49 protein-coding genes (1 of these 49 running past the window's edge) are annotated in these 57,671 nt (G+C 59.5%); 28 read left to right on the forward strand and 21 right to left on the reverse strand.

Going from position 1 to position 57,671, the window contains the following annotated elements:
* The 11 genes from VGC62_RS20380 to VGC62_RS20430 all read right to left on the reverse strand — a co-directional run.
* Positions 1 to 165 (reverse strand): response regulator (locus VGC62_RS20380; protein ID WP_331188957.1); only part of this gene is annotated, 165 nt, incomplete at its 3' end.
* Positions 158 to 562 (reverse strand): response regulator, encoded by a 405-nt coding sequence (locus VGC62_RS20385; protein WP_331188881.1) that lies wholly within the window; start codon positions 560 to 562, stop codon positions 158 to 160. The genes VGC62_RS20380 and VGC62_RS20385, both read right to left, overlap by 8 nt.
* Positions 547 to 2,274 (reverse strand): PAS domain-containing sensor histidine kinase, encoded by a 1,728-nt coding sequence (locus VGC62_RS20390; protein ID WP_331188882.1) that lies wholly within the window; start codon positions 2,272 to 2,274, stop codon positions 547 to 549. Before VGC62_RS20390 ends, VGC62_RS20385 begins: the two co-directional genes overlap by 16 nt.
* Positions 2,275 to 2,543: 269 nt before the next feature.
* Complete coding sequence (locus VGC62_RS20395; RefSeq protein WP_331188883.1) at positions 2,544 to 4,460, reverse strand: avidin/streptavidin family protein; 1,917 nt, start codon at positions 4,458 to 4,460, stop codon at positions 2,544 to 2,546.
* 152 nt (positions 4,461 to 4,612) lie between these two features.
* Complete coding sequence (locus tag VGC62_RS20400; protein ID WP_331188884.1) at positions 4,613 to 5,974, reverse strand: MFS transporter; 1,362 nt, start codon at positions 5,972 to 5,974, stop codon at positions 4,613 to 4,615.
* 18 nt (positions 5,975 to 5,992) lie between these two features.
* Positions 5,993 to 6,814, reverse strand: a complete 822-nt coding sequence (locus VGC62_RS20405) for an aspartate/glutamate racemase family protein (RefSeq protein WP_331188885.1) — start codon at positions 6,812 to 6,814, stop codon at positions 5,993 to 5,995.
* Between the two features lie 25 nt (positions 6,815 to 6,839).
* Positions 6,840 to 7,730 (reverse strand): hypothetical protein, encoded by an 891-nt coding sequence (locus VGC62_RS20410; RefSeq protein WP_331188886.1) that lies wholly within the window; start codon positions 7,728 to 7,730, stop codon positions 6,840 to 6,842.
* 59 nt (positions 7,731 to 7,789) lie between these two features.
* Positions 7,790 to 9,193 carry an aminopeptidase P family protein gene (locus tag VGC62_RS20415; RefSeq protein WP_331188887.1) on the reverse strand — a complete coding sequence of 468 codons (1,404 nt, stop codon included), beginning with the start codon at positions 9,191 to 9,193 and terminating at the stop codon, positions 7,790 to 7,792.
* A gap of 11 nt (positions 9,194 to 9,204) precedes the next feature.
* Positions 9,205 to 10,863 carry a hydantoinase B/oxoprolinase family protein gene (locus tag VGC62_RS20420; protein ID WP_331188888.1) on the reverse strand — a complete coding sequence of 553 codons (1,659 nt, stop codon included), beginning with the start codon at positions 10,861 to 10,863 and terminating at the stop codon, positions 9,205 to 9,207.
* Positions 10,860 to 12,959: a hydantoinase/oxoprolinase family protein gene (locus tag VGC62_RS20425; RefSeq protein ID WP_331188889.1), complete on the reverse strand. Its 2,100-nt coding sequence runs from the start codon at positions 12,957 to 12,959 to the stop codon at positions 10,860 to 10,862. The genes VGC62_RS20420 and VGC62_RS20425 overlap by 4 nt, the downstream gene beginning before the upstream one ends.
* A gap of 296 nt (positions 12,960 to 13,255) precedes the next feature.
* Positions 13,256 to 15,907, reverse strand: a complete 2,652-nt coding sequence (locus VGC62_RS20430; protein ID WP_331188890.1) for a LuxR C-terminal-related transcriptional regulator — start codon at positions 15,905 to 15,907, stop codon at positions 13,256 to 13,258.
* 299 nt (positions 15,908 to 16,206) lie between these two features.
* On the opposite strand from VGC62_RS20430, the gene VGC62_RS20435 reads away from it, so the two are divergent.
* Both VGC62_RS20435 and VGC62_RS20440 read left to right on the forward strand, forming a co-directional pair.
* Complete coding sequence (locus VGC62_RS20435; RefSeq protein ID WP_331188891.1) at positions 16,207 to 17,148, forward strand: aliphatic sulfonate ABC transporter substrate-binding protein; 942 nt, start codon at positions 16,207 to 16,209, stop codon at positions 17,146 to 17,148.
* Between the two features lie 18 nt (positions 17,149 to 17,166).
* Positions 17,167 to 18,492: an LLM class flavin-dependent oxidoreductase gene (locus VGC62_RS20440; protein ID WP_331188892.1), complete on the forward strand. Its 1,326-nt coding sequence runs from the start codon at positions 17,167 to 17,169 to the stop codon at positions 18,490 to 18,492.
* Positions 18,493 to 18,665: 173 nt separating this feature from the next.
* Here VGC62_RS20440 and VGC62_RS20445 read toward each other — a convergent pair whose 3' ends face one another.
* The 8 genes from VGC62_RS20445 to VGC62_RS20480 form a co-directional block, all read right to left on the reverse strand.
* On the reverse strand, positions 18,666 to 19,076 hold the full coding sequence (locus tag VGC62_RS20445) for a RidA family protein (RefSeq protein WP_331188893.1): 411 nt from the start codon (positions 19,074 to 19,076) through the stop codon (positions 18,666 to 18,668).
* A 67-nt stretch (positions 19,077 to 19,143) separates the two neighbouring features.
* Complete coding sequence (locus tag VGC62_RS20450; protein ID WP_331188894.1) at positions 19,144 to 20,124, reverse strand: agmatinase; 981 nt, start codon at positions 20,122 to 20,124, stop codon at positions 19,144 to 19,146.
* Positions 20,125 to 20,184: 60 nt separating this feature from the next.
* The gene (locus VGC62_RS20455) at positions 20,185 to 20,952 is read right to left on the reverse strand and encodes an amino acid ABC transporter ATP-binding protein (protein ID WP_331188895.1); all 768 of its coding nucleotides are present in this window, start codon (positions 20,950 to 20,952) and stop codon (positions 20,185 to 20,187) included.
* Between the two features lie 12 nt (positions 20,953 to 20,964).
* Positions 20,965 to 21,609 carry an amino acid ABC transporter permease gene (locus VGC62_RS20460; RefSeq protein ID WP_331188896.1) on the reverse strand — a complete coding sequence of 215 codons (645 nt, stop codon included), beginning with the start codon at positions 21,607 to 21,609 and terminating at the stop codon, positions 20,965 to 20,967.
* A gap of 10 nt (positions 21,610 to 21,619) precedes the next feature.
* Entirely contained in the window at positions 21,620 to 22,276 is a 657-nt protein-coding gene (locus tag VGC62_RS20465) for an amino acid ABC transporter permease (RefSeq protein ID WP_331188897.1), read from the reverse strand.
* Positions 22,273 to 23,658 (reverse strand): MmgE/PrpD family protein, encoded by a 1,386-nt coding sequence (locus VGC62_RS20470; protein ID WP_331188898.1) that lies wholly within the window; start codon positions 23,656 to 23,658, stop codon positions 22,273 to 22,275. Before VGC62_RS20470 ends, VGC62_RS20465 begins: the two co-directional genes overlap by 4 nt.
* A gap of 2 nt (positions 23,659 to 23,660) precedes the next feature.
* Positions 23,661 to 24,461, reverse strand: coding sequence for a transporter substrate-binding domain-containing protein (locus tag VGC62_RS20475; protein ID WP_331188899.1), 801 nt, complete (start codon positions 24,459 to 24,461; stop codon positions 23,661 to 23,663).
* 64 nt (positions 24,462 to 24,525) lie between these two features.
* Positions 24,526 to 25,398 carry a MurR/RpiR family transcriptional regulator gene (locus VGC62_RS20480; RefSeq protein WP_331188900.1) on the reverse strand — a complete coding sequence of 291 codons (873 nt, stop codon included), beginning with the start codon at positions 25,396 to 25,398 and terminating at the stop codon, positions 24,526 to 24,528.
* Between the two features lie 426 nt (positions 25,399 to 25,824).
* On the opposite strand from VGC62_RS20480, the gene VGC62_RS20485 reads away from it, so the two are divergent.
* Positions 25,825 to 26,547 (forward strand): alpha/beta hydrolase, encoded by a 723-nt coding sequence (locus VGC62_RS20485; protein WP_331188901.1) that lies wholly within the window; start codon positions 25,825 to 25,827, stop codon positions 26,545 to 26,547.
* Between the two features lie 76 nt (positions 26,548 to 26,623).
* On the opposite strand, the gene VGC62_RS20490 is transcribed toward VGC62_RS20485, so the two are convergent.
* Positions 26,624 to 27,493, reverse strand: a complete 870-nt coding sequence (locus VGC62_RS20490) for a LysR substrate-binding domain-containing protein (protein WP_331188902.1) — start codon at positions 27,491 to 27,493, stop codon at positions 26,624 to 26,626.
* 296 nt (positions 27,494 to 27,789) lie between these two features.
* Between VGC62_RS20490 and VGC62_RS20495 the strand changes: the two genes are divergently transcribed.
* The 10 genes from VGC62_RS20495 to metC all read left to right on the forward strand — a co-directional run bounded on the left by VGC62_RS20495 (position 27,790) and on the right by metC (position 39,341).
* A complete protein-coding gene (locus VGC62_RS20495) occupies positions 27,790 to 28,632 on the forward strand; it encodes a transporter substrate-binding domain-containing protein (protein ID WP_331188958.1) in 843 nt (280 codons plus the stop codon).
* A gap of 78 nt (positions 28,633 to 28,710) precedes the next feature.
* The gene (locus tag VGC62_RS20500) at positions 28,711 to 29,547 is read left to right on the forward strand and encodes a transporter substrate-binding domain-containing protein (RefSeq protein WP_331188903.1); all 837 of its coding nucleotides are present in this window, start codon (positions 28,711 to 28,713) and stop codon (positions 29,545 to 29,547) included.
* 14 nt (positions 29,548 to 29,561) lie between these two features.
* Positions 29,562 to 31,031, forward strand: a complete 1,470-nt coding sequence (locus tag VGC62_RS20505; RefSeq protein ID WP_331188904.1) for an FAD-binding oxidoreductase — start codon at positions 29,562 to 29,564, stop codon at positions 31,029 to 31,031.
* Positions 31,028 to 32,245, forward strand: coding sequence for an aminotransferase class I/II-fold pyridoxal phosphate-dependent enzyme (locus VGC62_RS20510; RefSeq protein ID WP_331188905.1), 1,218 nt, complete (start codon positions 31,028 to 31,030; stop codon positions 32,243 to 32,245). The genes VGC62_RS20505 and VGC62_RS20510 overlap by 4 nt, the downstream gene beginning before the upstream one ends.
* Entirely contained in the window at positions 32,242 to 32,976 is a 735-nt protein-coding gene (locus VGC62_RS20515; RefSeq protein WP_331188906.1) for an amino acid ABC transporter permease, read from the forward strand. Before VGC62_RS20510 ends, VGC62_RS20515 begins: the two co-directional genes overlap by 4 nt.
* Entirely contained in the window at positions 32,966 to 33,754 is a 789-nt protein-coding gene (locus VGC62_RS20520) for an amino acid ABC transporter permease (protein ID WP_331188907.1), read from the forward strand. The genes VGC62_RS20515 and VGC62_RS20520 overlap by 11 nt, the downstream gene beginning before the upstream one ends.
* Entirely contained in the window at positions 33,741 to 34,580 is an 840-nt protein-coding gene (locus VGC62_RS20525; RefSeq protein ID WP_331188908.1) for an amino acid ABC transporter ATP-binding protein, read from the forward strand. Before VGC62_RS20520 ends, VGC62_RS20525 begins: the two co-directional genes overlap by 14 nt.
* Before the next feature lie 611 nt (positions 34,581 to 35,191).
* Complete coding sequence (locus tag VGC62_RS20530) at positions 35,192 to 35,788, forward strand: cysteine dioxygenase (RefSeq protein ID WP_331188909.1); 597 nt, start codon at positions 35,192 to 35,194, stop codon at positions 35,786 to 35,788.
* Positions 35,785 to 36,453 (forward strand): glutathione S-transferase N-terminal domain-containing protein, encoded by a 669-nt coding sequence (locus VGC62_RS20535; protein ID WP_331188910.1) that lies wholly within the window; start codon positions 35,785 to 35,787, stop codon positions 36,451 to 36,453. Before VGC62_RS20530 ends, VGC62_RS20535 begins: the two co-directional genes overlap by 4 nt.
* Positions 36,454 to 36,593: 140 nt before the next feature.
* Entirely contained in the window at positions 36,594 to 39,341 is a 2,748-nt protein-coding gene (gene metC / locus VGC62_RS20540) for a cystathionine beta-lyase (RefSeq protein ID WP_331188911.1), read from the forward strand.
* Between the two features lie 403 nt (positions 39,342 to 39,744).
* Here metC and VGC62_RS20545 read toward each other — a convergent pair whose 3' ends face one another.
* Complete coding sequence (locus tag VGC62_RS20545; RefSeq protein WP_331188912.1) at positions 39,745 to 41,649, reverse strand: sigma 54-interacting transcriptional regulator; 1,905 nt, start codon at positions 41,647 to 41,649, stop codon at positions 39,745 to 39,747.
* A gap of 240 nt (positions 41,650 to 41,889) precedes the next feature.
* On the opposite strand from VGC62_RS20545, the gene VGC62_RS20550 reads away from it, so the two are divergent.
* The 15 genes from VGC62_RS20550 to VGC62_RS20620 form a co-directional block, all read left to right on the forward strand.
* Positions 41,890 to 42,372: an MSMEG_0572/Sll0783 family nitrogen starvation response protein gene (locus VGC62_RS20550; RefSeq protein ID WP_331188913.1), complete on the forward strand. Its 483-nt coding sequence runs from the start codon at positions 41,890 to 41,892 to the stop codon at positions 42,370 to 42,372.
* Between the two features lie 184 nt (positions 42,373 to 42,556).
* On the forward strand, positions 42,557 to 43,540 hold the full coding sequence (locus VGC62_RS20555) for a Nit6803 family nitrilase (RefSeq protein WP_331188914.1): 984 nt from the start codon (positions 42,557 to 42,559) through the stop codon (positions 43,538 to 43,540).
* Positions 43,527 to 44,609, forward strand: coding sequence for an MSMEG_0568 family radical SAM protein (locus VGC62_RS20560; protein WP_331188915.1), 1,083 nt, complete (start codon positions 43,527 to 43,529; stop codon positions 44,607 to 44,609). Before VGC62_RS20555 ends, VGC62_RS20560 begins: the two co-directional genes overlap by 14 nt.
* 24 nt (positions 44,610 to 44,633) lie before the next feature.
* Positions 44,634 to 45,200, forward strand: a complete 567-nt coding sequence (locus VGC62_RS20565) for an MSMEG_0567/Sll0786 family nitrogen starvation N-acetyltransferase (RefSeq protein ID WP_331188916.1) — start codon at positions 44,634 to 44,636, stop codon at positions 45,198 to 45,200.
* Entirely contained in the window at positions 45,193 to 46,233 is a 1,041-nt protein-coding gene (locus tag VGC62_RS20570; protein WP_331188917.1) for a sll0787 family AIR synthase-like protein, read from the forward strand. Before VGC62_RS20565 ends, VGC62_RS20570 begins: the two co-directional genes overlap by 8 nt.
* 1 nt (position 46,234) lies before the next feature.
* Positions 46,235 to 46,555, forward strand: a complete 321-nt coding sequence (locus VGC62_RS20575; RefSeq protein ID WP_331188918.1) for an MSMEG_0570 family nitrogen starvation response protein — start codon at positions 46,235 to 46,237, stop codon at positions 46,553 to 46,555.
* Positions 46,556 to 46,885: 330 nt separating this feature from the next.
* Positions 46,886 to 48,175 carry an MSMEG_0569 family flavin-dependent oxidoreductase gene (locus VGC62_RS20580; RefSeq protein WP_331188919.1) on the forward strand — a complete coding sequence of 430 codons (1,290 nt, stop codon included), beginning with the start codon at positions 46,886 to 46,888 and terminating at the stop codon, positions 48,173 to 48,175.
* Positions 48,176 to 48,455: 280 nt separating this feature from the next.
* Entirely contained in the window at positions 48,456 to 49,187 is a 732-nt protein-coding gene (locus VGC62_RS20585; protein WP_331188920.1) for a GntR family transcriptional regulator, read from the forward strand.
* A gap of 94 nt (positions 49,188 to 49,281) precedes the next feature.
* Positions 49,282 to 50,625 carry an MFS transporter gene (locus VGC62_RS20590; RefSeq protein WP_331188921.1) on the forward strand — a complete coding sequence of 448 codons (1,344 nt, stop codon included), beginning with the start codon at positions 49,282 to 49,284 and terminating at the stop codon, positions 50,623 to 50,625.
* Positions 50,626 to 50,679: 54 nt separating this feature from the next.
* Entirely contained in the window at positions 50,680 to 51,525 is an 846-nt protein-coding gene (locus VGC62_RS20595) for an amidohydrolase family protein (protein WP_331188922.1), read from the forward strand.
* Positions 51,526 to 52,716: 1,191 nt separating this feature from the next.
* Entirely contained in the window at positions 52,717 to 53,223 is a 507-nt protein-coding gene (tssB, locus tag VGC62_RS20600; RefSeq protein WP_331188923.1) for a type VI secretion system contractile sheath small subunit, read from the forward strand.
* A gap of 34 nt (positions 53,224 to 53,257) precedes the next feature.
* Complete coding sequence (gene tssC / locus VGC62_RS20605; RefSeq protein ID WP_331188924.1) at positions 53,258 to 54,793, forward strand: type VI secretion system contractile sheath large subunit; 1,536 nt, start codon at positions 53,258 to 53,260, stop codon at positions 54,791 to 54,793.
* Positions 54,794 to 54,817: 24 nt separating this feature from the next.
* Entirely contained in the window at positions 54,818 to 56,173 is a 1,356-nt protein-coding gene (gene tssK / locus VGC62_RS20610) for a type VI secretion system baseplate subunit TssK (protein WP_331188925.1), read from the forward strand.
* Positions 56,170 to 56,850: a type VI secretion system protein TssL, short form gene (gene tssL / locus VGC62_RS20615; protein WP_331188926.1), complete on the forward strand. Its 681-nt coding sequence runs from the start codon at positions 56,170 to 56,172 to the stop codon at positions 56,848 to 56,850. Before tssK ends, tssL begins: the two co-directional genes overlap by 4 nt.
* A 10-nt stretch (positions 56,851 to 56,860) precedes the next feature.
* On the forward strand, positions 56,861 to 57,671 hold the 5' portion of the coding sequence (locus VGC62_RS20620; RefSeq protein ID WP_331188927.1) for an OmpA family protein. It continues 911 nt past the right edge of the window; the window shows 811 of its 1,722 coding nt (coding positions 1-811); it begins with the start codon at positions 56,861 to 56,863; the stop codon falls past the right edge of the window.

The following is a 57,671-nucleotide window of genomic DNA, read 5'->3' on the forward strand; positions in this document are numbered from 1 at the left end:
GAGCAGGATAAGATCGGGCGGTTCTTGCTCGACCATTGCCAGGGCTTCTTCTCCTGAGCGGGCGGTCAGCGTCCGATACCCTTGGTTCTCGAGCATGACGCTTAGCAGTTTACGAACCTGAACTTCATCGTCGACGATCAATAGTGTGGCGGTCTTTTCAGACATAGGGGAGCTCAGGCAAGGGCTGTGCAGGCCGTTTGTTTTTAAGCAACGTGTCAATCGCCTGATAGAGTTCCCGGTAGCGTAGAGGTTTGACGATGTAGGCATCACAGCCGGCAAGGCGAGATTTTTCTTCGTCTTCCTTCATGGCCATTGCGGTGAGTGCAATCACCGGAATGGCCGCGGTCTGGACGTCCTGTTTGAGCAGTGAGGTCGCTGCCAGGCCGTCCATTCCAGGCAACTGGATATCCATCAGAATCAGTTCGGGCTGATGCTCACGAGCGAACGCCAGACCGGTTTCTGCGTCGGTCGCACAGAGCACGCTGTGTCCGGCATTGTTCAGCAATAGGCAGGCCAGACGCATATTGGCAGCGTTGTCTTCGACGATCAGGATGTTGGCCATGCCGCCTCCACCGCGATTGGGCGGATTGGCAGCCAAGCCACAAAACGCGCTCCTGAGCCTTTGAGGCTGGACGCCGCGACACTGCCACCGTGCAGTTCGGTCAGTTGCTTGACCAAGGCCAGGCCCAGGCCCGTGCCATCAAACTTGCGCGCCAGGCTGCTGTCGATTTGGCTGAAAGCCTTGAACAATTTGCTCATGTCTTCCTCATCGATACCAAGGCCGTCATCGCTGACGCTCAGTTCAAGAAACTGCGGATAGTCGCTGGGGGCAATCTTAAAACTGTACACCGGCCAGTCGCCCTTAATAGTGCCCACTTGATCACGTGGTACACGGCGCACAGCCAACGTCACCGACCCGCTTTGCTCGCTGAACTTCACGGCATTGGATAGCAGGTTGTAGATAATCTGTTTGGTTTTGCGCAGATCGAGTTCAAGCGTGCCGAAATCGGTATCGGTTTCCAGCTTCAACTGAATGCTTTGCAGCGCGGCTTTCTCGCGGACGATCAGCAAACTGTTGCTCAACAGGCTTGCGAGCTCCACGGGTTCAAGCTCCAGCGCCATCATCCCCGCTTCGACTTTGGACAGGTCGAGGATGTCGTTGATCAGCGACAGCAAGTGTTGACCGCTGGTGAAGATGTCAGTGATGTACTCGCGCTGGGTCTCGCTCATGGCGCCGACCATCCCATCCTTGAGCGCCTCGGAGAAACCGATTACGGCGTTGAGCGGGGTGCGCAGCTCGTGAGACATGGTGGCAAGGAACTCAGACTTCATGTTGCTGGCACGTTCGAGTTCAATATTTTTTTCCTCCAGCGTGCGTTCGAAGCGTTTGCGCTCGGTGACATCCCGAGCCGCGGCAAACACGCCCTGCAGTTTGCGGTCACGGTCATGAAAGGTGGCGGCGTTATAGGAGACCACCGTTTCGGTACCGTTATAGGCGCGTACGGTGAGTTCGTAATCGTTGACCTTGTGTTCGCTGAGCACTCGTTTGATCGCAGCGTCAGCCCGCTCCGGGTCGGTGAAAAAGTTCTTGCACGGCGCACCGATCAGCTCGTCCCGGGTTCGACCTGTCAGCGCCATCATCTGCTTGTTGACGTCGGAAATGATGCCTTGGGGGTCTGTCATCATCAGCGCGTCGATGTTCGATTCGATTAACGAGCGGGTGTAGAACTGTTGATCGCGTAGGCGTTGATCAAGTAAGGCCTGCGCTGCTTCTTCCTGCTTGCGTGCGGTATTGTCGGTGCCGATCAACAGATAGCCAATGATCGTTTCGGCGCTGTCGCGCAATGAGGTGACGGACACCATCGCTGACAGGCGACTGCCGTCCTTGCGGATGTAGGTCAGCTCATAAATGTCTTCGATGCCGCGCGATGCCTTGAACACCAACGCTTCGAAGCCAGGCGTAATGGGGGTGTTCAGTTCCAGGCTGAGGGCCGCTGCGCGAGTAATCAGCTCAGCGGGGTCGGAAATATCCGCCGGGGTAATCAGGTTGACCACGTCCTCGGATTGGTAGCCAAGCATGCGCTCAGCACCGACATTGAAGATCTGGATGACACCTTTTTCGTCTGTGGCGATGCTGGAGAAGTAGGCACTATTGAAAATAGCGTCTTGAAGTGCGCCTGTTTTGAGCAATGTTTTCTGACGTCGAAATTCGACTATTTTTTCGGCGCGAGACTGGGGTTCGGCGAGAGGACTTTCTACTGGTTGTTTGTCCATTGTTCGGATGACCGTCAGCCCGCATGGCTGCCTGCGAAAGGTGGGGAAGTACAGCGTGATGCACGGATAACCGTCTCAAGAAGGAACGCAGCAGCTAGACCATAGCAGACTACTGCGAATGAATGGCTGCGCACCTTTAGCCATTTGCTGCTTGATCCGCCATTCAGGCTGAGCACCTGGGTCGTAACACTTGCACTTGACCGTGAGGGACAGTCCCCCGGCAATGTCCATTTATCGCTGTCATTGACGGGGTTGGAAGGATGGATGTGCTACTCAGGCTTACGTTTGAAGCTGAGGGCTGAGATTTGTGTCTGCACATAACTGTGAGTGGCGGCCGTCGGTGTACTGGACATCAGCATGACACTGAGCTGGTTGTTTGTCCGGTCCAGAGAGCCTGACCAGCTAATGACCGCCGACTCTCGTGCCGCCGTCAGGCTGACCGATTGCAGCGATAGCCCGCTGGCGGCCGCATTGATGTCGGTGAAGCCCGATACCTCAATGTCACCGGACACTGATGAAAGATTACCGCGCACCAGACCGAAGCGATGCTGGTCGCAGGCATGAACGCTCAGTTTCAAGACGCTGCCATCGGTTGCTACCCAGGTGCCGTTGAGTGCGTCAGGTACAGGTTCGTCGTGCGTGACTGCGCTGTACAGGTTCTGCTCGGCGCTAACTCTGCGATAGGTCAGTTTGTCGATGTAGGTTGCGCTGTCGGCGAGCCCAGGAAAGTCACTGGTTGCCACCAGCAGGTGTGAGAGGGTCAGCACTTGCGCCTTGTCGGTGATGCTGATCTGGCCACACAGGCCCGATGACCAGTTCCAGCTAGGGTCGGCGGGATCGTTGCCCGTGGAGTGCCATTCGATGGCCAGCGCTATCGGCTGACCGTGCTCAGGCGTGGCGGCCGCCTCCAATTGATACCCCGTCACTGGGTATTTGCCCGACGAGCCCGTCGAGGATTCATAGGTCCCGGACACCTGATTGCCGGACACGCTCAGGGTCATCACCGAACCGTAGTCGTTTTTCCAGGTGCCAGCGACTGTTTCCAGGCGCGATTGCACCGGGATGGGCGGCGTGAGAATGATTTTTTTGCTGGCGACTGTTCTCGGGCCTGGATCGAAGCTGCGCGCCGATGAGCGCGTGATGATCTGTGGGCCATGAGAGCGATTGAACAGCCAGATGCCGACAGGTGCCACGGAGTACAGCTTAGGGCTGCGTTCAACCACCTGGTATTCGTAGACGGTGTAGCAATGCTCCATCACGACGGAGCCGACCAATACCAGTTCAGGTAAGCCCAGAGGCGTAAATTGCGGGAGGACCTGACCCTTCTGCGGTCCTTCCTCGACCTTGATGTTGTAGAGATTGGCCCCCAGTGTGATTTCGCCATCGGCAAACTCCAGCACAACCTCCGGATGTCCGCCTCGGGCAATGTGCTTGAGTGTTTGGCGCATGACGTTGTCATCGCCCTTGAATTGGGAGGAGCCTGAATCCAGGGCGAATTTGATGTCGCTGGCCAGGGTTTCACCGCCCACGGACCAGGATTTCAGGTCGGTTGCCCAAATGTACTCCACACCCGGTAGCTGGCTGTAGACAGACCACGGCAGGAACAGGTGCGGACCCTTGATTTTGGACGCGTCAACACCGCCCATCTGGCAGGTGCCGCTTTTGGTGTCTGCGTCCCAGTCGAAGGCGACATAAGGCTGACGTGGGTCGATCCGGCCCAACTGCAGCCATTCCTGAAATAGAAAGGAACTGTGCGCCTCGACATAGGCACTGCTGGAGGGAAGTCCGATGCCCCCGTCCCAGTCGAGCTGCTTGAACTGATCGCCTGCGTAATCGGCCGCGAGCAACAGCTGCGCGGTCAGGCTGGAGCCATCGGGCGCAGTGAGTACGTCGGTCCCGGATTCTACTTGCATGGTGCCCCACGGCCCAAAGCTGTAGGGCCGTTGCAGGTTGTCGGTGAAGGAAAAGGTGCTGGAGGCCTTGTAGTCGAACAGGCCAGCACTGTAGTGCTGGCATCGATCTTTCGGACAAAGGCTGGAGGTGGTCCATGTGATGTTGGTGCCGGTGTCGATCGCCATTTTCAACGGCTGGCCGGGCGTGCCCAGGCTTATTGTCGAAAACCACGGCGTGGCGCCGTTGTTTTGAAAGGGGCCACGCTGCATTTGAAATACCAGACTGTCTGCCATTGATTCATATCCTTTTGAATGCCATTGCGGTAGGTCCGCGCTTTATGCCTCGGGGCACTGCGCGTGGGCATGGATTAAAGAGAATCGCGGGCAAAGGGGATGCCAGTCAGATTCCTGACTGGCTGTGAGAAATGACTCTATCGAGGGGTGTTTTAGCGAAGGGCCTTGCCCTCGGTTTCTGGAATGAAGATCGCCAGTGCCACGGTGACCAACATGAATACGTTGATGATCGTAGTGGTCATATTGAAAGACGCGCCGTAGGCCACCAGAGCACCAATCAATGATGGCGCAAGAATGTTCGCCACACGCTGAGCGAAAATGGCCCAGCTATAGCCCAACGTACGCAGTGAGGTTGGGTACAGCTCGCCGATCCAGGTGCCCCAAACGCCCCATGCGCCGAGGCTGAAGAAAGCCAGGGCGAAATTGCTCAAGTACAGCATTTCCAGGCTCTGGGCATTGGCGAAGCCATAGCCTGCGATAACCGAGGCGCTGATAAAACCAACAATGACTCTTTTACGCCCGAGCCGGTGGGTCAGCCAGGAGGCGGCCATGTAGCCGGGGATCATGCACAGCGCCGACAGGGCAATGAAACCGTAGCTTTGCGGCAGGCTCAAGCCGCGCTGCTGCAACAGTGTGGGTAGCCAGGTTTGCAAGCCCCAGTAACCCCACGAGAACGTAAAGTTAACGAGGATTTGCAACAGGCTGACTCTGAGCATCGTGGCGCCGAACAGTTCACGATGCTGGCCCTGAGCGCTTTGATCCACGCTCAATCGGCAATCGGCGGGTACACAGACTGCACCGCGACTGAGCCTGTCGATGACTGCCCTGGCTTGTGGCTGATGGTCGCGAGCTGCCAGCCAGTAGGGCGACTCGGGCACCCAGCGGGCGACCACAATGGCCCACAGACTCGCCATCGAACTCAAAACAATGATGGCGCGCCAGCCCAGTGGCAAAAACCAAACCGTCGCACCGAGTGCAAGCAGCATGCCGAACGGCCAGCCCGAGGCCAGGTAAACCGAGAGCGAACCGCGATGGCGCACCGGCAGCAGCTCCTGAAAATGGGCAAACGTCACCACCATCATGCCCACTGCTGCCACACCGGACAGCAGCCGTAGCCCATAGAGCGCGGCGTAGTTGGGGGCAAATGCGCTGGCAAAGGAAATCACCCCATAGGTCACCAGGCTCAAGAGGATGGCGTGTTTGCGGCCAAGGCGTTCGGCCAGTTTGCCCCAGACCAGCGAGCCCAGCATCATGCCGATAAACATGGCACCGATCAGGTTGCCAATGGCCATGGCGTCCAGTTCAAAGTCCTTGGCGATCAACGGGGCGGTGTAGACGATGATCATCATCTCCCACGCCTCGATGGCGAATACAAAGAACAGCGCAAAACAGCTTTTCAGGTGCTCCCGGGTCAAGGGGAAATCGTTGAAGACATCACCGACCTGCCTTGAGGTGGTGAACAGAGGTTCAGCGGATGCATTGTCCACTGGGGTGATCTCGGGGGTGTGGGGCATGATGATTGATCCTGAGCGCTAGACCTTGATGCGATTGCCGATAGGCACCGGAGACTGAAACAGGCCGAAGGTTTTGATCTCGGCTTCCGACGGCGACTCGCAACTGCCGACGCGGCTGGGCGACCAGCCAAACCGGCGTTTCATTGCCGCCAGTGATTCGGCCTGCTTGAACGCCGCCACCACCGGGTCGATGACTGGTACCCCAATCTCCTGTTGCACCTGTTCAAAAAAGCCGAATTCAATGGTGCAACCCAGGACGATGGCTTCGGCACCGTCTTCTTCAACGGCCAGGCGGGCCTGTTCAATAATCCGGCGACGGGTGAGGGCGGGGTCGCGTTGAAACTCATCGACGCCCATGCCCAGCGGGCGCATGGAGGCCAGTTGATCTGCCGCGCCATAATCACGAACTTTGGCCCGCATCTGCTCGATCCACTTGTTGCGACCTACGATGATCGAGAAGCGGTTGGCCAGGTTAGCCACGACTTGCAGGCTTGCCTGGCACGGGGCGATGACCAGGCTGTTGCCCGATATTTCCCTGGCGTCTTGCAACGCCGGGTCGTAGAAACAGCCAATCACCAGCGCGTCTATATCCTGCTGCGCACAGTCGCGGGCGATACGAACGGTTCGTTCGTAGGTCAGTGCTTCATACGCCCGGTATTCCAGGTGCGTCGGGCTGGGCTGCAGGTCGAACGAGACCACTTCGACCTGTGTCGATGGCTGCTTGATGCTGTGCAGCAGTTGGGCAATCGGTTTGTCGAAGGTGGCAAAGCCAATGGGGTTCAGCCAACGAATTGAAACCGGAATATCGTGAGGCTCGGCAGTCAGCATTGAGCTGTCCATAGGGGTGTCCTTGATGGATTTGCGGTCAGAAAAACTTCACCAGCGCCATGGTCAGTGTGTTGGAGTGGGCGAGGTTGGCGCTGTGGTAGTAGTCAAAGTTCATATTCGCGGAGAGGTACAGCCCCTGTTGGGCAAACCCGGTGTAGGTCATGGAGGGGCCGATTTTGCCTTCGCGCGAAGTCTGGAAGTCCGACCTTGCGTAGTTGTTGATGTGGTAGACGTGGTGGACGCCCAGCCACAGATCGTCGCTGACCAGATAGCCCGCCGCGATATCGGCCAGCCACAGGCTGACGCCACCGCGCAGGCGACCTGAGGTATCGTTGCCCAGATCGGTCGAGTGACGGTTACGGGCGGCGTAGTGAATGCCGGCCGGGGTAAAGGTGGTGGCAAACTTGCCCAGCCGCAGGTAATTGGCCAGGCTGAAGCTTGCCGCATAGCGGTTGGCCCCGGCGGCATAGCCCGCCACATCGTCATTGCCATTGGGGAACTCGATCATCAGCGTCGGGTTGGTCCAGAACGTACGGTAATCCGCGGCCCCGTATTCGCTGGTCGGCTCGATAACGTTGTAGTAATAGGCAAAGCCAAGGTTCGGTGAGGCGATGCCCCAAGGGCTGGTGCCACGGGCATTGTTGGTACTGGCGTAGCCGGGGACGGCACCCACCCAGAACTGCAATTGATCGCGCTGGGTGCCGGTAAAACCGGTTTCGGAAAAGTACGACATCACCGTGTTGGCCCCGGCTCGTACATCGCCGTCGCTGGTGCGGTTGAACACCGGGAATGACTCCAGTGCCCAGCGTCCCGGCAGGCCAGGTTGGCCAAAGCCAATGAATTGTTCGGCTTGGGTGTATGTACTCGTACCGAGCACAAAGGCACCCGCAAGCCATGAGGACAGGCGTGTCAGTCGTTGCGATTTCATGATGGCACTCTCTTGTTATTGTAGGGGCGGCCGGTCTTGATCCAGCCGTTGCCAAGCCCTCAGGACATGGCGGCTTCGACCTCATCGGGGTGTTTGGGAATAGGCGGTCCCAGCACTTTGCCGGTGCTGTCGCTGACCATGACGACATCCTCGATACGCATGCCGCCAAAGTGCTCGTAGTCGAAAAAACGCGGGTAGCAGATAAGGCCCTCGTGCCGACGCTCGGCATGCCAGCGCTTGATCAGGGAAGGAATGAAGTAGATGCCCGGCTCGACGGTGAGCACCATGCCGCGCTTTAACGTCTTGCCCAGGCGCAGATTGTTCAGGCCAAACAGCGGGCTTCTCTGCACGTGCTCGTCATAGCCCACGGCGTCCTCTCCCAGTGACTCCATGTCATGTACATCCAGACCGAGCTGGTGCCCCAGGCCATGGGGAAAACACAGGGCGTAGGCGCCCGAGTCGACGATGTCCTGGGCGCTGGCGCTGAAGAAGCCCATCGCTGTCATGCCTTCGACCAGCTTCAGCGCAGCCAGGCGGTGTACATCCCGGAAGGCAATGCCGGGACGAATTATTCCAATGGCGTACGTCTGAACCTCGTGCAGCAGTTCATACAGATCACGTTGATTCGTCAGGAAACGTCCACCCACCGGCAGCGTGCGAGTAATGTCGCTGGCATAGCCCTGGGCACTGGAGGCCCCGGCGTCATTGATCACCAGGTCCCCCTTCTGAAGGCGCTCGCCGTGTTCAAGGTTGTGCAGGATTTCCCCGCGCCTGCTGAAAATCGGTGGGTAAGCTTCCTGCAACCCCTTGCCTCCCAGCACCCGACGCATCTCTGCCACCACTTCGCGTTCCATAACGCCGGGGCGGGTGACTTGCATCGCCACCCGATGCATCTCGTGGGTCACGTGCAAGGCGCTCTCAATTTCGCCGATTTCGTGGTCATCCTTGATTTCACGCAGGGCGACTACCGCGCGGATAAGCGCCTGAGAGGCCCCACTGCCCAGGTGGTCTGGGCATAGCCCGGTCAACCTTGCGAGCAATACCGCTGATTCGCCGCGATACGGCGGCAGAAAATGCACAGTGCGACCGCAATCGGTGGCCAGTTGAATGACCGACTGCACATCGGCAAGCGGCCTGGATGCCCGGCAACCCGAAGCGGCGGCCATGTGGGCGACGCACACGGTTGTTCCCCGCCAGATCACCTCATTCATGACGAGGTCATCTGCAAACAGCGTCTCATCGCCGGTGTCCAGGTCGATGAGGCCGATCAGCCCGGGTCGGTCGAGGCCGAAAAAGTAGCTAAATGTCGCATCCTGTCGAAACGGGTAGCAGTTGTGGGCAAAGTTGACGGGGGCGTCTACGTGGCCCGGCAACAGGACCAGCCCGTCGCCGAGCCGCTGACGCAAGGCATGGCGCCGCTGGCGGTAAACGGTTTCCGGGAACATGTCGATGATGAGTGCCATGGCTTTGCACCTCAGATCACAACGCCGTAAACCGTGCGAGCGGTTTCGGCATCGAGGTAGTCGTTTTTCAGGTCGTCGATCACCGACGCAGGGTTGCGCTCGGCGGCAGGACCGTAGCCGCCGCCCGAACCAGTACGGATCCGGACCAGATCGCCAGCGTCGAGATTCACGCTGCTGGCCATTGCATAACGTTCCTGCGTACCGTCCTGGCGGATGACTTCGACATAGTTAGGCGAGCCATCGGCACCCTGTTCCAGCCCCCAGGGCAGCACCACCGAACGGGTGTAGCCACAGGTCAGGAAGCTGGCGTTGGAACGGATGCGGTAATCAATACAGATGCCGCGCCCGCCACGAAAACGACCGTGCCCACCGGGCTCGTCATTGAGCGCCATACGCTCGACGTATAAGCCATATCGCGCCTCACAGACTTCGGCGGGGCAGTTATAGGTTTCACCGTGCAGCCCGCTATACATCGCGTTGTTACCGTCGCGTCCGTTCTCGGCTCCCCAACCGCCGATTTCCGGTTCGACCAGGGTGAACATCCGCCCGGTGTCGGGGTGCAGCCCTCCGATGATGGTGGCGCAGACTGACGCGAAGTTTCCGGCAGGCAAGCGTTCTGGAAACTGCTGCGCCAGACAGCGCAGGATCAGGTCATGCACGCGGATCAGATTTTCGAAATAGAAGCCTTGCGCGGCGGGCGGCTGGGCATCGAACAATGAGCCGGGACGGGTCAGTACCTTGAGTGGCAGGAACGTGCCGCCATTGGTGATGCCTTGCGGCGCGGTCAATGCCTTGAAGGCCATTTGCGCAGCCACCACTGCGCCGTCGCGGCTCAGGTTGGTCGGCCCGGCGCACTGGTCCGGGTTGTCGCGCAGGTCGACGATCATCTGCGTGTCGCTGATGTGGATCGCGACCTTGAACACGCTGCCGTCGTCCTGACGCTCATCTTGCTGGAAGTCACCACCTGGCAAATTACGCAGGGCGCTCAGCGAGACTTTTTCGCCCAGCGTCATGAAGTCCTGCATCGCGATCAGAAACACATCGGTGCCGTATTTTTCCGTCAGTGCCCGCAAGCGTGTAGCGCCACCGCGCACAGCGGCCACCCCCGCCCACAGATCACCTTCCATAAAGTCAGGCATGCGCGTATTGGAGCGCAGGATCTGCAACACCGAGCCGATGGGTTGGTCTTTGCTGATCAGCTTGACCGCCGCCAGGCGCAGCCCTTCCTGGAAAATCTCGGTGGACTCGGTCGACAGCGACCCCGGCACCTGGCCGCTGACATCGTTCCAGTGCGCGATGTTGGCGGTCCACGCCACAAGCTGCCCGTCGGCGAAAACCGGCATTGCCAGCACCACGTCGTTGAGATGGGTGACGCCGCCGCAATAAGGATCATTGGTGATAAAGACATCACCGGGCTCGATGGCATCCGGTTCGGCGTGATGAATCAGGATCTGCTTGATGGCTTTGTCCAGAACGCCGACGAACGCTGGAATACCGGCGCCGGAACTGGCGATTTCGCCCTGTGCGTCGGTGATCCCGGTGCCCATGTCCAGCACCTCGTAAATAATCGGGCTCATCGCTGCCTTGCGCATCGCAGCGAACATTTCGTCGGCAATTGCTTGTAGCGAGTTTTGAATGATGTCCAGGGTAAAAACGTCGAGTCTGCTCATGCGGCCGCTCCATCTGTGCCGATTGTGATATGCAGGTTGCCGAGGTGATCCACACGTACGCTGTTGCCGGGGTGGACGACGATGGTGCAGCCGGTGTCTTCGATGATGGCGGGGCCTGAAAACGTCATATGCGGTTCGAGCCGGGCGTAGTCGTAGAGGGCGGTGTCGTGGATACCTTCGAGTGCGAAGTCCACATCGCGATGTCCCTTGCGCGCTTCGTCGAGAGGGCGACCGGTGACGGGCAGCGGTTGCAGGGTCAATTTGCCGATCCGGGCGACGGCCACCAGATGGAAGCCGATGATTTCCAGCGGCGCGTTCAGGCGGTAGGTGTATTGCTGCTCGTAAAGCGTGTGGAAGCGTTGCGCGATCTGTGTCCAATGGGTGGGCAACTGCTCGTCGCCCAGCAACGGCACCTCGACGGCGTGTTCCTGATTCTGGTAACGCAGCTTGCAGTAAACGCTCAGCTCAACCTGATCGGGGACGATGGCTTGGCTGACAAACTGCGCACGGGCGTCGTTGCACAATTCATCCAGAAACACCTGGGTGTGCGCCAACGCTGCGTCGCGCTCGGTTTCGACAAAACGGTTGATAAACAGGTCGCGGCTCAGGTCCGACATGGTCATGCCCCAGGCGGAAAACACCGCAGCACCGCGTGGCACGATGACTTTCCTGACGCCCAACTCCATCGCCAGGGCTACCGCATGCATGGCGCCGCCGCCACCAAAGGCGATCAGGGTGAAATCCCGTGGATCATGGCCGCGACTCAAGGACACCAGTTTCAGCGCATTGACCATGTTGTCGTTGGCGATGCGCACGATGCCCCGCGCCACTTCTTCGGCAGGCAACTCCAGGCGCTTGCTCATTTCGCAGAACGCCCGCGTCACGCTTGCCATGTCGGCAACCATTTCACCGCCGCAGAAGTAGTCGGGATTGATACGCCCCAGCGCCAGGTTGGCGTCGGTGGTGGTCAGCAGTGTGCCGCCGTTACCGTAAGCCACCGGACCTGGCAGGGCGCCCGCCGACTGGGGGCCGACGTGCAATTTGTCGAACTCGTCGACCCAGGCGATGGAGCCGCCGCCATTGCCGATTTCCACCAGATCCACCACCGGCACCATGATCGGGTAGCCGGCCCTGAGCCTGTCGCGCTCGATCCAGTAATCAGTCTTGATAGCGACCTCGCCGTTGAGCACCAGTGAACATTTGGCGGTGGTGCCGCCAATGTCCAGCGCCAGCAGGTTGGGTTCATCGATCAGCCGCCCGAGTTCGGCAGCGGCCCAAAAGCCGCTGGCCGGTCCCGACTCCACCATCGTGATGGGGATGTCACGTGCATGGGCCACGGTATCGACCCCGCAGTTGGACTGCATGATGTACAGCGGTGCGCGATAGCCGCCCGCCCGCAGACCTGCCTCCAGATTGTCCAGATAGCGGGCTGCAATCGGCTGCACATAAGCGGACAACACCGTGGTGCTGGTGCGTTCATATTCACGCCATTCGCGGGTGATCTGATGCGAAGCGACCACCGACACCTGCGGCCAGAGTTGCTGCACCTGTTCCAGCACTGCTTGCTCGTGGGCGGGATTGGCGTAGGCGTGCAGCAGGCAGATCGCGACGGCTTCGACGCCGTCGCTGCGAAAGTCGTCGAGAAGGTTCGCTAATCCCGACAGGTCCAACGGCTCGCGCTCTTGACCATCGGCCTGCAGCCGCCCGCCGATTTCGCGACGCAGATAGCGGGGGACGAAGGGTGCGGGCTTGACCCATTTGAGGTTGAAATAGTCAGGTCGATTGGCCCGGGCGATTTCCAGACTGTCGCGAAAACCCCGCGTGGTGATCAAGCCGGTCTTGACGCCTCGGCGCTCGGTCAGCGCGTTAATGACCACCGTGGTGCCGTGAGCCAGGAAATCCACTTCGCTCAACGTGACATCGGCCTTGTGCAGGACGTTGAGGATGCCCTGCGCAAAATTGGGCGGTGTGGTGTCGACCTTGGCTGTGCGAAGGGTTTGCTGGCCGGTAAGCGGATCGTGTTCAAAGTAGACCAGGTCGGTGAATGTTCCGCCGACATCGGTCGCTACCCGCACGGTTTTTCCGTTCATGCTCATAACGCATCCCCTGTGATGTGATTATTTTTGTAGGAAGCAGGAGAGGATCGATTGCCCGATCATCGTTGCTGATGACCGGATGCTACGAAGCGACGCCATGCGCTTCTACGAGCGGCGCGGGTAGGTTGGGGGGATATCGCGCCACGGACTACCCGGATGGGTAGATTGGTGGTGACGGTCTACAGCGAACCGTCAAACAAGCGCGCACCGAAAGGACATCGGTGATGGGCGGCTCGAAACAAAGTGGTTGGCGACAATGCGATGGGGTGATCCGGACGTGATGCTCAACGCAACCCTTAATCGTGCAAATCCAGCAAGCCCTGGCGCAGCGCGGCACTGATAGCCGCAGCGCGGTTGTCCACTGCCAGCTTGGCGAAAATGTGTTTGAGGTGGAACTTCACGGTGTTGGCAGAGATGTCCAGCGCTTGGGCAATGGTTTTGTTCGACTGGCCGCTGGCGAGCAACGCCACGATTCGCGTTTCCTTGGCGCTCAGCGGCGCCTTGGGCCTTACCGGGTGCGCGCGCCAGCCACGCAGGCGGCTTGTGATCCTGCTGAGTGCCGGGAGGCTGTCTTTGCAGGTGTCCAGCGCTGGCAATAGACAAGGGCCGACTTCCAACAGCAAACCGGGCACGGTCTGTTGTGTCATCGGGGCGAGAATCCGGACAACGTCTTGCGCGTGAAGGGTTTTGTCAGTCTTGCATTGCGCAGCCAAAGCCATCAATTGCAGGCGCCACGCCGGCAGATGCAAGCCCTTGTCTTGCAGTTGCGCGGCTTCGCATTGCAGGCGGGCAAGTGCGGCGCTCGATGCGCCCGTGGTCATGAGCAGTCGGGTCAGGGCCAATGTCGCGGCTTCGTGGGTTCGCCAATCCTGTCGCTGATCCGCCATATTCCGTAAGTCGCAGTCCACAGCTTCCTGACGAGCTTGTGCCAGTTGTCCGCTTTGCACCAGCACGTCAACGCGCCAGGCCTGGACCAAGCGGGTCAATCGAGGCCAGTCGCGCCGTGTAGCGAGGCGGGTCAGGTGCTCAAGTTCGCGCAATGCGACCTGCATGCCCTGTGCGCGCAGCGCAACACGCCAGGTGACTTCGGCCGTGGCGACCACCACATCCAGCCAGCCATCGGCATGCTCCAGCGAATCCCAGCCATCTTGCAGCCACGGCGCTGTTTCGGCCCAGTCGCCCTGCCAATAGTGATGTTGCGCCTTGACGCAGCCGACCAACGCTTTCAACGAGCTTTGCTTGCCGAAGTGGTCGTCGGCGAAGGTGAGCGTTTCGTTGACCAGATCCCGGGATTCTTCAACGCGCCCGGCCAGCGCCAAGGCCCGAGCTTCATGAATTCGGCAGAAGTTTTCGCCGCGCAGGCTGGAGACCATACGCATTTCGACGCGCGCAGCCCTGACGGTTTGCAGGGCCGAGTCCAGTTCGCCATGGGTCAGTGCCGCCAGGGCGTGTACACACTCCAGGGTGGCGTGGGCCAAGGCATGCTCCGCGTTTGCCGAAACATACGAGGACGGCCCCCGAGGGGCATCGACGGTCTGTTCGAACTGGTCGGCATAGGCCCTTGCGAGTGTTTGCACGACCTGAAAATCGTGGTTCAGACGCGGGTCTCGATGGGTTGTCGCGTCAGCCAGATGCAGCAGTTGCGAGCAGAGTGCGTGGTCTCCCAGCTTGGCATGCAGGTAGGCGCGTAATAGGAGAAGGTCGGGTTCGCTGCATTGCGTCGTTTCGTCAAACTGTTTCACCAGTGCCTGCGTGTAGCGAATGCCATGGCGCAATATCAGGCTCCAGCCGCCGGCACGAACCACCAGGCTGACGGCCAGCGCGGTGTCGCCAGCCTTGAGCGCATGATTGATCGCCTGTACCCAGTCCGCCCCGTCTGCCAGGCACTGCGCTGCTGCGCGATGAATGTGGCGGGCGCGTCGAGTGTCCAGCCGCTGACGGAGGAACTCACCCAACAAGCTGTGATAGCGAAACCACTGGCGCTCGGCATCCAGAGCAATGAGCAGCGGGTGCAGGTGTGTCAGTTGTTCCAGCATCTGCAGACTGTCGTGTCGGTCGCGTACGGTATCGGCCAGTTCGGCGTTGAAACGCGTCAGCAAGGCGGTCTCAAGCAGGAAGGCTTGGCACGGCTGGGAAAGACCGGCCACGATTTGCTCCGCCAGGTATTCGGCGACATCCTCAACCCGACCGGAAAACGAGGTGAGCCCGTAAAAGGAACCCTCGCGACCGTCCCGCCAAAGGCGAGCCAACTGGACGGCCACCGCCCAGCCCTCGGTGGTGTCGTACAAATGACGCACATCCGCAGGGGCCACATCGGTGCCGAGAATACTGGCGGTTTCGTCCAGTGATAGGCTCAATTCCCGCGCCGACAGTTCATGCACCCAGCCTCTGGTTTTCCAGCGGGCCAGCGGCCAAGCGGGCCGCGAGCGACTGGCTACCACCAATTGCAAGCGCTGACCGGCTTGCTCGCGCAGGGTTTGCATAATGGCATCGACCGCATCGCTGGCGGCGTTGTAATCGTCAATCAGCAAGGTCACGGGGTGTTCGTTGTGCATCAGTATCTGCAACAGCGCCGACACAGTGCGTTGCTGTTGCGCGTCCAGGGTTTGCGACCTGGCCAGCCTCGGCAAATGCCCAAGGGCCAGCCCGGCGTTCTCCAGCGCCAGGATCAGGCAGGACAGAAAACGGTTGGGTTCGGCATCCGCCTCATCCATGGACAGCCACGCCACGGTCGCTTTCGCAGAGTTGGCAAGCAACATGTCACGCCACTGCATGAGCAGGGTCGTCTTGCCGTATCCGGCTGGCGCCACCATCAGCGTCAGGGGGACGCCGATATGTGCCTGCATCGAGGCCAGCAGTTCCTTGCGCGGTATCGCGCCAAGCAGCGTCGAGGGCGGTGCTAGTTTGCCAGCCCAGATCCAGGAATCGGGCAAACATGAGGCGGGCATGTGACTCATGGCAAAACAAATCCAGATCAGCGAAGAAATCCAAGGCGCTTTTAACAGCAAAACAAGCCTTGCGGTGATAGGGAGTGTTACAGGGCGTTAGGACGCGGTTCGAATCGTTATCGTCCGGTGGCCGGTCGAGCGACGACCTTCATGGCACACGCCTGAAAGAACCGGCATAAGCTTAGATCTATACGTTTCTTTCATAATTGTGGTTAGTTTTTATAATAAAAACGACTTTCAATCTCAGCACTCATGCCTTTTTCTGTTGAGCCCACGTTCCGCACCCCCGAAGGATTGCCATGACCCTACGAAAATTCATCGTCGCAGCGGGCCTGCTGTTGGCGGCTGTGACGGCGCATGCCGAACAAACCATCGACATCGGTTATCAACGCTCCTCGACGTTGTGGATACTGCTGAAAAACGACGGTCAGTTGGACGAGCGACTCAAACCGCTGGGCTTTAAGGTCAATTGGCATGAGTTCAGCAGCGGCCTGCTCAGTGCGTTGAACGCGGGCAGTGTCGATTTGCATGCCGATGTGGCCGATGCGTTTGCGTTGTTTACCCAGGCGGCCAATGCGCCACTGACCTACTACGCGCGCGAGAACCCATCGCCCAGCGCTCAGGCAATCATCGTTCCCGAGAATTCGCCGATTCACAGCGTGGCGGACCTAAAGGGCAAAACCGTGGCGGTCTCCAAAGGTTCGGGCAGCAACTTCCTGCTGATTTCTGCGCTCAAGCAGGCCGGACTGACCCTCAATGACATCACCCCGCGCTATCTTGAAGCGCCGGATGGCGTGGCCGCGTTCGCCAGCGGCAATGTGGATGCCTGGGCAATCTGGGACCCGTTCCTGGCCACGCAACAGCGTGAACATAACGTCCGGGTAATTGCCGATGGCACCCACGGCATTGCCGACTACAACCGGTTTTATCTGGCGACTACCAGTTTTGCCAAGGCCCACCCGCAAGTCCTGCAGGTGGTGTTCGATACCCTGCGCGAGAAAGGCCAGTGGGTTAAAGCCAATCCCCAGCAAGCGGCAGTAAAACTTGGGCCGCTGTGGGGCAACATTCCGCCTGAAACCGTGGAGCTGGCTAACTCGCGCCGCAGCTACGACATCGTGCCGGTCAATGTTAGCGAGCTGGCCGAACAGCAGCGCGTTGCCGACACCTATTACCAAGCGAAGCTGATTCCCAAGCCGTTGAAGATTTCCGACATCACCGTCTGGACGCCCAACAACAAGTAATTCGACTGGAGCCACCCAATGAGCCGCCAAATTCACTTGTCCGCGTTCCTGCTCACAGGCCCGGTCATCCATAGTCACGCCGCATGGCGCCACCCGGAAACCATCGGCAATTACCTCGATCCTGAGTACTACGCCCGCACGGCCAGAGTGGTGGAAGACGGCTTGTTTGATTTTCTGTTTTTTGCCGATCGCCTCGCCGTGGGCGATCAGATGGGCGGTTCGCGTGACTTGGCGTTGCGCTATGGCGCTCAGGATGCAACACGCCTGGACCCACTGCCGATTGTCTCCTATCTAATCGGCCAGACCAGCAAGCTGGGGCTTGGCGCCACGCGCTCGACCACGTATTACGAGCCTGCTCACATCGCTCGCGAGTTCGCCACCCTGGATCACCTGTCCAAGGGGCGCGCCGCCTGGAACATTGTCACGTCCATGAACGACAGTGAGGGACGGTTGTTTGGCAAGGACAAACACCTGGAGCACGACCTTCGCTACGACCGTGCCGATGAGTTTGTCGAGGTGGTGTTGAAGCTGTGGCGCAGCTGGGAGCGCGATGCGTTGAAGCTGGACCGCGAGAACGGCATCCTGGCCGACCCGGCGAAGATCCATTCGGTGCAGCACCAGGGCGAATGGTTCAAGGTCGAAGGCCCACTGAATGTTCCGCGCACGCCCCAGGGCAGGCCGGTGTTGATTCAGGCGGGCTCATCGGGACGCGGTCGCCGCTTCGGCGCACGCTGGGCCGAGGCGATTTTTACCATTCACCCGCACCTGAAAGCGATGCAGGCATTTCGCGAGGATGTGCGCGGGCAGGTTGTGCAACAGGGACGTAATGCTGACAACTGCAAGGTGTTGACGGCGGTCATGCCATTCATTGGCGGCAGCGAAGCCGAGGCCCGAGCCAAGCGCGATAAACACAACGCATTGGCACGACCTGAATTGGGCCTGGTAACGCTGGCCTCACAGTTGAACGTCGACCTGTCGTCGTTCCCGCTGTCGGCGACGCTGGCGCAAATCGCCAAATCGCCGCTGATTCATCCGGCTGCCGCAGAAAAATTGCTCATGCAGGGCGCCGATACCACGTTGGAGCAACTCGGCAGGATCTTTGCCAGCAGCGTGCGCGTTCCGCAATTGGTGGGCACCGGCGCGCAGATCGCCGACCAACTGGCCGAGATGTTCGTGCAGGGCGGCTGCGACGGGTTTGTCATTTCTCCGGCGTACTTGCCAGGCTCGTTCACTGAATTCGTCGAAAGCGTGATCCCGCATTTGCAACGCAAAGGCTTGTTCCGCACCGCTTACGAGGGATCGACATTGCGTGAGCATCTGGGCTTGGCGCAACTCACCGACTAAATCACGCGGTGTCCAGCAGCCATGGAATTCTGTGTGCGAATTCAATTCGCACACAGAGTGGTTAGCGCGGGCTATGCGTGTCGGATGACGTCACAACGGTGCAGGCTCAAGCTCCTCTCACACAGACCCTAGGCACAGGCAGATGATTCAAGCACCCTCTGCCTGCGCGATTATCATTCGGGAATCACCGCAATGACGTCGATTTCCATCAGCCATTGTGGCTGCCCAAGCGCCGAGACCACCAGTCCGGTGGAGATCGGAAACACCCCCTTCAGCCATTTTCCGACCACCAAATACACCTCTTCGCGGTAGCGCGGGTCGATTAGGTAAATGGTGATCTTGACGATGTCCTGTAACTGGCTGCCCGCTTCTTCCAGCAGTTGCTTGATGTTCTTCATCGCCTGCTCAGCTTGCGCGCCGGCATCGCCCAGGCCGATGAGATTACCGTCGAAGTCAGTCCCCAACTGGCCACGAACGTAAACGGTATTGCCCGCGCGCACGGCCTGGCACAGGTCGTTGTCGAGGTTTTGGTTGGGGTAAGTGTCCTTGGTGTTGAACATGCGGATACGGGTATGAGTGGGCATGATTAACCTGGTTGAGTCAGCAAGAAAATGGGTAAGAGGGGCCAATCCCTGGCCTTGATGCACGTCGTCAAATAGCGGCGGCTGGCACCGGCGGTGCATCGAAATAATCAGCGCGTACCGCCGCGCCAATCAGGTTGACGATCAGGCGCCCAGCGGTGATGCAACTGATGTTGTTGACGTCGGTGCTGGGGGTGATTTCGACGATGTCCATGCCCACGACCTTGCCCTTGTTCACCAAGCCGTGAATCAGCTTGCGTATCTGTACGTAGGTCACGCCGCCCAGCGCGGGGCCTGCAACGCCCGGCATGATCGATGGATCGAGGCCGTCGGCGTCGATGGTCAGGTAGTAATTGCCGTTGTCCGGAATCTGGTCCAGCACCGCTTGCATGCCGTTGTCATGCACGTCGTAGGCGGTGATCAGATGTGCGCCATAATCCAGGGCCGCCTGGAAATCTGCTTGCCGACCACTGCCTTGAGCGCGCAAGCCGATCTGGAAGATCTCGCCGATGTGCTCCATCTCCGAAGCACGACGTATGGGGCTGGAAAGGCCGTCGCGTACGCCATTAATCTCGTCGCGCCAATCCAGATGTGCATCGATGTGAATCAGCGTGATCGGGCCACGACCTTCGTAGGCACGCAAGATCGGGATCGGGATGCTGTGGTCGCCGCCGAGCACGATAGGCAGGGCGCCGGCATCGAGAATCTTGCGGATTGCTTGTTCGGAGCGCAGGCCGTGGCTGCTGAGGTCTGCCGGGTCCGCCGGGACGTTGCCACAGTCGACGACTTTCAGCGCACGGTTGTCGTAGATCGGACCACCGACATCGAAGTCATAGTGGTGCAAGGCGCGGCAAATACGATCACTCATGGCGCGAATCGCGTCCGGTGCTTTGCTCTGGTCGTTGCTGATGTGCTCGGCAACATAAGCCTTGCCGAAAGGCATGCCGATAATTGCCACGTGAGCGTCGAGGGTGTCCAGGTCGGTGCAGATCGGCGACCACAGGAAGCTCTGGTGTTTTTTCGACGGGGGTACGGTCAACGGGAAATCCATGGTGTCTCCTGAATGGGCAGTGTGAAGTAGAGCAAAAGAGTGAAAACGCGGGCTGGGCGATCAATTTTCCATGGACAGGAAACGGCGCAGCTCAGCGGTTTTCGGGTGGCTGAATAGGGTTTCGGGATCGCCGGCCTCGTGGACCTGGCCTTGGTGCATGAAGATCACCCGGTCGCTGACTCGGCGTGCGAAGGCCATTTCGTGGGTGACCATGATCAGCGTCATACCCTCTTTAGCGAGCCCCTCGACGACTTGCAGCACTTCGCCGACCAGCTCCGGGTCCAGGGCTGAAGTGATCTCGTCGCAGAGCAAGACTTGCGGGTTCATCGCCAGTGAACGAGCAATCGCGACACGTTGCTGCTGGCCGCCGGACAGTTGATCAGGGAAGGCATCGAAGCGTTCGCCTAATCCGACGCGCTCCAATAATTTGCGGGCATGCCGTTCGGCATCGGCGCTGGACGTTTTCTGCACCAGGCGCGGGGCGAGCATCACGTTTTGCCCGGCGCTCAAGTGCGGGAACAGATTGAAACCCTGGAAAATCATGCCAACGTTTTGCCGCAGTTCGCGCATGGCCTGGCGGTCGTCCTGGCGAAGCAACTGGCCATCGACGGCGACGCTGCCTTCCTGGAATTGCTCAAGCCCGTTCAGGCAGCGCAGCAGCGTGCTTTTGCCCGAACCGCTCTTGCCGATGATGCAGACCACTTCCTTGCGGGCGATCTGTAGGTCGACGCCTTTGAGCACTTCGTTGTCGCCAAAGCGCTTGCGCAAGCCGCGAATGTCTATCAATGCAAAGCCGGGGTTGAGGTCGTGAGTGTGGGACGGATTCATATTGGCAAGCCTCTAGCGGCGAAGTTTCTGTTCAAGTACACGGCTGTACCACGACAGCGGAAAGCACAAGGCGAAGTACATCAGCGCGACCGAGCCATAGATGAAGAAGGGTTGGAACGTGGCGTTGGTGATGATCTGCCCGGCGCGGGTCATCTCGACGAAACCGATCACTGAGGTCAGCGCTGTGGCCTTGACCACTTGCACCATGAAGCCGACGGTGGGCGCGATGCCGGCGCGTAACGCCTGGGGCAGAATCACGTAGCGCAGCTGCTCGCTGAAACTCAGTGCCAGGCTGCTGGACGCTTCCCATTGACCGCGGTGGATGGACTCGATACCGCCGCGCCAGATCTCGGTAAGGTAGGCGCTGGCGTATAGGGTCAGGCACACCGATGCAGCGACCAGTGGGGTGGTTTGAACGCCGAACATGGCGAGGCCGAAATACACCAGAAACAGCTGCAACAGCAGCGGTGTGCCCTGAAACAGCTGCACGTAAAGCATCACCAGCCCGCGCACCAGGCGGTTGCCGGTCAGGCGCAACACGACCAACAACGCGCCAACCAGTCCACCGCCAATGAACGCGATCAGCGACAGGCCGATGGTCCAGCGCATCGCCAGCAGCAAGTTCCGGGCGATGTCCCACAGCGTAAATTCGAACATGGGTTATTCCTCAACGACCGAAGATGAAGCGCGGACCGACCCAGTTCAGCAGGCGGCGCAGGGCGACAGCGAGCAGCAAATAAATGCCTGCCACCACGATGTAGGTTTCGAAATTACGGAACGAGTTACTGGCGATCTGGTTGGCTGCGTAGGTCAGCTCTTCGGTGGAAATCTGGCTGCACACCGCCGAGCCGAGCATGATGATGACCATCTGCCCGACCAGCGAAGGCCAGACCCGTTTCAACGCGGGCGGCAAAATCACCCGCGAGAATATCTGCCAGCGATCCAGCGCCAGGCTCTGTGCTGCCTCGATCTGTCCGTCTGGCGTGGCTTCGATGCCGGAGCGAGCGATCTCGCTGACATACGCCGCGAGGTTGACCACGTTGGCCAGAATTGCGGCTGTCAGCGCGGTCATTTTCAAGCCCAGACCGGGCAGCCCGAAGAAGATGAAAAACAGCTGAATGATGAACGGCGTATTGCGGATCAGTTCCACATACAGGCCCACCACCCAGCGTGCCCAGTTCGGGCCTTTGCTGCGGATCAGCCCGCAGGCGATGCCCAGCGCTGTGCCGAACACCGCTGAAAACAGAGTCAGAAACACGGTCAGCAACATGCCATCGAGCAGCAGCGGCCACTGTGTGAGTACTGCGGAAAAATCCAATGTCATGAGGCGCTCTGTTCCACCGAATGTAAGTGAGGCAGCAGGTCGCGAGCGCGAGTCAGCCGTTCGAGTTGCTCTAGCCGTTCAAACAGGGTTTGTGCGTGGGTGGCGGACATGACCCGCGTCGTGCATTGCATGAATTTGTCATGCAGTTGCGCTTGCGACAGTGGGTTGATCGCCGAGCCAAGCGGCATCGCGCAAAAGCGCTCGACACTGCTGCCGTCGTTGCGGATCACCTTGACCCACGCCCCTTCAGGTGCGCAGTCAAGCCGTTCGCTGTCCCAGCGCTCACTGCTGACCTTGTGTACGCGCTGCATCAGCAGTTGCAGGTCCGGCCGATTGATCGTTGTTTCGGCCAGTGTTTCCAAGGTGATCTCGTCCAGCAAACAGGTCGCGGCCATGGCGAAGGGCATGCTGAATTGCGCTTGCTGGCGCTGGGTGGGCGCATCATGGGTCAGGTTCTGGATCACGATAGGGGGGACGTCGCAGATGATTTCGGCGATATCCTCGACTGCCACCGCGCCGTCCTTGAGTATGTCCTTTAGCGCATCCACGGCGGCATGGGACGACAGGCAAAGCGGTATGCGCTTGATGTCGACGCCGGGGTCAAGCAGGCTCCAATTCTGCCCCGGCGGCGGCAAGGCCTTGAGTACACCCGCATTGAACATCGCAGCCAGGCCATTGGCATGTTCGACGATATCCACCGGTCCGCGACCGCCCTGTTCGGCCAGCAAGGCGGCGATAACGCCGGTCTCACTGGTGCGCCCAGCCATCAGCGCCTTGGCGTCAGTACCGAAGCAGGCTTTCATGGCCCCGGTGCTGGACAGTGCAATACCCAGCGCTGATGCCGTGCGCTCGGCATTGAGCCCCAAAGCATGGCACGCAGCAGCGCAGGCACCCACCACACCCAGCAAACCCGTGGTCCACCACCGGCGTTCATAGAGCTGTCGAGTCAGCGCTTTGGCCAGTGCGTATTCACATTCCGACCCGACCACGAACGCCGTCAGCAGCGCCGCACCGTTAAGGTCACGCATCTGCGCCACAGCCAGGACGGCTGGCATGATGACCACCGATCCGTGGACGACTCCGGGATAGCAGTTGTCGTCAAAGTCCAACGCGTGTCCGGCAGTCGCGTTGACGAAGGCCGCTGCTGGCGCACTGAGCCATTGTGCATGGCCCAGCAATACGGAGTATCCCGTGGCACTGACGGCGAGACTGACCGTTCGTGCCTGTTTGGCAACGTCGCTGGCACTGCCTGCCAGCGCGACCCCGAGCGTATCGATCAGGCAGCGTTTGGCGGCGTGTTGTACCGGCGGCGGAATGTCGGCCAATCGAACCCTCGCACTCCAGCGCGCCAGCTCGACCAGGGTGGGCGTGAGCGTGCTCATCATTATTCCGGCAGCTCGCCAGCCGGGGCACCCAGCCATTTCTGACAAATGGCGTCCAGTGTTCCATCGGCCTTGGCTGCACGAATGATCTCGTTCACCCTGGCGCGCAGTTCAGGTTGATCCTTGTTCATGCCGATGTAGTTGGGGGCGTTGGACAGTACCGCTTTCAACTCGATGTCCATGTTCGGGTTTTTCTGCTTCAGCGAAGCGGCAACCGTGGTGCCGATGGCGACCATCTGTGTCTGCCCGGAGAGGAATGCAGAAATAGTGCTGTTGTTGTCTTCGAAACGCTTGGTCACAGCCTCGGGTGCCGAGTCAGTCAGCTCGCGGTCCTGCATCGATCCACGCGTCACCGAAACGGTCTTGCCTGCCATGTCGGCCAGAGATTTAACCGGCAACGCCGCTGCACCAAACACAGCGTCGAAGAACGGCGAGTAGGCAATGCTGTAGTCGATCACTTTCTCGCGTTCGGGTGTTTTGCCCAGCGAGGAGATGGTGAAATCGGCTTTACCCGATTGAATATAAGCCACTCGGTTAGGCGCGGTGACAGGTACCAGTTCAAGTTTTACCCCCAGCTTGTCGGCCATCAACTTGGCCACATCAATGTCCAGGCCTTGTGGCGCCATGTCCGGGCCGACATAGCCGTAAGGTGGGTAGTCCACTGGTACTGCGACACGTAGTTCTTTACTTTTCAAGATGTGGTCCAGCGCATCGCCCGCGTGGACGAAGGTGCTGGAAAACAGGGCGCAGAGTCCCGCCACGATCAGCGTTCTGGTAACAGGCTTGCACGGGTTAAGGTTCATGGTGGTGCTCCGATGGTTAAACATCTAAAGGTTCGAAAACAGGTGCGGGAACGGAGGAGGGTGTTCAGTCCAGGTCCCACCATTCGCCAAGGCCCAGCAGTTTTTCTTCGGTGTGGGTGACTGACGCTTCGGCGTCTTGATTGGAGTGGGCTGACATCAATGCCACCAGCATTTCGCTGACCAACATGGCCGGTACGATGGTGTCGTAGAACGATGGCGTCTGGTTCTTCACGATGATGGTTTGCGCTGCAAGGCGCGCGGTGGGCGAGGTGACGCTGTCGGTGATGGCGATGATCCGCACGCCTTGCTGGTGCAGATAATTGGTCAGGGTTATCAGGCGCCGCGAATAGCGTGGCAAGCTGCACACCAGCGCCACGTCTTTGGGGCTGGTCTGGTTGATGATCGACATCACGCCGCTTTCGCCCGCGCCTTCGACCAGGCGCACGTTCTTCGCGAAATACGACGCGACGTGGGAAAACTGAAACGCCACACCGAACGACGAGCGCATGCCCAGGCAATACACCTGCCGTGCACCCGCCAGTAGGGCCACGGCGCGCGAGATTGAATCGAGGTTTTCCGGATTGCACATCGACTGGATCTGTTCGATGGCGTTATTGGCCATGTCTTCGATCACTTGATGTTCGCCGACACGTTGCTTGAGTTGGACCAGGCCATGGGCGCGCGGGCCATAGGCGTTGTTGCCGCGCAAGGAGGCAATGAACAATTCCCGCAGCTCGTCGTAACCGGACAGGCCGACCCGCTTGGCTAGGCGGGTCATGGTCGATGGAGGCACATTGGCCAAGCGCGCCAGGTCACGCATGGACATCACTGCCACTTCGTGGGAGTTATCCAGAATGAAACTGGCAGCGGTACGTTCTTGCCTGGGGAAGGTGTCGAACTGCTGCTTTAGTTGCGCGCAAAGTAAGTCTCGGTCCATCGGCATCGCCATGAAAGAAAGCGGAAGATGCCAGTGAATTTGCAACAGATGTGCCAGAAAAAATTGAAATGATTCAACTGAATCAGTTTGCCCCTGCATGGTTTTGCCACATTCGCTCGTGTGGTGCTGGGCGAGTGACTCGATTTCGGTTGGCTTGATTCACTCATTGAGTCGAATGAATCGTTTCGTGGGCGAGGACAAGCTCAGGCACGCGGTGTAATCGGCGCGCAAAGCTGAGTTCTGCGCACGTTGACAGGGCGTTGCACCGTCGCGGTGCGCTTGCAGGTGGTGATCGAATGATTGTCCGGCGCCCATAATCTGTATTACCGACAGCTTTGCGACAGCAACTCTGGGTCAATTGCGGGCTGACATCTGAGTCATGCTGGGTATGATGGGCCCGTCGTTTTTTTCAGAGGCCCTGTCGTAATGATGAAGTTCTTCGCCGCGCTGTTGTGCGTGTTTTCAGGTCTGGCCCATGCCCAGCCTGCCTTGCTCACCGATCTCGCCTTGCCTTACCTCGCTGCGGCGCCGGTCGATTCCAAAGACAAACCGCTGGTGATTTTCCTGCACGGCTACGGCAGTGACGAACGCGATCTGTTTGGCATCAAGGACGACCTGTCCCCCGATTACACCTACCTCTCTGTACGCGCGCCGCTGGAGGTCGATGGCGGTGGCTACAAGTGGTTCAGCCAGGACACTAACGTCGCCGACTACGAGGGTGTGACCCGCGATGTCGACGCCAGCACCACGCTGCTCACTCAATTCATCGAGCAGGCCACGAACAAGTACGGCACCCAGCCCGACAAGGTAATCCTGATCGGTTTCAGCCAGGGCGCGATGATGACCTACCAGATTGGCCTGCAGCATCCGCAACTGCTGCGGGGCATCGCGGCGCTCAGTGGCAAGATTCTTTCAGCCTTGAATGCCCGGCTCAAACCCGATGATCGGCTCAAGGGCTTGAAGGTGTTCATCGGGCATGGCACAGCCGACACCCGAGTGGCCTACACCGGCGCAACGGATGCGCGTGTGGTGCTGGAAAACCTGGCCGTCTTGCCAGCGTTTCATTCTTATCCGGGGGTAGGGCATAGCATCAGCGGCACCGAAGTGGCCGATCTGAACACATGGCTCAATGCCTCATTGGGCCAATAACCCGTCTCTGAACACTTCAGCGGCGCCGACGCCTGTGCTTAGGCGCGCTTGCCTGCGTGAACGTCGCGACCCAGCGCTATAAAGGTTGCAACCCCTGGCTTGCACGAATCAACTCATATGCCCGCCGCGCCAGCGGGTTTACGGTGTTGGGGCGGATCCACAGGTGATAGGTCACATCCGGCATCCTGGGTAAACCCTCTGCTTCCCCCAGCACGCGCATGTCCGGGCCGAGCATTTCCATGCTGCGCGGCGTAACCCCTAGCCCTGCGCGGGTCGCGGCCTTGATGCCGATCAGGTTCGATGCCAGGTACGCCTGGCGCCAGGCAATATTCGCCCGCTCCAACGCCTCCAAGGCATAGCGCCGATAGATACTCGGCTCGTCCACCAGAATCAACGGAATCGGCTCGCCCGGCACATGCATGTACTGCGCCGAGCAAATCCACCACACCGGTGAGGTGCGCAGCGCAAAGCCTTCCAGCCCCGGGTCTTCCCGGGTGGAGATGACCATATCGACCTTGCCCCGGTGCAGGTCGTCCATCAGAAACGGACTGCGCCCGACATCGATCTCCAGCCGCAGGCGCGGCGCCGAACGGGCGATGTGGCTGAGGATCGGCGGCAGAATGGTGTCGGCGATATCATGCGGCGAACCGATACGTAACACACCGCTGAGGCTGCTTTCGCGCAACGAATTCAACGCATCGTCGTTCAGCGACAACATCTGTCGCGCGTGGCGCAGCAGTTGCCGCCCCGGATCGGTGAGCTGTTTCTGACGGCCCAACTTTTGAAACAGGCTGACGCCGATTTGCTGTTCCAGCCGTTGCATGTGCTGGGTCACAGAAGATTGCGTGCGTGCCAGGTGCATGCCCGCTTCAGCAAAACTGTGATGGTCGACCACCGCGACAAACGTGCGCAGCAGTTCAAGGTCCAGGGTGGCAGTTGAAGTCATGGAGTGGGGGCTCTTTAACGAGATGGGTCCGAAACACGATCCTACAGGGCATTTTTATATCACTCGAAAAGGTAAATACATCACGTTTTATTATGTATATGGAAAGCCATTTTTTAAAAATCTCTATGAAGCTGCCTAAATACTGGCTTATAGCGTTTTCTTCTTGAGCCTAAATCCGAAAAGTTATAACCATATTTGATATTTGCATTTCCGTTACTCGATGACCCTGCCTAGGATGCCCTCCATTCGCCAGTCCTTCTTCAGAAAGGGCGACGCCCATGATTGAGGGGAAATCCATGCCGTATCTGCGCCCGCCCGTTACACGATTACTGCCCTTGTTGTTTGGTGCCCTGGCGACCTTCGGTGCCAGCGCCGTCGCCCAGGCAGATGCCACGCTGGACAAGATTCAGGAACGTCACCGCCTGGTGGTCGGCGTGCTTCTGTCGGGCGGGCCGTTCGGCTCGATTGACCCTTCAACGCAGAACCCCAAGGGCCTGAACGTCGATCTGGCGCAGGACATTGGTCGCCAGTTGGGTGCAGAGGTGGAGCTGGTGCCGGTGTTGCCTGCCAACCGTGTGCAGTTCCTGCAACAGGGCAAGGTCGACATTCTGATCGCCAACATGGAGTGGACCGCCGAACGCGGGCAGATTCTTGGTTTTGTGCCGACGCCGTTCTATCGCGTTGGCGGCACCGCAGCGGTACTCAAAGACAGCAAGATCACCTCATGGGAAGACCTCAAGGGCCAGCCGGTTTGCACTTCGCAGGGCAGCAGCTACGTCAAGCCGCTGACCGAGTTTGGCGCGCAACTCAAGGCCTTTAAAAGCTCATCGGAATCTTTGCTGGCCTTGCGCGGCAATAACTGCGTCGCCGCAGTGCATGACGCCACGCTGATCAATCCATTGATTGCCGACAGCGCCGAATGGAAGGACTACCGCGCTATCAGCCCGGAACTCAACCCCGCGCCATCGGTGATCTGGACCCGCCCCGGCGAGACCGACACCCAGGCCAGACTCGACACCATCGTTAAGCAATGGCACCGCAGTGGTTGGTTGATTGAGGCCGAAAAACGCCATCACATCACCCCGGCATCGCCCGCGCTGGTCGAGTTGCACGAGCAATTCCAGGCCGCCGGTGCCTGACATATCGCCGGGCTCAGCCCATTCTTTTTCGATGGCCCGACGCCCAGGCGTCGGGCTCCCAGTACAAGGCAGTCGTAGATGAACAGCTTTTCCCTTGGCAAGACCCTGACCGCGCTCGGGCTTATCCTCTGCGCCACGTTGGCCCACGCCGATGCGACGCTGGACAAGATTCAGCAGCGCCACAAAGTCAGCATTGGCGTGATCCTCAGTGGCCCACCGTTTGGCACCATCGACCCCAAGACCGGCGAGCACCTGGGTTATAACGTGGAGTTGGCCAAGGGCATCGGCAAGCAGTTGGGCGTGGAGGTGGAAACCGTGTCGGTGCTGGCGCCCAACCGCGTGCAGTTCCTGCAACAGGGCAAGGTCGATCTGCTGATCGCCAACATGCAGTACACCGACGAGCGCGCCGAGATCCTCGATTACGTGCCGACCCCGTATGAAGAAGTTGGGGGCGCGGCATTAATCCGCAAAGGCGCGGGCATCACCAAATGGGAAGACCTCAAGGGCAAACCGGTGTGCGTCTCCCAGGGCAGCAACTTCATCAAGCCGTTGCAGGAAGTCTACGGCGCGCAAATCAAGGCCTTCCGCAGCCAGTCGGAGTCTCTGCTGTCGTTGCGCGGCAATGGTTGCGTCGCGGCGGTACACGTTAGTCCGACCATGCACGCGTTGCTCGGCGACGCCGACTGGGCCGGTTTTGAAATCCCCTTGTCCAGCGACTTGATCCCATCGAAATCGGTGATTTGGGTGCGCAAAGGCGAGAAAGACATTCAGGCCAAACTGGACGCGATCATCCGTGATTGGCACCGCAGCGGTTGGCTGATTGAAGTGGGCGAACGGACCGGCATGGCGCCGTCCCAGGCTCTGCGCGACCTGCACGAGCAGTTTCGCAACGCCGCACCGCTTGCCAGCCAGTGATCAAGGGGCAACCGATGAGCACCGACCTGTTCCAGACCTTGCAACAAACCGTGGGCGCAAGCCACGTGCAACGCGCCGACGAAGCGGTCGATCAACTGACCGACAAACAGCGCACCTACGTCGGCACGGCGCTGGCGGTGGTTCACCCGGCCAGCACCGAAGAAGTCGCCGCAGTCGTCAAGGTATGTGTCGCCCATCACGCACCGATTGTGGTGCAGGGTGGCAACACCGGTTTGATGGGCGCCGCAACCCCCGATGCCAATGGCCGTTCGGTGTTGCTGTTGCTCGACCGCCTGAACCGTGTGCGTCAGGTCGATACCGACAACGACACCCTGACCGTTGAAGCCGGCTGCATTTTGCAAAACGTTCAAGACGTGGCGCGCAAGGCTGGGCGCCTGTTTCCCCTGAGCCTAGGCGCGCAGGGCAGTTGCACTATTGGCGGTAACCTGGGCACTAACGCAGGCGGCACCGCAGTGCTGCGTTACGGCAACACCCGCGAGTTGACGCTGGGCCTGGAAGTGGTCACCGCTGAAGGTGAAATCTGGAATGGCTTGCGCGGGCTGCGCAAAGACAACACCGGTTACGACCTGCGCGACCTGTACATCGGCAGCGAGGGCACGCTGGGCATTATCACTGCCGCAACGCTGAAACTGTTTCCGCTGCCAAAGGCGCAATGCACTGCGCTGTTGGCCTTCGATTCGCTGGCGCAGGCGGTACGTTTTTTGTCCCACGCCCGTGCAGGATTCGGCGCCAGCCTCACCGCCTTCGAGCTGTTGACCGCCAACTGTCTGGCGTTGCTGCGCGAGCAATTTCCCGACGGTCCGCAGCCCTTCGTCAATGCCGCGCAGCCTTGGTTTGCGCTGTTGGAGCTTTCCGACAATCACAGCGAAGGCCACGCTCGTGAGTCCTTTGAGCAGGTGCTCGGTGAGGCCTTTGAAGCCCAGTTGCTGGCCGATGCCTTGATCGCTGAAAGCCTGGCGCAAAGCGAAGCGCTATGGCTGCTGCGCGAAAACATGAGCGAGGCGCAGAAGAAAGCCGGTCGCAACATGAAGCACGATATTGCCGTGCCAATTTCCCGTGTCGTCGATTTCGTCACCGAGACCGACGCGCTGTTGCAGCGGCACTTCCCCGGGGTGCGTAACTTTACCTTTGGCCACCTGGGCGACGGCAACCTGCATTACAACGTCTCCCATCCGCTGGACTCCACGGTGGAGGCGCACATGGCCCATTACGCCGAGCTGAGTCAGTTGGTACACGACAGCGCCCATGCCCATGGCGGCTCGATCAGCGCCGAACATGGCATCGGGCAACGCAAGCTGGCGATGTTGCCGCGCTACAAAAGCCCGGTTGAGCTGGACCTGATGCGCCGCATCAAGCAAGCGCTCGACCCCCATAACATGCTCAATCCGGGCAAGGTCCTGGCGAGCACGGCCTCCCACGTCAGCACCTCTAAGACCAGCACCCCGCAAAGGACAGCGCCATGACCGTTCGTTTGTCACAACGCGTGCAGCGCGTCTCGCTGTCGGCCAATGCCGCAGCAAAATCACGGGTTACCGAGCTGCGCGAAGCCGGTCGCGACATCATTGACATGACCACCGGCGAGCCGGATTTCGACACCCCGGAACACATCAAGCAGGCGGCCTATAAGGCCATCGATGGCGGCGCTACCAAATACACACCGACGCCGGGCGTGCGCAAGCTGCGTGAAGCGGTGCAGCGCAAACTCAAGGATGAGAACCGTCTGGACTTCGTACTGCCGTCCATTGTCATCGCCAACGGCGCCAAGCAAATCATCTTCAACGCCTTTGCCGCGACCCTGGACGAAGGCGACGAGGTACTGGTGCCTGTGCCGTATTGGCCGTCGTTTCCGGACATCGTGCGGATCAATGGCGGCGAGCCGGTGTTTATCGAGTGCGGTCTGGAACAGGGCTGCAAACTGACGCCGCAGCAACTGCAACAACACATCACCGAGCGCACTCGCTGGCTGATCCTCAACGGCCCCGGCAACCCCAGCGGCGCGGTGTACAGCGAAGCCGAGTTGAAGGCGCTGGCGCAGGTGCTGCGTGCTTACCCGCAGGTGTTCGTGTTGCTGGACGAGCTGTATGAACACATTCGTTTCGACGGGCAACCAGCCTTGAGCCTGCTCAACGTAGCGCCGGACTTGCAGCCGCGCGTGCTGTTGGTGGGCGGCGTGTCCAAGACCTACGCCATGACGGGCTGGCGCATTGGCTTCGGTGCCGGGCCCAAAGAGCTGACCACGGCAATGACGGTGGTGCAATCGCAAGCCACCTCCGGCGCCTCGTCGGTGGGGCAGGCTGCGGCACTGGCGGCCTTCGAAGGCGGGCTGGGTTTTCTGCCTGCGCAGGTCGCGGCCTATCACCAACGGCGGGACATTCTGGTCAGCGCACTTAAGGCTGTGGACGGCCTTGAGGTGCTCGAACCGCAGGGTGGTTTCTTCGTTTTTGTGCGCTGCGCCGGTTTGCTCGGACGCTTGCGTCCTGACGGCCAACGCCTGAACAACGACGCCGATGTGGTGGATTACCTGCTCGAAGAAGGCGTGGCCGGTGTTGCCGGTAGCGCTTACGGCCTGTCGCCATGGTTTCGCTTATCCATTGCCACGGCGACCGACAGCGTGGCTCAAGCAGGTCGGCGGATTGCAGCCGCCTGCGCGCAGTTGCGCGTCGAGTCGCTGGCATGAGTCATTGGTTGGAGCTGTTTGTCCGCTGGACTGCAGGGTTCGGTTTGAACTACAGCTTTTTGCTGGATGCCTATCAGCGCGGTTCGATAATCAACGGCGCGCTGACCACGGTTGCACTGTGTCTGTTTACCATCGTCGGCAGCCTGTTGGCGGGCGTGACGCTGGCGGCAATGCTGACCTCGGGCAAGCCCTGGCTGGCCAAGCCGGCGCGGGTGTTTATCGAGGTCACGCGCAACACGCCGACACTGGTGCAGTTGTATTGCGCGTTTTTGGTGTTGAACATGCTGCTGACCCAGGCGGTGGGTGCCGCCAACCCACTGACGCCATTCGCCTGGGTGGTGATCGTGATTTCCCTGCACAAGGGCGCATTTCATGCCGAGGCCCTGCGCGCAGGCATCGAAGCGGTGCCGACCGTGACGCTGGAGGCCGCCAGCTCCCTGGCGTTCAGCGGCCGTCAGCTGCTGTGGAACGTGCAACTGCCATTGGCGTTGCGTTTCGCGCTGCCGTCGCTGATCAATAACCTGATCGACCTGGTGAAGATGACCGCCATCGCCTCGGCCATCGCGGTGGGCGACATCACTTATGCGTCGATCATGATCTGGACCCAAAGCGACAACGTTCTGGAGTTGATGCTGCTGCTCCTGGCATTTTTCGGCCTGCTCAGCTTTATCGTCAACTGCGTGGGGCGTGCCCTGGAAGCACGCCTGAGGATGCCCGGCTATGGCCATTGAATCGTCCGTCGCCGTGCCGCTGGCCTGGCCGCGTCGGCATCTGGGCAAGCTGTCGCTGTTGTTTATCGCCATTTTGTGGCTGGTGTTTGGCGCGCCCAACAGCCCGGTCTTCGCCGCGTTGGTGCAGTGGTCGCCAGCGCTGGTCAGCGGTTTTGGTCAGAACATTTTGATCAGCCTGTTGGCGATTGCCATTGGCTCGCTGCTGGGGCTGTTGATCGGCGCATTGGCGATGTCGCCATTTTGGCTGACCCGCTTGCCGGCGAAGGTCTGGGTGCAGGTGTTTCGCAACGCGCCGTGGCTGGTGTTGATCTACTTCACCACCTACGTGTTCCCGTTCGAAATTCACATTGGCAGCGCGTGGATTTCCTTCCCCGATTGGGTAAAGGTCACCATTGGCCTGGCGCTGCCCGCCAGTGCCAACGTCGCTGAGATCTTCCGTGGCGCCATCGGCTCGATCCCCAGCACGCAATGGGAAGCGGCACGCTCGCTGGCTTTCACGCGGGGGCAGATTTTCCGTTCGATCATCCTGCCGCAGTGCTTTAAACGCATGCTGCCGCCGTGGATGAACCTCTACGCGGTGATCACCATGGGCACGGCATTGGCTTCGCTGGTGGGCGTGCATGACCTGATCGACACCGCGCAGATCGCCAGCAACACGGTCAACCGCACCGGTTTTACCGTGCTGATTTACTTCAGCGTGCTGGCGCTGTTCTTCGCCTATTGCTACCCGATTTCCCGACTCACTCAACGCCTGGAGCGACGTTATGCCTTCTCCTGAAACGCTCGCCGCCGAACCGCTGATTAGCCTGCGCGACATTCATTTGTCGTTCGGCGAGAACCGCGTGCTCAAGGGTATCGACCTCGACGTGCAGCGCGGCCAGGCGGTGTCGATCATCGGCCCGTCCGGCTCGGGCAAGTCGACCATCCTGCGCTGCATCACCGGTTTGCTTGCGCCCCAGCGCGGCAGTATTCGCGTGGGCGCCACGCAGGTGGAGACGCTAACCAGCGAAGCGCAACGCATCGAGCTGCGTAAAAAGGTCGGCTTCGTGTTCCAGCAATACAACCTGTTTCCGCATTTGTCGGTACTGGAAAACCTGGTGATCGCGCCGCGCAAGGTGCTGGGGCGTAGCGCCGTGGAGGCTGAAAAAGACGCCCGGGCGCTGTTGGCCAAAGTGCGCATGGAGCACAAGGCCGATGCCTATCCGGGGCAATTGTCGGGTGGTCAGCAACAACGGGTGGCGATTGCCCGTGCGTTGGCGATGCGGCCTGAGCTGATCCTGTTCGATGAAGTGACCTCGGCGCTGGACCCGGAAACCGTGGGCGAAGTGCTGACGGTGATCCGCGAGCTGACCGAAGAGGGCATGACCTGCGTGCTGGTGACCCACGAAATGCGTTTCGCCGAGGACATCAGCGACGTGGTGTATTTCACCGAGAACGGCCTGATTGTCGAAAGCGGCAGCGCCGAACAGATTTTCCAGCGCCCTACCAGCGAGCGGACCCAGGAGTTTTTGCGTCACGCGCTGGGGGACGCCGGACGCCGGCCCGCCGTGAATGGCGATCCGTATTTGTTGAGCAATATCAGTCGGTACAGTTTGTCCGTTTGAACCGCAGTGCAATCCTTGTGTAGGAACGAACGTGTTCGCGAAGCGGTATGCCTGAGGCACCGCGTTGGATCGTTCGCCAACAAGTTGGCTCCTACAGGTTATGTGGCTGACGACAACCTGCTGTACGACGCAATCTTGTGTAGGAACGAACGTGCTCGCGAAGCGTTATGCCTGAGGCACCGCGTTGGGTCGTTCGCCAACACGTTGGCTCCTACAGGTTATGTGGCTGACGACAACCTTCTGTACGACGCAATCTTTTGTAGGAGCGAACGTGTTCGCGAAGCGTTATGCCTGAGGCACTGCGTTGGATCGTTCGCCAACCAGTTGGCTCCTACAGGTTATGTGGCTGACGACAACCTGCTGTACGACGCAATCTTGTGTAGGAACGAACGTGCTCGCGAAGCGTTATGCCTGAGGCACCGCGTTGGATCGTTCGCCAACACGTTGGCTCCTACAGGTTATGTGGCTGACGACAACCTGCTGTACGACGCAATCTTGTGTAGGAGCGAACGTGTTCGCGAAGCGTTATGCCTGAGGCACCGCGTTGGGTCGTTCGCCAACACGTTGGCTCCTACAGAAACCGCACGTAATGACTAATAAAGGAGCACCTGATGAGCACTGAAAACCGCAACCACGTGATCGAAGATTTCCTGCAGAAAATCCGCGTTATCCACCAGCGTGGTGTTGACCGCGAGGCCCTTAAGGAAATCGTCAGCCTGCTGGAAGGTCTGGCTGAGCGCCGCGACCTGTTCAATTTCGACACCTTTCCGGCGCCAGTGCCGGGTGAGGGCGATACCGCCTTTCGTTATCGCCTGAACGATGACGGCGAAACCCCGACGCTGTACATGAACTCGCTGCTGCCAGGCAAAAGTACCCTGCCGCACAACCACGAAACCTGGGCGGTGATCGTCGCGGTGCAAGGGCAGGAGATCAACTACGTCTGGACCCGCACCGACGACGGCAGCGATCCGGCATTTGCCAAACTGGAGCTGGAAAAAGAAGTCGTCGTGCAACCGGGTACGCCGATCAGTTTCCTCGGTGAAGACCTGCACGGGATCAAGGTCGAGGGTGACACCGCGACCCTGCATTTCCATCTGTACGGTCGCCCGCTGGAATCGTTGAATGGCCGTTACGGCGTCAACCAGGAAGGCAAAGTGCTCAATTACAACGCCTCGCAAATGGCCCCGTCGATCAAGGCCTACGCATGATCGATCTGTATTTCTGGCCCACGGGCAACGGCCTGAAAGTCGCCATCCTGCTCGAAGAGCTTGAGCAGCAATATCGACTGTTGCCGATCAATATCCGCAATGGCGAACAGAAGCAGGACTGGTTTCAGGCGATCAGCGCCAATGGGCGGATTCCGGCGATTGTCGACCATGCGCCGAACGCCAACGGCTTAGGTGCAGACGAACCCCTGAGCCTGTTTGAATCCGGGGCTATTCTCAATTATCTGGCGAACAAGGCTGGGCGTTTTCTGCCGCCAGAAGGCCGCGTTGAGCGTCAGCGGGTGCAGGAATGGCTGTTCTGGCAGGTTGGGCATGTCACGCCTTATTTGAGCCAGTTGCAGGTGTTCAAGGAGAAAGCGCCGGAACCGATTCCGTTCGCGTTGGAGCTGCTGGGCGCCGAGGCTGCCCGCCTGTATCGGGTGCTGGACAAACGCCTGGGTGAAGTGCCGTACGTGGCAGGTGATTACTCCATCGCCGACATGGCGATCTTCCCGTGGATACAGCCGCTGCGTCAGGGGCAGGACTTGGCCGACTACCCGAATATCGACGCCTGGCGCGAGCGGATCAAGGCCCGACCGGCAGTGCAACGGGCCTACGCCAAAGGCCGGGACGTGGCGGCGGGCGAGAGGTCGTTGGCGTTGCAATGAGCGTGTGTGAGTGCCGGCCACACCTCGGTCCCTGTAGGAGCCAACTTGTTGGCGAGGCTTGATGCGGTGTGCCAGGCAGACCGCCTCGCGAATAAATTCGCTCCAGGAAGCCGTGTTCATAAAGACATTACGAGAACCCCATGAACCCAATCGTCACTCCCCAACAACTGCAACACTGGCTGTTCGATGGGCAGGAAATCGCCCTGTTCGATGTGCGTGAGCACGGTCAGTACGGCGAAGCGCACCTGTTTCATGGGGTGAATCTGCCCTACAGCCGCCTAGAGCTGGAGGTCCGCCGTCTGGCGCCGAACCCCGCTGTGCGCCTGGTCATCTACGACCAAAACGGCGGCGACATCGCATCCCGCGCCGCGCAGCGTTTGAGCGAACTCGATTATGCCCGCGTACACATCCTCGCAGGCGGCGCCGACGGTTGGCAGGCTGCGGGTTTTGAATTGTTCGCAGGCGTTCACGTGCCGTCCAAAGCGTTCGGCGAGCGGGTCGAGGAAGCCAGCCACACCCCGCACATCACGGCTACCGAACTGGCCGCATGGCAGGCACGCGGCGAGCCGTTGCTGGTGCTCGATGGCCGACCGTTCGACGAGTACCGCAAGATGACCATCCCCGGTTCCATCTGCTGCCCCAACGGCGAACTGGGCTATCGCTTACCCGGCCTGTTGCGCGACGAAACCACGCCTATCGTGGTCAATTGCGCCGGTCGTACACGCAGCATCATCGGCGCACAGACACTCATCGATCTGGGCGTGAAGAACCCGGTCTACGCGCTGGAAAACGGCACGCAAGGCTGGTACCTCGCCGATCTGCCGCTGGAGCATGGCAGCACCCGGCGCTATGGCGAGGTGTCTGCGGGTGTGTCTTTGGACGCGCAACGGCAGGCCGCGCAGCAACTGGCGCAGCGCGCAGGCGTTGAAACAGTCAGCGCCGCGCAGGTGGCGGCATGGTCTGAAGACAGCAGCCGCAGCCTGTTCCTGTGCGATGTGCGTACCCCGGAAGAGTTCGCCCTTGGCAGCTTGCCGGGCGCGCAACACACACCGGGCGGTCAGTTGATTCAATCCACCGATTTGTACGTTGGTGTGCGTCAGGCGCGATTGGTATTGGTGGACGCCGATGGAGTTCGTGCGCCGATAGTTGCCGGTTGGCTTCGGCAACTGGGGCATAAGGCGTATGTGCTCGAAGGGGGCATTAATAGCGGGTTGGCGCTGCCACTGGGCGAGAAACTGGCCACGCCTTCATTGCCGACACTGACCGCGGTCGAGCTGTTCGATGCGATCAAGGACAACGCCGTGGCGGTCATCGATTTACGCCCGAGCATGTCGTTCCGCAAAGGCCATATCGAAGGTTCGCAATGGTCCATTCGGCCCCTGTTAGCCGCTCATGTCGCCAGGGAAACCCGGCCTCTGGTGCTGGTCGCCGACACGCCGGAGGTGGCGGAAATCGCGGCGCAGGAATTGCCCGACTCGCAGCGCCGTCAGGCGCGTGTCCTGGCGGGCGGATGGGCGGTTTGGGAGTCGGCTGGTCTGAAGCGCGTAGAGGACGCCAATAATCCTGAGAATGCTCAATGCATCGATTTTCTGTTTTTCACCCACGATCGCCATTCCGGCAACAAGGACGCGGCGCGGCAGTATCTGGCATGGGAAATTGGTCTGCTCGGGCAAATGACCGAGCAAGAGATCGCCAGCCTCAAGCCGCTGGGTATCCGCCAGCCGCAGGCCCTTGTACGCACGCGGCTGGTGCATGCGGCGCGGGGCGAGAAGGGCAGTGGTGCGCGCGGTGTGAACCCGCCCGTTTCGCGCATGAGCACGGTGTTGTTCGACAGCCTGGGCGAGATGCGCGATGCACGTAAACGCCGCGATACCGAGCGTGTATTGAGTTATGGCGCGCGCGGCAACCCCACTGCGTTTGAGCTGGAAGATCTGGTCACCGAACTGGAAGGCGGTTATCGCACGCGGTTGTTCGGCACCGGATTGGCGGCTGTGGCGCAGATGTTTTTGGCCTACCTGCGCCCCGGCGATCACGTCTTGATCACCGACGCGGTGTACTCGCCGGTACGTCAGGTGGCGGAGGAGTTTCTGGCGCCGTTCGGCATTCAGTACAGCTACTTTCCGGCGGACGGGGCAGGGCTGGAGGCATTGCTGCAAGCCAACACGAAAATGGTCTACGCCGAGGTGCCAGGGTCATTGTTGTATGAACTGTGCGATCTGCCGGCCATCGCGGCGCTGTGCAAACCGCGCGGCATCCTGCTGGCAGTGGACAACACGTACGGCTCCGGCTACCAGTATCGACCGCTGACCCTGGGCGCTGACATTTCGGTCATGGCCTTGACCAAATACATCTGTGGGCACAGTGATGTGGTGATGGGCAGCGTCTGCACGACACAGGACGTTTGGCAGCCATTGGCGGTGATGACCGACACCTTTGGCAGCACCGTCAGCCCGGACGATGCTTATCTGGTGTTGCGCGGTGCCCGCACGTTGGCGGCGCGGCTGGACGTGCATCAGCGTCAGGCGCTGCAAGTCGCCCATTGGTTGCAGGCGCATGCGCAGGTCAAGCGGGTGTTTCATCCGGCGTTGCCCGATCATCCGAGCCATGCGCTATGGCAGCGGGATTTCAGCGGTAGCAATGGGCTGTTGACCTTTGAACTGGCCAACAACGATCCGGCGCTGCTGGATCGGTTTATCGATGGGTTGCAGTTGTTCGGGCTGGGCGCCTCGTGGGGCGGTTTTGAAAGCCTGGTGATCGTCGCTAATGTCAAGGACCGCGTGAATCCCGGCGACAAGGCGCTGAATCCATTGCTGCGGCTACATATCGGCTTGGAGGATGTCAGCGCGTTGATCGAGGATCTGCAACGCGGGTTCGCGTCGATCAGGTAAGCGCCAAATCTGTTGGCGCTTACTGACCTGCGATGGCTGCAAACCGGGGGCAGAAGAGGCGTGGATTCACCACCTCTTCTGCGCCGAGAGCCCGGCGCTCAGCACTGGGTCAATGCACGGTCAGCGTTCAACGTGGTGCGCCTGAGACGCCGCCTCGCGAACACGTTCGCTCCAGCGTGTTCTGGCCCTGAACCCCATGTGGGAGCAGGGCTTGTCCCGCGACCGGCGGGGAACCCGTCGTAAAACCTGCGCACGTGGTGTGACAGGCAGACCGCGCGTATAGGGTTTACTGTCGCTGCGCGCCAGGTCGCGGGACAAGCGGCGCTCCTACTTCCGCGAAAAACACCTGCTGAAAGCTTGACCGGGAACAGAGTCTCTACAAAGGGCGTGTGACTGTGATCGTTCACTGCACTTCAATATCCAGCCGTTTCAAGCGCGATGCCAATGTTGTGGGTTTTATCCCCAACAACGCTGCGGCGCCGTCTTTGCCAAACAACTTGCCGTTCGCGGCCTTGAGGGCCGCGTGCATGTTGTTGCGTTCCAGATCACGCATTTGTGTTTCGGTGAGGAAGCCGTCGCTGATTACCGATGAGGCGGTCGGTGTTTCGTTTCTTTTGGGTTCGTCAGGCAAATCCAGATTCAAATCGGCCCCTGTGGAGGTAATTAATCCCCGTTCGATGACGTTTTGTAATTCCCGAATGTTGCCCGGCCATGAGTAGGCCTGTAGCCGTTCGATATCACTGTTGCGCAGGCGGCGGCCGGGCATGTTCAGGCGTTTACCGGTTTGCTTGAGGAAGTGCGCGGCCAGTGACGCGATGTCCTGCGGGCGTTCGCGCAGGGCGGGTGAATGGATGGGGAAGACATTGAGGCGGAAATACAAGTCTTCGCGAAAATGCCTGGCCCCGACTTCCTGGCGCAGATCCCGGTTGGTGGCCGCGATAATGCGCACATCGACCTTGCGCGTGCGCTCTTCGCCAACGCGTTCGAACTGGCCTTCCTGCAACACCCGCAGCAGCTTGCTTTGCAGCTCCAGGGGGATTTCGCCGATCTCGTCGAGAAACAGCGTACCGCCATCGGCCAGCTCAAAGCGTCCGACCCGATCACGCACCGCGCCGGTAAACGCGCCGCGAATGTGGCCGAAGAACTCGCTTTCGAACAGCTCGGTGGGGATCGCCGCGCAGTTGACCCGGATCAGCGGATGAGCGCTGCGTCGACTGGCTTGGTGAATGGCGCGGGCAATCAATTCCTTGCCGGTGCCGGACTCGCCATTGATCAACACGCTGGCGTCGGTGGGAGCCACCACGTCGATCTGCTTGATGATTTTCAGGATCGGGGCGCTTTGGCCGACGATCTCCCGGAAGTTGTGCTCGATGTGTATCTCTTCCTGCAAATAGGCGTTTTGGTCTTCCAGCCGTTGCTTGAGTACCTTCAGTTCTTCCAGCGCGTTGTGCAGTTGGTTCTCGGTGGTGCGCCGCTCGGTGATGTCGCGAAACACCACCACCGCGCCAGCGATGCGGCCATCGGAGATCACGGGGGTGCTGGTGAATTCCACCGCAAAGCAGGTGCCGTCGCGACGCCAGAACACCTCCTGCCGACCTTCATGCACCACGCCGTCGTGGACCGCTTTATAGATAGGGCAGTCTTCCACGGGATAGTGGCTGCCGTCGGCATGGCTGTGGTGGTGAATGCGGTGGATGTTCTTGCCGAGCATGTCTTTTACTTCCCAGCCGAGCATGCGCGCGCCGGCCGGGTTGACGAAGGTCGCCAGGCCATCGCTGTCGATGGCGTAAATTCCGTCGCCCACTGAGCTGAGCAACAATTGGTTGTCGCGCTCGGATTCCTGAAACAGGTTGAGAATATTGCGCCATTCGATCAGCCCGCCGCGCATGGTGCGTTCGGTGTGGGCCTGATCTTGCTGGTATTTTTGCGCGCTGGCCTCGCGCAGCACCAGAATCAACTGCGGGATGCCTTTGATCTGTAGAAGGGTGGCGGAGATTTCCAGCTCGATGCGTTCGCCTGTCTTGCAGTTGCAACTGAGGTCGTCGGTCCAGCCGCGGCCTTTGTCCATCACCGCCTGGGTGAAGACGATAAGGTCCGCCAACTGGTGGCCGAACAACTTGCTGACCGGCAGTTCCAGCAGTTCTTGACGCGGGTAGCCGAGCAACTTGCACGCGGCGATATTCAGGTCGCCAAAGCGATCTGCAAACGGGTCGAGCAGGGTGATGGCTTCGGCGCAATGCTCAAACACCATGTGCCGCGATGAGTAGGCCAGGTCTGCCCAGCCGATCAAGGAATCTGGCTCGTTCATGATTACGAAATCTCGTGATATGGCGCTACGAATATTCGTACTTCTACGGGAATGCGTGATTTCACGAAAGCATCAGATTGGATTTATAAAACCGTATCAGATGTATATATCCTTAAAATTCATAACGTTAAGTCGTCAATAAAATCTATTTTTATTCTTGGCACGCCGTTCGCTCTAGTCCCTGTGTCCCCCGGTGATCGATCAAGACACCGACAACACCTGAGCCAACGGAGCGACGATATGCCTAGCGTAGATATTCCCCACTACAAAGACGGCGACTTTCTGGTCAATTACGAAGAGAAAGTCTTCGAAGATGTAAAAGCCGAACCCGGCGAAAAAGCCCTGCTGACCTTTCACACCATCGCCTTTGAAGGCTCTATCGGCCTGGTCAACATGCTGCAAGCCAAGCGCCTGCTGCGCAAAGGTTTCGAAACCAAGATTCTGCTCTACGGACCTGGCGTGCAACTGGGCGTACAGCGTGGTTTCCCGACCTTGGGCGCCGAAGCGTTCCCTGGGCATTTGGCGGTGAACAATCAGATCAAAGCGTTCATGGCCGAAGGCGGTGAGGTCTACGCCTGCCGTTTTGCCCTGCAAGCGTTGTACGGCCAGACCGAAAAAGCCTTGATCGAAGGCATCCGCCCGATCAACCCGCTGGACGTAATGGACCTGCGCCTGCTGATGCGCCGTGAGGGCGCGATGATTATCGACACCTGGACCGCTTGATTTAAGTACCCACAGTTCACTCCCTCAGGTCCAGCGCCTGACACCCATAGAGGGCGTTTTGCTGCTTCTGTAGGAGTGAACGTGTTCGCGAAAAGCCAGACCTGACACCACACGGATTCTCGCCAACACGTTGGCTCCTACAGCGTTTGCGTCAGCCGCAATCACGACTTCATCAGGACTCACCATGACCACCATCCGCGCCGCCGCCGTTCAGTTCAGCCCCGTGCTGTACTCCCGCCAAGCTACTGTCGCCAAGCTGTGCCGCACCTTGCTGGAGTTGGGCCGCGAGGGTGTGCAATTCGCGGTTTTCCCGGAAACCGTGGTCCCGTACTACCCCTATTTTTCCTTCGTCCAGCCGCCATTCGCGATGGGCAAGGAACACCTGCAACTGCTGGAACAATCGGTGACCGTACCGTCGGATGTCACCCGGCAGATCGGCGAGGCGTGCCGTGAGGCGGGCATCGTGGCCTCTGTTGGTGTCAACGAGCGCGAAGGCGGCACGATCTACAACGCACAACTGCTGTTCGACGCCGACGGCAGCCTGATTCAACACCGCCGTAAAATCACCCCGACCTACCACGAGCGCATGGTCTGGGGGCAGGGCGACGGTTCTGGCCTGCGCGCGGTGGACAGCGCCGTTGGCCGCATCGGCTCGCTGGCCTGTTGGGAGCATTACAACCCGCTGGCGCGTTACGCCTTGATGGCCGATGGCGAGCAAATCCACGTTGCGATGTTCCCAGGCTCGCTGGTGGGCGACATCTTCGCCGAGCAGATCGAAGTCACCATCCGCCACCATGCCCTGGAGTCCGGCTGTTTCGTGGTCAACGCCACCGCTTGGCTCGACGCCGATCAACAGGGTCAGATCATGCAGGACACCGGTTGCGGTCTCGGGCCGATTTCCGGTGGCTGTTTTACCGCCATTGTCTCCCCGGAAGGTCGCTTGCTTGGCGAACCGCTGCGCAGCGGCGAAGGCTGGGTGATCGCTGATCTGGACTTGAAACTGATCGACAAGCGCAAACGCATGATGGATTCGGTCGGGCATTACAGCCGCCCCGAGCTGCTTAGCCTGCTGATCGACCGTACGCCCACGGCGCATGTTCATGAACGCGCCCCACAGTTGAGCGCGCAAACACTGAAATCCGAGGAGCCCGCCCATGCAGACCAATGAACTGTTGGCCGAGTTGCAATGCCACGGCGTGCGCTGGCCAGCGTCGCAAAATGGCCTGTCGCGCAAGGGCGGTGCCGGGCCCTCCGACCACAAGGCTCTGAGTGTCGGTAGCCGGACCCTGATGGTGCCGATCCTCAATCAGGCGTCGCAGGATTCGCCCTACCAGGCGCAACCCAGCGCTGACGGCAGCCAGGCGCTGATCTTTCGCGAGGGCTTGCAGGTCGGCCAGGTGCAGATGCCAGGCGTGCCGAACTTCTATGGATTGAGCACCGCCGAGGGCATTCCATACTGGAAAATCGCCACGCTGCACAGCAAAGACGTGCTCGCCACCACGGTGTTGCAGCACTGCATTCGCTTTAATGATCGCAGTACTTCATGCCAGTTCTGCGCCATCGGGCAATCGCTGGCAGCGGGCAAAACCATTGCCCGTAAACGTCCGCAGCAATTGGCCGAAGTGGCCAAGGCGGCGGTCGAGCTGGACGGCGTCAAGCACATGGTGATGACCACCGGCACCCCGCAAACCCCAGACCGTGGCGCGGCGATTTTGTGTGAATCGGCCGCTGCCGTGACTGCCGCCGTGGACTTGCCGATTCAGGCGCAATGCGAGCCGCCGGATGACGACCGCTGGTTCCAGCGTCTGGCCGACAGCGGTGTGGTGTCGTTGGGCATGCACCTGGAAGCGGTCACTGACGAGGTTCGCCAGCGGATCATGCCGGGCAAGGCCGAGGTGCCGTTGAGTCGCTATTTCGAAGCCTTCGACGCGGCGGTCAAGGTGTTCGGTCGTGGTCAGGTCAGCACCTACATTCTGGCCGGGCTGGGCGACAGCGAAAACGCGATCATTTACATGAGTGAGCGCTTGAGCCAAATGGGCGTGTACCCGTTCGTGGTGCCGTTCGTGCCCATCGACGGCACGCCGCTGGCGAATCACCCGAAACCCGACAGCGCCATGATGGCCCGGCTGTACCCGCAGATCGGCGCCAGCCTGCGTCGCCACGGTTTGCACTCCGACCAGATCAACGCCGGTTGCGCCAAATGTGGCGCGTGCTCGGCGCTGAAAAGCTACGAATAACCTTCGCTACACGGGAGACGGATCATGCAGAACCTGGCCTTCGCACTCGTCGACAGCACCTTTGAACCGTTTCGCGCGGGCGAGCTGGTGGTCAAGCCGGCCAGCGAGCATTGGGAGAAGCAGGCGTATTTTGCTCTGCGCCGTGCGGTGTTCTCCGATGAGCAACAACTGTTGGCGCAAGACAAGGACAACCACGACTTCCAGGCCATTGCCATCGTTGCCCTGGCCGGTAGTTGCGGCATGGCCGATCAAGTGGTGGGCGCGGTGCGGATTTATCAACGTGAGCCGGGCCTGTGGTTCGGCGGGCGGTTGTGCGTGGCGCAGGCATACCGCCGCCACAGCATGATCGGCAAGGCGCTGGTTAATGAAGCCGTTTCCCGTGCCAAAGAGCTGGGTTGCGACACCTTTCGCGCCACGGTGCAGTCGGCCAATGAGGGGTATTTCCATGGCCTGCATTGGCACACTCTCGAACAGCTGGCGTTGCTGGGGCAGCCGCACTGTCTGATGCAGGCCGATCTTTCGTGTTATCCGTTCATGCCGCGTCAGGTGTCGCTGCGAACAGTGAAGCCAGGAGAACCGCGCCATGACTGAAGCCCTGGATTTGCGCGGATTGCTCGACACCCTGCGCAGTACCCCCGCGATGCTGTCCAAGCAGGCGATTCAGCAACCGGCCCGCGCCCTGGACACTGCGAAAGCCCTTGGGAAAGTCCGGATGACTCGCGCCGAACTCTATGCTTTGCCCGGTGACGACACAGCGGCCATCGCTTGCGGTGAGCACTTTCAACTGCTGGCCATCGAAGGCATGTTGCCCGGCTTCGTCAAGGCTGCGCCCTGGTTTGCCGGTTGGTCGGCGGTGATGGCGAACGTGAGCGACATCACTGCCATGGGCGGCCGCGCGACGGCAGTGGTCAACGCGTATTGGCACCATGACGACGCCGCTGCACAAGAAATCCTTGCCGGGATTCGCGCAGCCTGTGATGCCTACGGTTTGCTGCTGGCGGGCGGGCATACCAGTCTCGTCGACGGTAACCCGACCGCGCTCGCGGTGGCGATCACCGGAATCGCCAGCAAACTGTTATCGACGCTGCATGTGGCGCCCGGTCAGGTCATCGCCATGGCGGTGGATCTGGAAGGTTATTGGCACGCCGACAGCACCTATTGGAAGGCCTTCGAAGGCGTGCCCGCCGAGCGTCTGCGCAGCAAGCTGGAGGTGCTGCCACGTCTGGCCGAAGCCCAGTGGCTGCACGCCGCCAAGGACATCAGCAACGCCGGTGTGCTGGGCAGTCTGTTGATGCTGCTGGAAACCACCGGCTGCGGCGCCGACATCGACTTGAACCAGTTGCCGTGTCCGGCCGAGGCCGATCTCGCACGCTGGCTGCAGGTGTTTCCCAGCTACGGTTTTCTCATGACCCTGGACGAAGCCGATTGGCCCAACGTTCAGGCCGCATTCGCGTTTGAGGGGCTGCGGTGCGAGCGCATCGGCCAGGTCAATGCCAGTGGTGCGTTGAGCGTTCAGGCCGGTTCGCAGCGGCAAACATTCTGGGATCTGCGCAAACAGGCGTTCACCGGTTTCAGTTACCCCAATCTCGATCTTTCCCCTTTGTCTGCCCCCAAGGAGCACTGACATGCCCGCCGTCAACTTCAAAATCCGCTGGCCCAACGGCAAAGAAGCCGCGGGTTATTCACCCTCGACCGTGATCTACGAACACTTGCAGGAAGGCGCGAGTTATCCGCTGGCCGAGTTCCTCCAGCGCATCGAAGGCGGCTTGAACAATGCCTCGGAGCGGGTCAAGCAGGTCAAGGGCTTCTATTGCAGTTCGGCAATGGACACCCTCAGTTCGCTCAAGGGCCAGGCCCATTATCAGGAAGACGGGCCGGTGGAAATCATCAGCATGCGCACCGAAGGCGGCGGCCGGGTGCCGGGGGCCGGATGGAGTTCGTTCTGAGCCAAGTCAAGCTCGGGTGATCAGCCGGAGCGCGGCTTGTCCCGCGATCTGGCGCGCAGCGGCAGTAAACCCGGTGCGCGCGGCCTGCCTGTCACACCGCATGCGCAGGTTTTACGACGGGTTCCCCGCCGGTCGCGGGACAAGCCCGGTTCCTGCGGGGGGGGGGGGAGGCGTTCCTGAGCCATCATCACGGCAGTTCAACGCACTAATAAGGAGTGAACGTGTTCGCGAGGCGCTGTTTCAGGCACACCGCGTTGCTCGCTTCGCCAACAAGTTGGTTCCTACAGACAATCATTTTCCATTGACAACCGAACCACTCGGAGACCCAACATGCCCAGCCATCTCACTTCCATCAAAACACCTCATCACAGCGTGATCATCGTCGGCGGCGGGCAGGCCGGGTTGTCTGCCAGTTACTACCTGCAACAGCGGGGCATCGATCATCTGGTGCTGGAAAAACACAGCCTGACCCATGCCTGGCGCAATCAGCGCTGGGATGCGTTCAGCCTGGTCACGCCCAACTGGCAATGCGCGTTGCCAGGCTATCGCTACAGCGAAGAACACGGCGGCACCGACTCGCACGGGTTCATGAAGAAGGATGAGATCAACGCCTATCTCGCAGGCTTCGTCCAAAGGGTCAACGCCCCGGTACGCGAAGGCGTAGCGGTGAAACGCGTAGTGCCACGCGCTGCCGGTGGTTTCGAGGTGCATACCTCACAGGGCGAATTCACGGCTGATCGGGTGATCTGCGCCTCGGGCGGGTATCACACGCCGATCATCCCGCGCCTGGCCGAGCGTCTGCCTGCGGGTATCACCCAGATTCACTCCGAGCAATACCGTAATCCGCAGGCGCTGCCTGAAGGTAACGTGTTGGTGGTGGGCTCCGGGCAGTCCGGTGCGCAGATCGCCGAAGACCTGCACCTGGCCGGGCGCAACGTGTATCTGGCCGTGGGCGACGCACCGCGTTGCGCGCGCTTTTATCGCGGTAAGGATGTGGTCGATTGGCTGGCGCAAATGGGTTACTACGACATTGGCGTCGACACCCATCCGCTGCGTGAAGGCGTGCGCGACAACACCAACCATTACGTCACTGGGCGTGATGGTGGGCGGGATATCGATCTGCGCAAATTTGCCCTGGAAGGCATGCAGTTATTCGGCCGTCTGGACGGTTTGCAGGGCAATGTCTTGCAGTTCAGCGATAACCTGAGCGCCAGCCTCGACAGCGCGGACGCGGTCTATAACCGGATCAACAACTCCATCGACAAATACATCGCCGAGCAGGGCATCGATGCGCCGGCCGGTGAGCCTTACCAGCCATTGTGGGCGCCAGCGCAGGAACGCACAGAACTGGATCTGGCCGCCCAGGGCATCACCAGCGTCATCTGGTGCATCGGCTTCACGCCGGACTTCACCTGGGTCGAGGCGCCGGTGTTCAACGGACGCGGACATCCCGGGCATCAGCGCGGCGTGACGGCGCAGCCAGGGCTGTATTTCCTGGGGTTGCCATGGCTGTACACCTGGGGCTCGGGGCGTTTTTCCGGCGTGGCGCGGGATGCTGAATATGTGGTGGAGCATATTGCCGGATCGGACAAATCGGCTCTGAAGGCAGCGGCCCGATAGTCGCACTGGCGCCAATACGATCTTCAAGTGAAACAGATCATGTGTTGGCGCCAGGCTTGCCCGCGAAGGGATCGTGACGTCCAAAAGACTTCCACACCTGACACACCGCTTTCCCAGACAAGCCGCGCCCCGACAGTCGTTGTGTTTACTACAGCGGCGCGTCTTGCAGACCCTTCATCTGTTCACGGCTCAATCCACTCTTGACGGCCATGTGTTACAAGACAATACTTCGCGAATATTCATATAGATGACTAGATAACTACAACAGCGAAGCATGGCCATGAACCGACTTTCCAGCGACGTCCGTCTCCCGCTTTACCAACGCCTGCGTGATCAACTGGCTGAGCAAATCGCCAATAACCGCTGGCGTCCGGGCGAAGCAATCCCCACCGAAGCTGCACTGTCCAGTGAGTACTGTCTGTCCACCGGCACCGTGCGCAAGGCCATCGACATGTTGGTCAGCGAAAACATCCTGGAGCGCCAGCAGGGCCGTGGCACTTTCATTCGGCGGCCGCAGTTTCAATCCTCGCTGTTCCGTTTCTTCCGTTTCCAGACCGCTTCTGGCGAACGTCAGGTGCCAGAGAGTCGCATTCTTTCCATCGAGCCGGTGAGCGCACCTTCTGCTGTGGCGCAGGCTTTGGGGCTGGCGCTGGACGCCCCGGTGATACGCATGATTCGCCTGCGTTTGCTCGACGCCCAACCGGTACTGTCCGAAGAAATCTGGTTGCCCCGCATTCAGTTTCAGACCTTGCTGGAGATCGATCTGACGCAGCAGGGCCCGCTGCTGTATCCGATTTACGAAGAGTTCTGTGGCCAAGTCGTGGCTTACGCCGAGGAAACCCTGACTGCCGAGGCCATCAGCGAAGTCCATGCGCGCTTGTTGCAGATACCGGTCAACAGCCCAGTGGTGGTGATCGAGCGTCTGGCTCGCAACTATGCCGGTCAGCCGCTGGAATGGCGGCGTTCTCGTGGGCATGCCGAGCATTTTCGCTACAGCGTGGATATCCGATAGCCGCACTGCACCTCTGTAGATGCCCACTTGTTGGCGAGGCGGTTGGCCGTTTACATCGTGTACACCGCCTCGCGAACAAGTTCGCTCCTACAACATGGGTGTCAAGCGCACACAACAACCGCCATACGCACACTTAATAAGGACAAAAACCATGTTCAGTTGGTATCGCCAAGTCACTCCTCGGGAGCGCAAAACGTTTTGGGCCTGCTTCGGCGGATGGTCGCTCGATGCGCTCGAAGTACAAATGTTCGGCCTGGCGATCCCGGCGCTGATCGCAGCTTTTGCCCTGAGCAAAGGCGATGCCGGTCTGATCAGTGGTGTGACACTGGTCACTTCGGCCCTCGGAGGCTGGGTCGGTGGCACATTGTCCGACCGCTACGGCCGAGTGCGCACGTTGCAGTGGATGATCCTTTGGTTTTCGGTCTTCACCTTCCTGTCTGCCTTCGTCACCGGCTTCAGCCAACTGTTGATCGTCAAGGCCCTGCAAGGCTTCGGCATTGGCGGCGAATGGGCGGCGGGTGCGGTGCTGATGGCCGAAACCATCAACCCGAAATATCGCGGCAAGGTCATGGGCACTGTGCAAAGCGCCTGGGCTGTGGGCTGGGGCCTGGCGGTCGGCGTGTTCACGTTGATCTATTCTTTCGTGCCGCAGGACATCGCCTGGCGTGTGATGTTCCTGGTCGGCTTGTTGCCATCGTTCCTGATCATTTGGGTGCGCCGCAACGTCGAGGAGCCGGACAGCTTTCAGCGGTTGCAGAAAGAAAATGCCATCGCGCAGAGCTTCTTCAAATCCCTGGGCGGTATTTTCCGTCCTGAGCTGATCCGCGTGACCTTGCTCGGCGGCCTGCTGGGCCTGGGTGCCCATGGCGGTTACCACGCGGTCATGACCTGGCTGCCGACGTTCCTGAAAACCGAACGTAACCTGTCGGTGCTCAACTCCGGCGGCTACCTGGCGGTGATCATCGTTGCCTTCTGGTGCGGGTGCGTGGCCAGTGGTTTCCTGATCGACCGCATCGGACGGCGCATGAACATCGTGTTGTTTGCCCTGTGTTGCGTGATCACCGTGCAGTGCTATGTGTTCTTGCCGTTGACCAACACCGAAATGCTGTTCCTGGGTTTTCCGCTGGGCTTCTTCGCGGCCGGGATTCCGGCCAGTCTTGGCGCGCTGTTCAACGAGCTGTATCCCGCTGATGTGCGCGGGGCAGGGGTGGGCTTTTGCTACAACTTCGGCCGCGTGCTGTCCTCGGTTTTCCCGTTCCTGGTGGGGCATATGAGTGAGTCGATGTCGCTGGGATCGGCCATCGGTATCGACGCTGGCATCGCCTATGGCGTAGCAGTGATCGCGGCCCTGTGCCTGCCGGAAACCCGTGGTCGCAGCCTCGAAGCGACGTCTGCCGCCGCTCAGGGCGCTACTACTCGCAAAACCGCTCGCGCCTGATTCTTTACCTGTGCCGTGTGCTCCGCACCCCGCATTTTTCGATAGATGAGATCCATGTCAGATACCTGTTGCGCGCCGATTCTCGGCATCGATGCACATGCCCATGTATTCAGCAGGGAGCTGGATCTGACCACAGCACGACGCTACACACCCGACTACGACGCGCCCTTGGCGACGTACCTTGCTAACCTGCGCGAGCACGGTCTGAGCCATGGCGTGCTGGTGCAGCCGAGCTTTCTCGGCACCGACAACAGCTACTTGCTGGCCGCGCTGCAACAGGCGCCCGAGCAACTGCGCGGGGTTGTGGTCGTCGAACGCGACATCAGCCGCGAGTGCCTTGCCGAGATGGATCGCCAAGGCGTGGTCGGCGTGCGCCTGAACCTGATGGGCAAGGCGCTGCCAGACTTTTCCGAGCCGCTCTGGCGTTCGTTTTTAGCTCACGTCGCCGAGCTGGACTGGCACGTGGAGCTGCATCGTCACGTTGAAGATTTGCCTGCATTGATCCATGACCTGATGCCGTTCGGGATCAAGATTGTGATTGATCATTTTGGCCGTCCGGATGCGCGTCTGGGCGTCGATCAACCGGGCTTTCGCGAGATGCTCGAACTGGGCCTGAACGGCCAGGTCTGGATGAAGGTGTCGGGTATCTACCGGTTGGCGGGCACTGAGCGACAGAACCTCGACTTTGCCCGTGCCGCATTGCCCCTGCTAGAGCAGAGTTTAGGGGCGCGTCGCTTGGTCTGGGGCAGTGACTGGCCGCATACGCAGCATGAAAGCAGCGTGGATTACGCAGGCGCAACCCGGCAACTGCAAGCGCTGGGGTGTTCGGCGCAGGTCATGCGTTTGCTGTTGATCGAGGCACCGCAAGCGTTGTTCGGGTTTGCCTTGAAAGAGGCCTGAGTCCTCATCCGGTGGCAACCTGACAGCCCGCTGTCACTCGCGGCCAATCATCCTTCTGTGTCGTGCTGGTTATGTCTGTGTGAAACCTGTTTCAGTTGAGAAAGGGTTTGCTGCTGATCCAAATATTTAGGTTTGCGACCTTGCTGACAGGCTGCGGCTTTTCGCGTCCGTGAAACTAAGGAGCCTGTCATGAGAAAATCGTTACCGATGTCATCCAGTTGCCCAAAGCAAGCGAATCCAAGGCACCCATCAGGGCATCCGCGATCTGGTGGCGGGAAACGGCGGGGTCATCACCGTTTGCTGGGCTGTTTGAGGCGCGCTTGGACGATTGGGGCATTCAGGGCGCCCGGGCGGAACTCGCGAAAAAACAGGATTCGCTCTGAAATGGGAGATCTTTCGCAGATGCGAAATTCAAACCGTACTATGCTGCATATCTTAGAAACAAGTAATACCAGTGACAAGGTAGACAGCAATTTGCCCAGTCGCTTGATCCCTGGGGGTAGGTGTCGGTCGCGGAATATCCCAGATCGAACATGGAGCACATTGTTATCCAAGTCATCGTGTGCATGAGTCATGCGCTAACGAAGTGGCAACAAGACTCCATGCTGATGGATTACTACGAACTGACTGGCACGGGTCGTTTGGCTATTGTGGAAGCACACTTTCGCGGACTGATGAGTGGGCAGCTTAGTTGACGACGACATGGTTTGCCCCTGCTGGCTCTATGGCGGGCTAGGAAACAGCTGATCGGAGCATCCCAAGCTAGGCCCGTCGTGGTTTTCGTGGTGATGAAGTCCGTCATGACGTCCTTCGATTTGCTTGTAGGCGTTATTTCGAGCTAAGCACCGAGTAGCTGAAAAATGGCATTCGCTGTGCTGTTGATAACTATTAAGCAATAGTCGTGCGGGCCTATTTTTCGCAGTTTTGCGTAGGGGTTTTCTGTAATTGCGTGGGATTTTTCTGAAAATTCTTCGAGGGGTGGAATAGGCTTGTGAGATAACTCATCATCTTGCGCATCGGATTAAGACATGTCTTGTAAGCTTGTAAGGCTTTTCTCCGTAGGTAAAAGGAACTCTTGTGTCGAGGTCGGTCATGCTTTTTGGCTAAAGTGCTTTAGTGTGCGATCTCCGGGGTTCTGATTGTTACTTGGTTTTAGCTTTGACGTTTCTTGTAGAGGCGTCGGGAGGGGTTATGGCTTCAAATAGTTTTCAGAACGAAGTGCCCAAGGCTCGTATCAATATCAAACTTGATTTGCATACCGGTGGTGCGCAGAAAAAGGTTGAATTGCCACTGAAGCTGATGATGATGGGTGATTACAGTAATGGTAAAGAGCAGCGCCCGCTGTCTGAAAGAAGCAAGGTGAACATTAATAAAAATAACTTCAATAGTGTGTTGGCTGAATTTTCTCCAAGTCTGAAACTGGCCGTGGAGAATACCTTGGTCGATGACGGCTCCGACACCCCGGTCGAGTTGAACTTCCAGAGCATGAAGGACTTTGAGCCAGAGCAGGTGGCTCGGCAGATACCCCAGTTGCGCGCTCTCCTGGCTATGCGCAATCTGCTACGCGACCTCAAGTCGAACCTGTTGGATAACGCGACCTTCCGTCATGAACTGGAACGCATTTTAAAAGACGACGCGCTCAGTGATGAGTTGCGCGCGGAATTGGCAGCGTTGGCGCCACCACAAGAAGATCGTTAATTTCCCTGGTTTAAAATTGTAGGAAGTTTCCATTATGTCTGTAAAGAAATCTGCTCATTCGGGTGGCGCTACAGTGTTGTCTGAAGAAAGCCAAAGCGTCTATGGCACTCTGTTCGAAAAGATTAATTTAAGTCCGGTTGCCGCGTTGGGAGGCATCGATACATTTCAGAATGATGAAGCGTTGTCCGATGTTTCTGCCGATGAGCGAGTCACCGCTGCGGTCAGCGTGTTTTTGAATCTGCTTAAACAATCGTCGCAAAAAGTCGAACGCCTGGATAAGGCGCTGTTAGATGGCCATATCGCATCGCTGGATGAGCAGATTAGTCGCCAGCTCGATGCGGTCATGCACCATCCGGATTTTCAGCGTGTTGAATCGACGTGGCGCGGGGTGAAGTCGCTGATCGATCAAACTGACTTCCGTCAGAATGTACGTATCGAGTTGTTGGATATCAGTAAGGAACACTTGGTACAAGATTTCGAAGATGCACCTGAGATCGCCCAGAGCGGTCTCTATATGCATACCTATACCCAGGAGTACGACACGCCGGGCGGTGAGCCAATTGCCGCTGCTGTCTCCAACTACGAATTTGATCGTGGCCCGCAGGATATCGCCTTGCTGCGCAATATCTCGAAGGTTTCGGCTGCCGCACATATGCCTTTCATTGGGGCCGTCGGGCCAGCCTTCTTTGGCAAGGAATCGATGGAAGAGGTTGCCGCCATCAAGGATATCGGCAACTACTTTGACCGTGCCGAATACATCAAGTGGAAGGCGTTCCGCGACAGTGACGACTCCCGTTACATCGGTCTGACCATGCCGCGTGTGCTGGGTCGCCTGCCTTACGGCCCGGATACTGTTCCGGTGCGCAGCTTCAACTACATCGAAAGCGTCAAGGGGCCTGATCACGGCAAGTATCTTTGGACCAATGCCTCATTTGCCTTCGCTGCAAACATGGTGAAAAGCTTCATCGCCAACGGCTGGTGCGTACAGATTCGCGGACCTCAGTCGGGCGGTGCGGTGACTGATTTGCCGATTCATTTGTACGACCTGGGTACTGGCAATCAGGTGAAGATTCCGTCGGAAGTCATGATTCCGGAAACCCGCGAATTCGAATTCGCCAACCTCGGTTTCATTCCGCTTTCGTACTACAAAAACCGCGACTACGCCTGCTTCTTCTCTGCCAACTCCGCACAGAAACCGGCGCTGTATGACACCGCCGATGCCACCGCGAACAGTCGAATCAACTCTCGTCTGCCGTACATCTTCCTGCTGTCGCGCATTGCCCATTATCTGAAGCTGATCCAGCGCGAGAACATCGGCACGACCAAGGACCGCCGTGTGCTGGAGCTTGAGCTGAACAAGTGGATCAGTGGGCTGGTCACCGAAATGACCGACCCAGGCGACGACCTGCAGGCTTCGCACCCTTTGCGCGATGCAAAGGTGACCGTCGAAGACATCGAGGACAACCCTGGTTTCTTCCGCGTCAAGTTGTATGCCGTGCCGCACTTCCAGGTGGAAGGCATGGACGTCAATTTGTCGCTCGTTTCGCAGATGCCCAAGGCGAAAGCCTGAGTCACTCCATAGGGAAACGACGTCATGAAGATCGACCGCCCTCTGTGGGCTGCGGGGGCTTTGCTGTCCCCGCAGCAATTCCAGCAACAGGCACGCTGGGAAGCCTGGACCAACGAATGTCTCGCTCATCTTTCGCTGATACACCCTTGGGGTGTTCAGGCGTTGGCGTTCGACCTGGAAGCCTTGCGGCTGGGTAAGCTCAAAGCAACCCGGATACGTTTACGTATGCCTGATGGCACCTTGATCGACACCGATCATGTGGACAGGCTGCCTGCGGCCCTGGAGTTGTCGCGACAGCTGTCCGAGGACCAGCGTGAGGCTACGTTGCTGCTGGCTCTGCCACTGGAACAGGCCAACGGCAACAACTGCCTGTTCGAGGAGGGCAGGGCTGATAGACCGATGCGTTATCGTCAGGATTGGCGTCAGGTACAGGACGTGTATGCAGACGAAATGCAATCGGTCGGTGTGCTGGAGCACGTGCTGAGCCTGCGTCTGGAGGGCGACGATAGTGCCGATTACCTGACGTGCCCGGTCGTGCGTCTGGTGCGCGATGAACAGGGTGCCTGGTCTATCGATCCTCTCTATGTGCCGCCGTTGCTCAGCTTCGCGGCCCATTCGGGACTGTTGGCACAACTGGATAACCTGTTGACCCAGCTGTCGGCCAAACGCCAACGGTTGATGGGCATGCGTCGTGAGAGCAATCAGCGCATGGCTGACTTTGCCGTGGCCGATGTGTCGCTGTTCTGGTTGCTCAATGCCTTGAACACCTACCAGCCGGTATTGACTGATATCAAGGCTCATCCAAGGCGACATCCCGAGCAGGTCTATCTGGAGCTGGTCAAGCTGGCTGGCGGCCTGCTGACCTTCTCGCTGGAACACGATATCGACAAGATTCCAGCCTATCGGCACGAGCAGCTTGAAAGCGTATTCCCGCCACTAATGCGGACCATTTCCACCTTGCTGGAGGCCAGCCTGCCGTCGCGAGTCATCGCTTTGGAGCTTGTCGAAAGTGGCGCCAACCGTTGGCAAGTCACCCTCAACGATGCGCGACTGCGTGAGCGTGACGGGGCCGATTTCTATCTGTCGGTGCGTTGCCGCCTTTCGGCAGCGCAGGTGCAGAACCAGTTCCCACGCCTGTGCAAGGTTGGGAGCCCGGACGAGGTCGATCAACTGGTCAATGCTGCGCTCGATGGCATTCCGCTGCAGCCACTCAACCATGTCCCGGCGGCCATTCCGCTACGCCTGGAGAACCAGTATTTCGCCCTCGATATCGGTCATGCCAAGGGGCAAGCCATGTTGGCTGAAGGCGTTTGTGCCTTCTACGTCCCCGGCACGTTGACCGACGTCAAACTTGAACTGTTCGCGGTACTACGAGCATGAGCCCGATCAAATCGCAAAAAATGACCGCAACTGCGGTGGATATCGATTCGCTGTTGCAAGACAGCTACCTGTTGGTCGTGGAGCTGCGGCAGGGAAGTTTTGCCCAGAGTGGCCAGGACTTGTACGAGCTGTGCGTGAGGCAGATCGAACAGGTTCGCGAGCAGCTCATCAGTGCGGGTCTGAGTCAGCGCAGCATCGACCATATCAGCCATGCGCAATGCGCGTTGCTGGATGAGACCGTGCTGGGTTATGGCAAGGATGAGGTTCATGCCAGATGGTTCAGCGAGCCTTTGCAGGCTCAGTTCTTCAATCGTCACCAGGCCGGAGAGTCGTTGTATGAAGACATGCGCGACGTGCTGCGTGAGCCCGCGCCTGACGAATATGTGCTGACGGCTTTTCATCGGGTACTGATGCTGGGTTTTCAGGGGCGCTACCGCGATGCCGACGATCCAGAACGCGAACAACTGCTGGCAGCCCTGAATATGCAGGTCACGCCCCTGAAGCTCAGCCATACGCTAAAGACGCAGGTAAATGCCGGCAGAACAAGTTTCTTGCAACGCATGCAGTCACCGGCGGCTCACACCCTTGCGGCCGGATTGTTGCTTGTTGGTGTCTGGTGGGGGCTCGACCGCTATCTGGGTGGCCTGATCGCCATGTTCATGCCGGGTCAGGCGTGAGGACCGCTCAATGACGCTCAAGCTGATACGCGGCCTTTGGTTATGGGCGGGCGCGCTCGTCCTGACGCTGCTGGCAATCATTCCGCTAGCGACCGGGATGCGTACGATAGCCGCAGTGATCGTGTTCACTATCGTCGTCCTGGCCTGGATTAGAGTCGGACGACAGGCGACCCAACGTACTGCATTGACCGGCGATACCTGCTTGCCGCCTGCTGCCTATTGTCAGCCGGTGGTATTGGTATGTGGCGATGGCCTGTCCGGTCTGTTTGGTTCCATCCCCGCAGAACAACTGGCCCTGCGCACGACCGGGCAAAGCTGCTATCTGCGCGTTGCCGGTCTGGAGCAGCTACCGGTGGTGGCCGCGGATATCGACACTCAGCGTCCGGGCTGGCGTGGACAGCTCAGCGTCATGTTTGTCGTTAACCCAGGCGAGCACGCCGACGGCGCCGTATGGACGAACCAGGTACGTACCCTCTGTCATCAAATTGCGCTGATACGCAAGCGAGGCATCGCACTGCCGCTCATGCTGGTCAGCTACGTGCAAGCCTCACGGGCCAAGGACGTCTGGTTCAGTTGGGAAGCCGGTCAGACCAGCCCCCGTGTGTACGAGTCAGGCGCATGCGTCGCACTCGCCGATTGGCAGCGGCAGAGCGCTAACGGCGCAATGTACGCAACACGGCTGCAGTCCAGCGTGCAACTGAACAACGCTACGGCCTGGCTGGAAGAAGCGGTAATGCCGCACTTTTCGACCCGTGGAACTCGCGATCCCGTCGTTCTGACGGCTTGCGCAATTGCTCTGGTGCCAGCGTTGCCCAAGACCG

The sequence above is a fragment of the Pseudomonas sp. genome (assembly GCF_036404235.1).
In the GTDB taxonomy this organism is placed as follows: domain Bacteria; phylum Pseudomonadota; class Gammaproteobacteria; order Pseudomonadales; family Pseudomonadaceae; genus Aquipseudomonas.

Bases quoted from the DNA above. Each gene is read 5' to 3' on its own strand.
- VGC62_RS20385 (WP_331188881.1), bottom strand. From the start codon at position 562: ATGGCCAACATCCTGATCGTCGAAGACAACGCTGCCAATATGCGTCTG.
- VGC62_RS20390 (WP_331188882.1), bottom strand. From the start codon at position 2,274: ATGGACAAACAACCAGTAGAAAGTCCTCTCGCCGAACCCCAGTCTCGC.
- VGC62_RS20395 (WP_331188883.1), bottom strand. From the start codon at position 4,460: ATGGCAGACAGTCTGGTATTTCAAATGCAGCGTGGCCCCTTTCAAAAC.
- VGC62_RS20400 (WP_331188884.1), bottom strand. From the start codon at position 5,974: ATGCCCCACACCCCCGAGATCACCCCAGTGGACAATGCATCCGCTGAA.
- VGC62_RS20405 (WP_331188885.1), bottom strand. From the start codon at position 6,814: ATGGACAGCTCAATGCTGACTGCCGAGCCTCACGATATTCCGGTTTCA.
- VGC62_RS20410 (WP_331188886.1), bottom strand. From the start codon at position 7,730: ATGAAATCGCAACGACTGACACGCCTGTCCTCATGGCTTGCGGGTGCC.
- VGC62_RS20415 (WP_331188887.1), bottom strand. From the start codon at position 9,193: ATGGCACTCATCATCGACATGTTCCCGGAAACCGTTTACCGCCAGCGG.
- VGC62_RS20420 (WP_331188888.1), bottom strand. From the start codon at position 10,863: ATGAGCAGACTCGACGTTTTTACCCTGGACATCATTCAAAACTCGCTA.
- VGC62_RS20425 (WP_331188889.1), bottom strand. From the start codon at position 12,959: ATGAGCATGAACGGAAAAACCGTGCGGGTAGCGACCGATGTCGGCGGA.
- VGC62_RS20430 (WP_331188890.1), bottom strand. From the start codon at position 15,907: ATGCCCGCCTCATGTTTGCCCGATTCCTGGATCTGGGCTGGCAAACTA.
- VGC62_RS20435 (WP_331188891.1), top strand. From the start codon at position 16,207: ATGACCCTACGAAAATTCATCGTCGCAGCGGGCCTGCTGTTGGCGGCT.
- VGC62_RS20440 (WP_331188892.1), top strand. From the start codon at position 17,167: ATGAGCCGCCAAATTCACTTGTCCGCGTTCCTGCTCACAGGCCCGGTC.
- VGC62_RS20445 (WP_331188893.1), bottom strand. From the start codon at position 19,076: ATGCCCACTCATACCCGTATCCGCATGTTCAACACCAAGGACACTTAC.
- VGC62_RS20450 (WP_331188894.1), bottom strand. From the start codon at position 20,124: ATGGATTTCCCGTTGACCGTACCCCCGTCGAAAAAACACCAGAGCTTC.
- VGC62_RS20455 (WP_331188895.1), bottom strand. From the start codon at position 20,952: ATGAATCCGTCCCACACTCACGACCTCAACCCCGGCTTTGCATTGATA.
- VGC62_RS20460 (WP_331188896.1), bottom strand. From the start codon at position 21,609: ATGTTCGAATTTACGCTGTGGGACATCGCCCGGAACTTGCTGCTGGCG.
- VGC62_RS20465 (WP_331188897.1), bottom strand. From the start codon at position 22,276: ATGACATTGGATTTTTCCGCAGTACTCACACAGTGGCCGCTGCTGCTC.
- VGC62_RS20470 (WP_331188898.1), bottom strand. From the start codon at position 23,658: ATGAGCACGCTCACGCCCACCCTGGTCGAGCTGGCGCGCTGGAGTGCG.
- VGC62_RS20475 (WP_331188899.1), bottom strand. From the start codon at position 24,461: ATGAACCTTAACCCGTGCAAGCCTGTTACCAGAACGCTGATCGTGGCG.
- VGC62_RS20480 (WP_331188900.1), bottom strand. From the start codon at position 25,398: ATGGACCGAGACTTACTTTGCGCGCAACTAAAGCAGCAGTTCGACACC.
- VGC62_RS20485 (WP_331188901.1), top strand. From the start codon at position 25,825: ATGATGAAGTTCTTCGCCGCGCTGTTGTGCGTGTTTTCAGGTCTGGCC.
- VGC62_RS20490 (WP_331188902.1), bottom strand. From the start codon at position 27,493: ATGACTTCAACTGCCACCCTGGACCTTGAACTGCTGCGCACGTTTGTC.
- VGC62_RS20495 (WP_331188958.1), top strand. From the start codon at position 27,790: ATGCCGTATCTGCGCCCGCCCGTTACACGATTACTGCCCTTGTTGTTT.
- VGC62_RS20500 (WP_331188903.1), top strand. From the start codon at position 28,711: ATGAACAGCTTTTCCCTTGGCAAGACCCTGACCGCGCTCGGGCTTATC.
- VGC62_RS20505 (WP_331188904.1), top strand. From the start codon at position 29,562: ATGAGCACCGACCTGTTCCAGACCTTGCAACAAACCGTGGGCGCAAGC.
- VGC62_RS20510 (WP_331188905.1), top strand. From the start codon at position 31,028: ATGACCGTTCGTTTGTCACAACGCGTGCAGCGCGTCTCGCTGTCGGCC.
- VGC62_RS20515 (WP_331188906.1), top strand. From the start codon at position 32,242: ATGAGTCATTGGTTGGAGCTGTTTGTCCGCTGGACTGCAGGGTTCGGT.
- VGC62_RS20520 (WP_331188907.1), top strand. From the start codon at position 32,966: ATGGCCATTGAATCGTCCGTCGCCGTGCCGCTGGCCTGGCCGCGTCGG.
- VGC62_RS20525 (WP_331188908.1), top strand. From the start codon at position 33,741: ATGCCTTCTCCTGAAACGCTCGCCGCCGAACCGCTGATTAGCCTGCGC.
- VGC62_RS20530 (WP_331188909.1), top strand. From the start codon at position 35,192: ATGAGCACTGAAAACCGCAACCACGTGATCGAAGATTTCCTGCAGAAA.
- VGC62_RS20535 (WP_331188910.1), top strand. From the start codon at position 35,785: ATGATCGATCTGTATTTCTGGCCCACGGGCAACGGCCTGAAAGTCGCC.
- metC (WP_331188911.1), top strand. From the start codon at position 36,594: ATGAACCCAATCGTCACTCCCCAACAACTGCAACACTGGCTGTTCGAT.
- VGC62_RS20545 (WP_331188912.1), bottom strand. From the start codon at position 41,649: ATGAACGAGCCAGATTCCTTGATCGGCTGGGCAGACCTGGCCTACTCA.
- VGC62_RS20550 (WP_331188913.1), top strand. From the start codon at position 41,890: ATGCCTAGCGTAGATATTCCCCACTACAAAGACGGCGACTTTCTGGTC.
- VGC62_RS20555 (WP_331188914.1), top strand. From the start codon at position 42,557: ATGACCACCATCCGCGCCGCCGCCGTTCAGTTCAGCCCCGTGCTGTAC.
- VGC62_RS20560 (WP_331188915.1), top strand. From the start codon at position 43,527: ATGCAGACCAATGAACTGTTGGCCGAGTTGCAATGCCACGGCGTGCGC.
- VGC62_RS20565 (WP_331188916.1), top strand. From the start codon at position 44,634: ATGCAGAACCTGGCCTTCGCACTCGTCGACAGCACCTTTGAACCGTTT.
- VGC62_RS20570 (WP_331188917.1), top strand. From the start codon at position 45,193: ATGACTGAAGCCCTGGATTTGCGCGGATTGCTCGACACCCTGCGCAGT.
- VGC62_RS20575 (WP_331188918.1), top strand. From the start codon at position 46,235: ATGCCCGCCGTCAACTTCAAAATCCGCTGGCCCAACGGCAAAGAAGCC.
- VGC62_RS20580 (WP_331188919.1), top strand. From the start codon at position 46,886: ATGCCCAGCCATCTCACTTCCATCAAAACACCTCATCACAGCGTGATC.
- VGC62_RS20585 (WP_331188920.1), top strand. From the start codon at position 48,456: ATGAACCGACTTTCCAGCGACGTCCGTCTCCCGCTTTACCAACGCCTG.
- VGC62_RS20590 (WP_331188921.1), top strand. From the start codon at position 49,282: ATGGGTGTCAAGCGCACACAACAACCGCCATACGCACACTTAATAAGG.
- VGC62_RS20595 (WP_331188922.1), top strand. From the start codon at position 50,680: ATGTCAGATACCTGTTGCGCGCCGATTCTCGGCATCGATGCACATGCC.
- tssB (WP_331188923.1), top strand. From the start codon at position 52,717: ATGGCTTCAAATAGTTTTCAGAACGAAGTGCCCAAGGCTCGTATCAAT.
- tssC (WP_331188924.1), top strand. From the start codon at position 53,258: ATGTCTGTAAAGAAATCTGCTCATTCGGGTGGCGCTACAGTGTTGTCT.
- tssK (WP_331188925.1), top strand. From the start codon at position 54,818: ATGAAGATCGACCGCCCTCTGTGGGCTGCGGGGGCTTTGCTGTCCCCG.
- tssL (WP_331188926.1), top strand. From the start codon at position 56,170: ATGAGCCCGATCAAATCGCAAAAAATGACCGCAACTGCGGTGGATATC.